Here is a 55355-nt window from a genome sequence, read left to right on the forward strand (position 1 = left end):
CGCCGCCAGGCCGGCATCGCGCGCCGCGACGACATCTTCCAGCTGCTTGCCGAAGCGCTGCTCCCGGCTCTGCCGGAAATACACGGCGTTCTCTTCGTCCTGCATGGCGTGGAGATCGACGAGCGCCGCAGTGGTGACGTAGGGATGGATGGTCAATTGCGACCAGCGCTCGATGAAGCGCGCCATCGCCTTGCCGCCTTCGCCGCCAAACAGCGTCGGCAGATCCGGATAGGCTTCCTCCAGATAGAGCGCGATGGCGAAGGAATCGATGACGACCTTTTCGCCGTCGCGGATCACCGGAACGGTTCTCGAAGCGCCGCCCTCGATGGTGGGCACCTCGAGAAAACGCGTCGGCGCGGTCGAGATATCGAGCCCCTTGTGGGCCAGCGCCATCGTCGCCTTCCAGCAATGTGGACTGAACGGACGGCTCTCGTCACGCCCGACGAGCTCATAAAGCAGAATGGTCATTGGCGCGGGTCTCTTTGCGGTCTAGGTATCGCTCGCGACACCCCGAAACGGGGCGGCTGGAGAAAAGATGAAACAGCATTTCATGATGTTTGCGGCGTATAATCAATGGGCCAATGGCCGCATCTATGATGCCGCCGCGGACCTCGATGAAGAGGAGTTCAATCGCGACGTCGGCGCCTTCTTCGGCTCGCTGATGGGCACCCTCAACCATCTGCTCGCTGCCGATCGCATCTGGATGAAGCGCTTCACCGGCGAGGGCGACGCGCCGACGGCGCTGGATGCCATACTGCACCGGGCCTTGCCCAAGTTGAGGACGGCGCGCGAGGCGGAGGACCGGCGGATCATCGACTGGCTCTCTGGCCTGAGCGACAAGGCGCTGTCGGGCCGTTTCACCTATATGACCCTGTCGGACATGCGCACCGTCTCGCAGCGTCTTGCGCCCGCGCTGGCGCATGTCTTCAACCACCAGACCCATCATCGCGGCCAGGCGCATATGATCCTGACGGTCCTCGGCCGTCCTTCCGTGCCGCTCGATCTGGCGCATTTCCAGCGTACCGAAGAGGGCAGGGCTTTCGCCTGATCCGGGCGAGCTGCCTGCGCCGACTACCGCCGCATCTTCTGCAGAAGCATGGCCTTCACGTCAGGCCATTCGGAATCGATGATGCTGAACCGCACGGAATTGCGTTTCCTGCCGATACGAATTTCAGACAGCTTCGGTAGCCAGATCGCGGATTTCACTGTCCAATTGGCGTTGCGTCAAAGCCGCTTCCGCCATGACCCATTGTTTGAACAGCAGCACCTTGCGTGCGGCAAGGCACTTGTGGGGGGAGACGAAATACCAGCCGGCGGTATTCGGATGGTGGACGGCAAAGGGAGCGACCAGCCTTTCGGCGCGGATGTCGCTGGCCATATAGGCACGGTTGGCCACGGCAAAGCCCATTCCGGCATTGGCGGCCTCATAGGACATCATGCACGAGTCGAAGTAGATGCTTTTGGTCTCGCTGAGCACGAAACTGGCGCCGGCAAAGCCAAGCCAGGACTGCCAGTTCTGGGTGCAGGTGTCGGAATGCAGAAGCGTGAAGTGCCTGAGGTCGTCGGGCGTCACCTTTGACACCGGCTTGTTGCCAAGAATCTCATGGAACAGTTTGCGGCTGCACACCGGTGTCAGGTCTTCCCGAAACAGCAGATCGGATGGCAGCCCGTTGAAATGGCCGTCTCCATAGCGGATTTCGAGATCGAAATCGGAGGCCGTGAACTCATGCGTCGCGTAGGAGGTCGACACCCGCATCACGATATCGGGATGTCGCCGCTGGAACTCCGGCAGGCGCGGAAACAGCCAGCGCGCGGCGAAAGTCGGCAGCACGGATATTTTCAGCACATGTTCCTGCGATTGTCCGGTCGCTTCCATGCTGGCGGCGACGATCCGCTCCAACGCCTCGCGAACACGCGAGACATAGGTCTCGCCTTCCGGCGTCAACGACACCGCATTGCCACCGCGCTGGAAAATCTTGAAACGCAGCTGATCCTCCAGGCTCTTGACGCGCTGGCTGACCGCTGAGGCGGTGATGAACTGCTCCTCGCCGGCCCGCGTGAAATTCCCGTGGCGCGCAGCACTCTCCACGATTTTCAGCGAATTGAGGTTGACCTGACTGAGCAAACGCACGGGCTTCGACCTTAAGCTGGGCTTACACTAGCACCAGCATTCCTAATTTTACAGGGGGGGCTAATTTAATCGACTGTTAATCAAGTGTTTGCCCCCCACTTGGAGAAGTACAATGAACGCACATACCATACCCGAACTGCGCTATGCGATGAGCCGTGAGGCCATTATCGGCCACGAAACCGCCTGGAAAGTGTCGAGTTTCGGCGTTGCACAGTATCTGCATGGCTATGACCCGGCACTGCTCGCCGCAATCGAGGAGGCCGCTTTGAAGCTCAAGGACAGTCATGCCGTGCACAAGCACCTCGACCTGACCTTCATCACCGGCGCCGACCGTTTCATCCCCGAAATCAAGGAATTGCTGCACGACAAGCGGCGTCTGGAGCGGCTGTCCGACATGATGGGCACGAAGCTGGAGCCCTATCCGCTGTCGATCGTCGGCTCGACCGTCACCTTCATGAATCCCAGGGACGGCGCCGTCGAATGGCATTGCGACGGCGTCCCGGTCACCGAACTCATTCCTTTGTCGATCAGCAACCCGCTGGTCGGCGGCCATCTCGAAATCTATTGCGACGATTCCGAGACGGGCCGCGCCATCCTCGAATCCGGCCGCGAGATCCCGCGCAACCGCATCATGCGCATCGATCACAAGATGAATTACGCGACCCTCGGGCAATTCCTTGGCGTCCTGCATCGCACGGCGCCGATCCAGTATGGCGAGCGCGTCACCCTGGTGCTCAACCAGCGTTCGGTGGCCAAGCCCTATGTCGACGACAACCGCATGTTCTATCTTGCCGCCGACAATGATCACGACCGCGACTGGGTCAACGAATTGGCCGAAGACGTCTGGACCAACCAGCTGCCGGCCTATCGCCGGTTCGAGGCGGAGCATCCGACGCCCGCCCCGTCCGCCGAAGCACAGGTTTCGGGCGGAGCCAGGGAATCATGGTAGTCAACCATGATCCCGAAAAGTGGGAGCCGGTCTTCGGGCAAGATCATGGTCCAACACAGGGATAGAGCCCCAGGCCGATTGTTTCGGCACGGATCAGGTTCGATATCCGCGCTGGTCTTTGCCGCCGGCGCGGTGGCTTTGTGGTCGACCAATGCTTTGGTCGGCAGAACCCTGCTGGCAACACATCCGGTGTCGCAAGTGCAGTTCCTGCAATTTGCGGGAGCTGCACTGGTCTTCGCCTTGATCCGGCTCATGAACCGTGAGGAAGCGCGGCCGATGGCGCCGAGGGCGACCCTCGCTCCTCTCGCTGTCGGATTCATCGGTCTGGTCGGCACCATGGTGCTGCAATACGTCGCCTTCGCCTCGATGCCGGTAATCGAAGCCAATCTCGTGGCCTATACCTGGCCCTTGATGGTCGCCGCGGCAGTGATCGCCTTCGACAATCCCCGGCGTCCGGTCATGCTGGGGCTTGCCGCGGCCCTTGGCTTCGCCGGCGTTGCGCTGGTGATTTCGGGAGGGCGTGAGAGCAACTGGTTCCAGGGCAATCTCCTCGGCTATTTCGCCGCATTCGGGTCCGCGCTGTGCATGGCTTTCTATTCGGTGATGGTTGGACGGCTCGCCACTTCACCCGATCGGCTGCTGCTGCCTTCGTCGCTGGTCGGCGTCGCGTTGACGCTTCTATGGTCCGCTGGCGACGGCGTCGCCTGGCCCTCCGGCGTCGATCTCGCCCTGGGGCTCTATCTCGGCGCCGGCCCAATGGGACTGGGTTATTACTTCTGGTCGCGCGCCTTGAAGCTCGAAGGCAGCGGCAAGGTCGCGGTCGTCGCCTATCTCACGCCGATTGGCTCGACATTGCTGCTGACCCTGTCCGGTGAGCGGTTGACGACAACCGCAATTGCCGGCGCCGTCCTCGTCATCGGCAGTTGTATCGCGGTCGGCCTGGAGCGCTCGGAGGTGCAAGACTATGTTTGACGACAATGAACGTCTCGCCAGGCAGGAAGCGCATTGGCTGATCAAGGAATTTGGCGCCGAAGCACCGCTCTACGCGGCGATGAAGGCCGAAAAGGCGATTGAGCAGAAGGATTTCGGGCGCTGTGCCCGTTGGCGGCGTATTCTTGAGATATTGGCCGACGCTCGGACGACCAAGTCTGCTGCTTCCAAGTATTAGATTTTCTAATTTGCGCAGCGTCGATTTTCCATAAAAATAGTTGACGCCAAGTCTTGATTCGTTTTGGCACTTGGCGCCCGTTGGGGGACGCGGTTAAAGAGATACATCGACGAAAGTCTTCGCTGGGGTGGATGGCTTTCTCGCAAATAGGATGAAAGAATTGTCAAATATCGAGGATAAGACCGTTATAGAGCTAACGGCCGATATTGTCTCGGCCTATGTCGGCAACAATCCACTCCCAGCTTCCGGCCTGCCTGACCTGATTGCCAGCGTCAGCGCCTCGGTTCGAAAACTGGCTGGCGCGGTCGTCGTGGAAAGCCCGAGCCTGGTTCCGGCCGTAAACCCCAAAAAGTCGGTATTTCCCGACTACATCATCTGCCTGGAGGACGGAAAGAAGTTCAAGTCGCTCAAGCGACACCTCAGGACAGACTATGGTCTGAGCCCGGACGACTATCGGGCCAAATGGAGCCTGCCGCCGGACTATCCGATGGTCGCTCCGAATTACTCGGCGACCCGGTCGGCACTGGCAAAGTCGACGGGACTTGGCCGCAAACCGGCAGCAGCGCCGGCCGCCGTGGCAAAGGGTGCCAAGCGCAAGGCGGCTGGCTAAGCGCGAAGCGTCCCGGCCAACCGGCCTGGACGCGACAGCCAATGGAACCCGGAAAGCGGCTTTGCCCTTCCGGGTTCACCGTCTGATTTGCGGTTGATCGCGCAGAACCACGTTCAGCAACGAACTGTGCACCACGAGTTTCCCATTGTACTCGATGAATCCGAGGTCGCGGAACTTGTTCATGAAGTGCTGACTCCCGGTCGCGTTGTGCCGATCATTTCGGCAAGCGTCTCCTGGTTGACCTTGCCGAGAAAGGGTTCGGGCTTTTCCTCCTTGCCGAAATTTGCCAGCAGCAGAAGTGCCGTGCCAGGCGCTTTTCGCTGAAGCCGCGACATCGCCTTGCGAGAATATCTTCTGGTGGCCACCAATTCGCCTCGCGCTCCCGCCTGTGTTTCAGGCCTTGTGCGGCCAACTGGCCCGCAAGGTCTTGCGAAGAGTTGATGTCCGGTGCAAAAGCGCGGCCATGCTGATCATCAACGACCTTTCGCTCCGCATGGCCGGGCGCCTGCTTCTCGACCATGCCTCGCTGACCTTGCCGGCCGGCACCAAGGCCGGCCTTGTCGGCCGCAACGGCACCGGCAAGACGACGCTGTTCAAGGCCATCACCGGCGATTTTCCCTCCGAGACCGGTTCGATCAGCCTGCCGAAGAACACGCGCATCGGCCAGGTGGCGCAGGAAGCGCCGGGAACCGAGGAGCCGCTGATCGAGATCGTGCTCAAGGCCGACCTCGAACGCACGGCGCTGCTCGAAGAGGAAAAGACCGCGGCCGATCCGCACCGCATCGCCGATATTCACATGCGGCTGGCCGACATCGACGCGCATTCGGCCGAGTCCCGCGCGGCCACCATCCTCGCCGGCCTCGGCTTCGATGACGCAGCGCAGCGCCGGCCGGCCTCGTCCTTCTCCGGCGGCTGGCGCATGCGCGTGGCGTTGGCCGCCGTGCTGTTTTCAGAGCCTGATCTGCTGCTGCTCGACGAGCCGACCAACTATCTCGACCTCGAAGGCACGCTGTGGCTGGAAAATTACGTGTCGAAATACCCGCACACGGTTCTGCTGATTTCGCACGACCGCGACCTGCTCAACCGTGCCGTCAACTCGATCGTTCATCTCGACCAGAAGAAGCTGACCTTCTGGCGCGGCGGCTACGATCAGTTCGAGCGCCAATACACCGAGCAGAAGGAATTGCAGGAAAAGGGCCGCGTCAAACAGGAGGCCGCCCGCAAGCACATGGAATCCTTCGTCGAGCGGTTCCGCGCCAAGGCGTCCAAGGCCAGACAGGCGCAGTCACGCATCAAGGCCCTGGAAAAGATGAAGCCGATCGCGGCGATCGTGAACGATTCGGTGCGGCCGTTCTCTTTCCCCGAACCGGTGAAGACTGTGGCATCGCCGATCGTGGCGCTGAACAACGTCAATGTCGGCTACACCGAAGGCCAGCCGATCCTGAAGAAGATGACGTTGCGCATCGACGCCGACGACCGCATCGCGCTGCTTGGCGCCAACGGCAACGGCAAGTCGACCTTCGCCAAGCTGCTGTCGGGCCGCCTCAAGCAGGAGAGCGGGACCATGACGGTGGCGCCCGGGCTGAAGGTGGCGATCTTCGCCCAGCACCAGCTCGACGATCTGCGTCCGGACGAAAACGCCTATGAGCATGTCCGCCGGCTGATGCCCGAGGCGCCGGAATCCAAGGTGCGCGGCCGCGTCGCCCAGTTCGGTCTGACGACCGAGAAGATGAATACGCCCGCCAAGGACCTGTCCGGTGGCGAGAAGGCGCGCCTTTTGATGGGCCTGTCGGCCTTCGAGGGGCCGAACCTGTTCATTCTCGACGAACCGACCAACCATCTCGACATCGACAGCCGTGAATCGCTGATCCATGCGCTGAACGAATTTCCCGGGGCCGTCATCCTGATCTCGCACGACCGCCATTTGCTTGAGGCGACCGCGGATCGGCTGTGGCTGGTCAAGGATGGCGCGGTCAACGCCTATGATGGCGACCTGGAGGACTACAAGACGCTGGTCACCGGCGTGTCCGGCGACCGCCGCGGCAAGCGCGAGGCCGACAAGGCGTCAAAAGCCGACCGCCGCCGCGATGCGGCGGCGCGCCGTGCCGCCTTCGAACCGCTGGCCAAGGAAATCCGCGCCACAGAAGCGCTGATGGACCGCCTCCGCAAACGCATCGACGGCATCGAGGACGAACTGGCCAATCCGGCGATCTATGAAAAGGATCCCTCGACGGCGACGCGCCTGGCCAAGGAGCGCTCGCAACTCGCCCAGACGCTGGCCGGCCACGAAGAAAAATGGCTGACCATGTCGGCCGAGTATGAGGAAGGCACGGCGGAGTAGGGGGAGCGTTCTTTCGTTTGGGAGAGAAGGAAGGGCGCTATCTGGCCCTACACGCCACGTGCGAAACTCGCTAGACATGCGTCATGAACCAGCACGCCAAGCTCCGCATCGGCCATTCGGCCTGTCCGCATGATTGCCCGTCCACCTGCGCGCTCGAGGTCGAGTTGCTCGACGGCAACCGCATCGGCCGTGTCCATGGCGCCAAGGCCAACAGCTACACATCCGGCGTCGTCTGCGCCAAGGTCGCGCGCTATGCCGACCGCGTCCACCACCCCGACCGCTTGCTGAAGCCGCTGATCCGCGCCGGCGCCAAAGGCGACGGCGTCTGGCAGGAAGCGAGCTGGGAGGCGGCGCTCGACCTCGTCGCCGAAAAGTTCATCGCGGCCGAAGACAAATACGGCTCGGAGACGGTCTGGCCCTATTTCTATGCCGGCACGATGGGGCTGGTGCAGCGCGACGGCATCGACCGGCTGCGTCACGCCAAGAAATATTCGGGCTTCTTCGGGTCGATCTGCACCAATCTCGCCTGGACCGGCTGGATGATGGGGGCGGGCGCCCTGCGTGGGCCCGACCCGCGCGAAATGGCGAAATCCGACTGCGTGGTGATCTGGGGCACCAATGCCGTGGTCACGCAGGTCAATGTGATGACCCATGCCATCAAGGCGCGCAAGGAACGCGGCGCTAAGATCGTCGTCGTCGACGTCTATGAAAACGCGACGATGAAGCAGGCCGACATGGGCCTTGTGCTGAAGCCCGGCACCGACGGCGCGCTGGCCTGCGCGGTCATGCATGTGCTGTTCAGGGAAGGCCTGGCCGACCGCGCCTATCTCGAAAAATACACCGACGACCCGAAGGGGCTGGAGGCGCATCTTCGGACACGATCCCCTGAATGGGCGGCGGAGATCACGGGCCTGTCGGTCACCGAGATCGAGGCCTTTGCCCACCTCGTTGGCACGACCAAGAAAACCTATTTCCGTCTCGGCTACGGCTTCGCCCGCCAGCGCAATGGCGCCGTCAACATGCATGCCGCTTCCTGCATCGCCGCGGTCACGGGCAGCTGGCAGTATGAGGGCGGCGGCGCCTTCCATTCGAATTCCGGCATCTTCAAGCTTAACCAGGAGGTGCTGGAAGGCACCAGGATGCGCGATCCCTCGATCCGCCATCTCGACCATTCGCGCATCGGCCCGGTGCTGACCGGCGCCGGCGACGCGCTCTACGGCGGGCCGCCGGTGACGGCGATGCTGATCCAGAACACCAACCCGGTGAATGTCGCGCCGGAGCAGCGGCTGGTAAGGCAGGGCTTTCTGCGCGACGACCTGTTCACTTGCGTGCACGAGCAGTTCATGACCGACACCGCCAGGCTGGCCGATGTCGTGCTGCCGGCGACGATGTTTCTCGAACATGACGACGTCTACAAGGGCGGCGGCAACCAGCACATCACGCTCGGTCCCAAGCTGATCGAGCCGCCGGAAGGGCCGCGCACCAACCATTTCGTCATCGAGCAACTGGCCGCGCGCCTGGGGGTCGCAGACCGCCCGGGTTTCGGCCTGACCGAACAGCAGCATATCGACATCATTCTCGGCAAGCGTGGGCTGGGCAGTTTCGACAGCTTGAAAGAGCAGAAATGGGTCGATCTGCAGCCGGATTTCGAGGCCGCGCATTTTATCAACGGGTTTGGCCATGCGGATGGTAAATTCCGCTTCCGCGCCGACTGGACCGGCCAGGCGGCTCCCAACCGGCCGCCGAAGAGCATGGGCCTGTTCGGACCGGTGGAACGGCTGCCTGAGTTTCCCGACCATGTCGACCTGATCGAAGTGGCCGACGAAGCGCATCCATTCCGGCTGACGACCTCGCCGGCACGCAACTTCCTCAACTCGACCTTTGCCGAAACGCCGGTGTCGAAGGAAAAGGAAGGCAGGCCGGCACTCCTCCTGCATCCCGACGACGCGGCGGACCTTGGGCTTGCCGACGGAGACCGTGTCGAGGTCGGCAACCGGCGCGGCGAGCTGGTGCTGCATGCCAAATTCTTCGACGGCATCAAGCGCGGCGTGGTGATAGCCGAAGGCATCTGGCCGAACAGCGCGCATGAGCGCGGCGAGGGCATCAACGTGCTGACAGGCGCCGATGCACCCGCGCCCTATGGCGGTGCTGCCTTCCACGACAACAAGGTCTGGCTGCGCAAGGCGGATTGAGCCGGGCGGAACCAGGTCGTCCGCGAGCCCATCACACCGGCAAGATCTCGGCCGCCTTCGTCCTGTTCAGCCGGTGCCTTATGTCGTCGGCGATCGCCTGGGCCTCGATCCCGATCTCGCGCAGCAATCCGGTGACTGCATTGTGGAAACCGATGAGGTAGAGGCCGAGATCCGAAGCTTTGGGGGTCACTCCACTGCGGTCCGGCTGGATGCCGGGCTCGAGAAATCTGGCATAGCCCGGCCGGTAACCGGTGGCGAAGATGATCGCGTCGAATTCGCCGTGTTTGCCGTCGGCGAAACGGGCGCCGCGTTCCGAAATCTCGGCGATATCGGGCGCGACCTTGATCGCGCCTTCGCGGATCTTGCCGATGGTGCCCACATCGATCACCGGAATGCGCGATGCAATCGCAATCTGCTCCAGCAGTCCCTGTCCCGGCCGTTTGAGCCCGTATTTTTCCAGCCTGCCCAGCACCAGGTCGAGAATGACCGGGAAAAGAACATCGTTGAAGCGCTGCGGCCCCAGGCGCGCGGCCATGCCGACCATCTGGATGGGCACGCCGAACAGTTCGCGCGGCACGATATGAACGCCGCCGCGCACGGAAATCGTCGGCCGTGCGCCGTTTTCCGCCAGATCGAGCGCAATCTCCGCACCGGTGTTGCCCATGCCGATGACCAGCACCGACTGACCGGCGAAAGGCCTGGCATTGCGATAGTCCGCGCTGTGCAATGTCTTGCCCGTGAAGGTATCGATACCGGCAAATCCGGGCCGCAAGGGCTCGGCATTGTAACCTGACGCGATGACCACATGTTTGGCGCGCAACGGCCTGGATAGCGCGTCCACACGCCAGCCGCGACTGTCCCGGGTGACCGCCTTCACCGTTTCTCCAAAGCGGGGCTTGAGGTCGAAGCGTTGCGCGTAGGCATCGAGATAGTCGACGAAGAGCGCACGCGGCACATAACGCGGATAGTGTTTGGGGAAGGGCATGAAGGGCAGCGACGAATAGCGCTTGGTCGTATGCAGGTGGACGCGCTCGTAATGGCGCCGCCAGGCAGGCGCGGCCTGCTGCTCTTTTTCGATGATGATGAAGTCGACGCCCGCCTGCCGCAGGCATGCGGCGACTGCCAGGCCCGCCGGCCCGGCACCGATGATCGCTACTGTCGTGGTGTCGTCCAAGCGCGCCTCCCAGCTCAATTCGCGTCCTGAGAATGTCAAAAGCATGGCGGGACGGACTGGACCCTGCCTGCCGGCAAGGTTCAATCTGGCAACGGCACGGTCAGCCCGACCTTGACGCGGTCCATGGCCACGAAGGTGCGGAATTTCCGGACATTGTTGCTGCCGAAGAACAGCTTTCGCGTCAGCGCCTCATAGGCGCCCATGTCGGCTACGGTGATGACGAGGATGAAGTCGGCCTCGCCGGTGACGTAATAGCATTGCTGCACTTCGGGCGTTTGCGAGAATTGCCGCTTGGCCCCGTCGATAAGCTCGGTGCGCTCGCTTTCCAGCTCCACCTCGACGAAGATGGTGATGGGCTGGCCGACCGCCGCGGGTTCGATGATCGCGACATTGCTTGCAATGACGCCCGCCTGCTCCATGCGCTTGATGCGGCGCTGCACGGCCGGTGCCGACAGGTTCACCGCTTCGCCGATCAGCCGCTGCGGTGTCGTGTTGTCTCGCTGCAGGATGGCAAGGATGGCGAGATCGAAACTGTCGAGTGAGGGCGATGATGGAGGCAACGGGCGGCATCCTGGTGAAACAAACTTGCATTTCGCAGGCCTAATTACAGCGCTCTTTGCGCCTGTCCTGCAATATGTTGTCGCTAACTGCCAAGGAGGCGCCCAGTGTTCCTGCCCAATCGCAATGCCTTGCACGGTGAGCCGCTTGATGCGACCGATGCCGAAACCCTCGGGATCGCGGGCGCGGACACGGTCGAGCGCTTTCTCGCCCATCGTGACAATCACGCGATGACGCCGCTGCACGCGCTGCCGACGCTGGCGGGCGAACTTGGCCTCGCTGAGCTGCATGTCAAGGATGAGGGCTTTCGTCTCGGCCTGGGCAGCTTCAAGGCGCTGGGCGGCGCCTATGCTGTTTTCCGCCTGGTGCTGGAAGAGGCCGGCAAGCGCCTTGGCCGCCCCGTCGATATCGAGGATCTCGATCGTGCCGATGTTCGCTCGGTCGCCGCGAAGATGACATTTGCCTGCGCCACCGACGGCAATCACGGCCGCTCGGTCGCGCAAGGCGCCGAGCTTGCTGGCGCTAGGGCCGTGATCTTTGTCCATGCCGGCGTCAGCGACGGGCGCATTGCTGCCATAGCCCGCTACGGCGCCGAGATGGTTCGCGTCGATGGCAATTATGACGATTCGGTCAGGCAAGCGGCGCAGGTCGCGGCCGAGAAGGGCTGGAGGGTGGTGTCGGATACGTCGTGGCCCGGTTATGAGCGCATCCCCGGCCTGGTCATGCAGGGCTATACGGCGATCGTGCGCGAAGCGCTGCGCCAACTCAGCGAACCGCCAACCCATGTCTTCGTCCAGGCCGGCGTTGGCGGCATTGCCGCGGCGGTGGCCGGCCATCTCGCCATCGTGCTCGGCGACGCCAGGCCCACCTTCACCGTCGTCGAGCCGGCGCGCGCGGCCTGCGTTGTCGCGGCTGCCCGGGCAGGGCATGTGGTCAAGGTGGCGCACGACCAGCCAACGGTCATGGCCATGCTTGAATGCTATGAGGCCTCTCAGGTCGCCTGGCGCGTGCTGGCGCGCGTCGCCGATGCCTTCATGACCGTGGACGAAGACGACGCCGTCGCGGTGATGCGGCGGCTGGCCCGGCCTGCCGGCAGCGATCCGGTGATCGTCGCCGGCGAGAGCGGCGGCGTCGGTCTTGCCGGACTGGTCCGGGCGATGGCCGAAAACAGGGCCGATCTAGGCCTCGACGGCAAATCCCGCGTGCTGGTGGTCAACACCGAAGGCGCCACCGACCCGCATCGCTATGCCGAACTGGTCGGCTTGAGCCCGGCCGAGGTGCTGGCCGGCAAGCTCGCTGCCGAGGCAACAGCATGATTGCTGTCGATGCTCAGCGCCTGGTTGGCCGTATCCGCGAACTCGGCGCCGTTGGCCGCGACGGCGAGGGCAGGCTGACCCGGCTCGCGGCCTCCGACACCGACAGACAGGGCCGCGACCTCTTCCTCGGCTGGCTGCGGCAGGCCGGGCTCGATGTCGCTATCGACCGCATCGGCAACATTTTCGGCATCTGGCAAAGTGCCGGCAATGCGGGCGAAGCGCCGCTGCTCATCGGCTCGCACATCGATACAGTCATCGACGCCGGCATCTATGATGGCTGCTACGGCGTGCTTGCCGGGCTGGAGGTGATCGAGACGCTGAAGGCGTCGGGTTTCCCGCCGGCGCGCCCGCTCGCCGTCGCGGCCTTCACCAATGAGGAGGGCGTGCGCTTCTCCCCCGACATGATGGGCTCGCTGGTCCATGCCGGCGGCGTCGATGTCGAGGCGGCGCTCGCCGCTGTCGGCACCGACGGCAGCACGCTCGGGCAGGAACTCGCCCGTATCGGCTATGCGGGGGAACGCGAACCCGGCTTTCTCAAGCCGCACCTCTATGTCGAACTGCACATTGAACAGGGGCCGCTCCTGGAGCGCGAAGGCATTCCGATCGGCGCGGTGGAGACCCTGCAAGGCATCTCCTGGCAGCGCATCACCCTCGATGGCGTCGCCAACCATGCCGGCACCACGCCGATGTCGATGCGCTGCGACGCCGGATATGCCGCGGCACGCGTGGTCACCTTCCTGCATGACCTTGCAGCGGCCTCCAACGCGCCGACCGTTGCCACCGTCGGCACGATGCGATTCGAGCCGAATGCCATCAACGTCATCCCATCGCGCGCCGTCTTCACCGTCGACCTGCGCGATCCCGACGAGCAGCGCCTGCAAGCACAGGAGGCGTCGCTGGCCGCCTTTCTCGAACAGCTCGCCGCCGAGGGCATCACCGTGTCGGTCGAGCGGCTGGCCCGCTTCGAGCCGGTTGTCTTCGACGGGCAGGTCGTCGAATTGATCGAGGCTGCCGCCAGGAAGCGCGGGCTTGCCTCGCGGCGAATGACCTCGGGTGCCGGCCATGACGCGCAGATGATCGCGCGCATGGCGCCGGCGGCGATGATCTTCGTGCCGAGCGCCGGAGGCATCAGCCACAGCCCGCATGAATACACCGAGGATGCCGAGCTTGTTGCCGGTGCCAACATCCTGCTTGATGTCGTCGCTGAACTCGCCGCGCTCAAGGGCTGAACAAAATGGCTGAACTCGATCCGGAAACGCTGAAGCGAGAGATGATCAATTGGCGGCGCGACCTGCACGCGCACCCCGAATTCGGCTTCGAGGAGAAACGCACTGCGGCCTTCGTCGCGGCCAAGCTGCGGGAATTCGGCCTGGACGATGTCGCCGAGGGTGTCGGCGGCACCGGCGTCGTCGGCACTTTGAAGCGCGGCACCGGCAACCGTGCCATTGCGTTGCGCGCCGACATGGATGCGCTGCGCATATCGGAGCAATCGAGCGCGCCCTACCGCTCCGGCAATCCCGGCGTCATGCACGCCTGCGGCCATGACGGCCACACCGCCATGCTGCTTGGCGCGGCAAAGCTGCTGGCGGGTGAGGGTGGTTTCGACGGCACCGTGCGCTTCATCTTCCAGCCGGCCGAGGAGTGGGGCAGGGGCGCGCTGGCCATGCTCGACGACGGCCTGATGCAGCGCTTTCCCTTCGACGAGATCTTTGGCCTGCACAACATGCCTGGCCTTCCCGTCGGGCATTTCGAGACCCGTGCCGGCCCTGTCATGTCGGCAGAGGATAATTTCGAGATCGTGCTCAGGGGGTTCGGCGGCCACGCGGCGCGGCCGCATTCGGGCAACGAAACGCTGGTCGCCGCCTGTGCGCTGGTCACCAATCTGCAGACCATCGTTTCGCGCCGCCTGAGCCCGGCCGACATAGCGGTGGTTTCGGTGACCGAACTGATCACCGATGGCACCCGCAATGCGCTGCCTGGTCTTGCCCGCATCCTCGGCGATACGCGCAGTTTTCGCCCCGAGGTCAGCGCGGCGATCGAACGCCAGATGCGCACCATCGCCGAGGGCACCGCGGCCGCCTACAACATTGCCGCCGAGGTCAATTACACCAGAGAATTCGTGCCTTTGCACAATGATGCCGAACTGGTCGAGGCGGCCTTCGCCGCCGCCAAGAAAATCTTCGATCCCGGCAATGTCGCGGTTGCCCGCGAGCCGATGACTGCGTCGGAGGATTTTGCCCGATTCCTCGATCACGTGCCGGGCTGCTTCGTGTTCCTCGGCAATGGCGAGGCCTCGGCGCCGCTCCACAATTCCAGCTATGACTTCAATGATGACGGGCTGGTCTTCGGCGCCAGCTTCCATGCCGCCATCGCCAGGCAACGGCTCGGAATTTGACCGGCCGCGGACCCCCTTCGGCACGCCTTTGCCGGTGGAAAACGCCTGGAAAAGGCCGAAATCCGCGATCCCACATGACGCAGCGGCAAGACTCAGCTAGGCTGTGTGGTGCGGCGGACCTGATTTATCCGCTTGGCCGGCGCCTTCTCCTCCCAAGCGGCGCCGGCCTTCTTCCCGCGCCGACCGCCTGGTAAATTAAGCATTCATTAAATTTAGAATATTCGCACTTGCAGGGCGTTAGCGTCTTTCTGGCATGGAATACGCTGGTCCTTGGCTGTTGCGGGAAGGCCAATGCGCGGGCGGAACTGGATAAGGGCGTTGCGTCAGGATGAGGCGCGGCAGGTGCGTGCGCGCATCGCCGAACTCGAAAGAAACCTTACAATGGCATTCCCGGCCCGAGGCCGTCAGTTGCAACAGGACGCCGGGCACGAATTGCGCAATGCCAAGTTCCGCCTCGAGCGGCTCGAAGAATGCATCGCGGCAATGCAATGAGGTTTCGACGGGTCCTCAGTGCACCGGGATCATCTCAGTTGCCCAACACTCTCCGTGTTCATGACAGGATTGCTGGCATAGGAGCTTTGTTCGGCACCAGGAGCCTTGGTCGGTGGCAATTTGTTGTCGCAGGCCGAGACAGCCAAAGCGACCAGGACAAGGGCTAATCCTAGCTTCTTCATCGCTATCGCCTCCTTGCTTTCAACGACCCGCCATCGGTTTGGTTGCGAACTTGGCGCGATGGAACAAACCGTCATGTTTCCGGTTGACCCTCATCAGAGGAGACCGCGGCATGATCCGTTTGCTTCTGGCAGGTACTTTTGCCTTTCTCGCTTACCGCCTCGCGCGCAAGATGATCGATGACGTGCCCGGCGACATCGATCCCCTGTTGCTGCCCGCGCCGAGAAGTGACCGCGAAGCTCTGCGCCGCCAATCGGCGGCCATGGGTGTCGATCCCCGGCGGTAGAGCAATTCCAGGAAAAGTGTGAAGCGGTTTTCCCTGGAAAAGCGTAGCGCTTTCCCTTGAGAGTTGCGCCAAGACCAAGGGGCCGTCGCAAAGCTTCTATGTTGCGAACAAAGCGGAAACGATGCTTGATGGGCGATGAACCTCGCCGCTCATGATTCGACCTTTGTGGAATCGACTGCCCAGCCCGCCTATCTCGCGCGGCTGAACGATGCCCAGCGCCAGGCCGTCGAGCATGGTGACGGCAAGATCGCCGGGCCGTTGCTGGTCATTGCCGGCGCCGGCTCGGGCAAGACCAACACGCTGGCGCATCGCGTCGCTCATCTCATCGTCAGGGGTGCCGACCCGCGCCGTATCTTGCTGATGACCTTTTCGCGGCGCGCCGCATCCGAAATGGCGAAACGTGTCGAACGTATTGCCGGCGAGGTGCTCGGCCGCGACGCCGCGGTGATCACCGATGCGCTGACCTGGGCCGGCACTTTTCACGGCATCGGCGCCCGGCTGTTGCGCGACTATGCGCTGGAGATCGGCCTCGACCCGGCCTTCACCATCCATGATCGCGAGGATTCCGCCGACCTGATGAATCTGGTGCGCCACGAACTCGGCTTCTCGAAAACGGAAGCGCGCTTTCCGACCAAGGGCACCTGCCTTGCCATCTACTCGCGCGCCGTCAACGCGCAGGCTCCGCTCGGCGAAGTGCTGGGGTCGGCCTTCCCCTGGTGCGCCGGCTGGGCCGAGCAGTTGAAGCACCTGTTCGCCGGCTATGTCGAGGCCAAGCAGGCGCAGAACGTGCTCGACTATGACGATCTGCTGCTCTACTGGGCGCAGATGGCGGCCGAGCCGGACATAGCGGCGCATCTGGGCGGGCGTTTCGACCATGTTCTGGTCGACGAATACCAGGACACCAACCGCCTGCAGGCTTCGATCCTGATGGCACTGAAACCCGACGGCGCCGGGCTGACGGTGGTCGGCGACGATGCGCAGTCGATCTATTCGTTCCGCGCCGCCGAGGTACGCAACATCCTCGATTTTCCAACACAGTTCGGGCAGGCCGCCGATGTGGTGATGCTGGAGCGCAACTACCGCTCGACGGAAACCATTCTGGCCGCCGCCAATGCGGTGATAGGCGAGGCCTCGGAGCGCTTCACCAAGAACCTTTGGTCGGAGCGCAAATCCACCGACAAGCCAAGGCTGGTGAGCGTCCGCGACGAGGTCGAGCAGGCCAACTTCGTCTGCGATACCATCCTCGCCGAGCGCGAGGCCGGTACGGCGCTGAAATCGCAGGCGGTGCTGTTTCGCGCCTCGCACCACAGCGGGCCGCTGGAAATCGAGCTGACGCGGCGCAACATTCCCTTCGTCAAGTTCGGCGGCCTGAAATTCCTCGATTCCGCCCATGTCAAGGATGTGCTGGCGGTGCTGCGCTTTGCCGAAAACCCGCGTGACCGCGTCGCCGGCTTTCGCGTTCTGCAACTGATGCCGGGCATTGGCCCTTCGGCTGCCGCGCAGATCGTCGAGACGATGACGACAGCGCTGGATGAAGCGATGGGCTTGGCCGGATGGCGGCCGCCGCAGCGCGCGGCCGACGACTGGCCCGGTTTCGTCTCGCTCTATTCCGGCCTGCGGGCCGGCGCCAAATGGCCAGCCGATCTCGAACAGGTCAGGCTCTGGTACGAGCCACATCTGGAACGCATCCATGAGGATGCCATCACACGCCGCGCCGACCTGTTGCAGCTCGAGCAGATCGGCTCGGGCTACGCCTCGCGCGAGCGCTTCCTGACCGAACTCACGCTCGATCCGCCGGATGCGACCAGCGACCAGGCTGGACCGCCGCATCGCGACGAGGACTATCTGATCCTTTCGACCATCCATTCGGCCAAGGGCCAGGAGTGGAAGAACGTCTTCGTGCTCAACACTGTCGATGGCTGCATCCCGGCCGATCTCGGCGTCGGCACCAAGGAGGATATCGAGGAGGAGCGCCGGCTGCTCTATGTGGCGATGACGCGGGCCAAGGACAGCCTCAACCTCGTCATGCCGCAGCGCTTCTTTCCCCATGGCCAGGCCGCGCGCGGCGATCGCCATCTCTATGCCTCGCGCACGCGCTTTATCCCGGCCTCGATTCTCGCCGCGTTCCAGCAGATGTCGTGGCCGGGCGCACAGGCGGCACAGGGCAGGGCGCCCCGGCCGGACGTGCGCGTCGATATCGGCGCGCGCATGCGCGGCATGTGGAAATAGCTGAAACCATGGCGCAGCCGTCGATCAGGATCGCCATCGCCGGGGCGCTGGGCCGCATGGGGCGGCAGATGGCCGAGGCCGTTCTGGCCGATCCGCGGCTGGCGCTTGCCGCCCGCTTCCATCGCCCGGGCAGTGTCGGCGACCGGCTGGTGAGCCGCGACGAGGCGCTCGCCGCGGCCGATGTGGTGATCGATTTCACCACGCCGGCGGCCTCCGCCGATCTGGCGAGGGTTTGCGCAAACCGGGGCGGCCCCGCTTTGGTGATCGGCTCGACCGGTTTCGATGCCGCCGAACTGGCTGATATAGCCGATGCCGCGAAAGCGGTTCCCATCGTCCGCTCCGGCAGTTTTTCGCTCGGGCTCAACATGCTGGTCGGGTTGGTCGAGCGGGCGGCGGGAGCGCTCGCCCCCGAAGATTGGGACGCCGAGATCTTCGAGGCGCATCATCGCCACAAGATCGATGCGCCGTCGGGCACCGCGCTGATGCTGGGACAAGCCGTCGCCGGTGGACGCGGCGTCGAACTGGACGCGGTCGCAAGGCGCGTCCGCGATGGCGTCACCGGCGCGCGGCCGGCCGGAGAGATCGGTTTTGCGGTGGTTCGCGGCGGCAGCATCGTCGGCGAACACAGCGTCAGCTTCTGTGCCGAAGGCGAGCTTGTTACCGTGTCGCACGCTGCCGGGGACCGCATCATGTTCGCTCGTGGCGCCATCGCCGCGGCACTTTGGCTGCCGGGACGCAAGCCCGGCGAATACGATATGCATGACGTGCTGGGATTTAATCGCTGAACTTGGCACGGCGTGCATTTTCACGCCGCCGCTATTGTCCGCCGCGGCTTGCTGATCCGCAAGCCTTGCCGTCATTTTCGGCTTTACCCTGAAAGCTGGATGAAAGGTTGGTGCCATAACTCTTGTCCGGCGCCCCCATATTGTCGCGCAAAAGCGATGGGAGAGAGAGGGGCGCGGGAAACGAACAAAGGGAAGAGGCCATGTCGCTCGCGCGAATTCTGCTCGATTCAGCCGCCACAACCGCACTCGTCGCCACCATGGCCTTGTCAGCGCCGTCCGTACACGCCGCCGACAAAGTTTCCATCATGGTCGGCGGCTACGAGAAGCAGATTTACCTGCCAGCCAAACTGACCGAAGCACTCGGTTACTTCAAGGACGAGGGTCTCGACGTCGAGTTGCTGAATGAGCCGGCCGGGGTCGACGCCGAAAACGAGATGCTTGCCGGTGCCGTGCAAGGAGTTGTCGGCTTTTATGATCACTGCATCGATCTGCAGGCCAAGGGCAAATTCGTCGAATCCGTCGTCCAGTTCAGCCAGGCGCCGGGCGAGGTCGAGCTCGTTTCGACCAAGCATCCCGAGATCAAGTCGCCCGCCGACTTCAAGGGCATGAGCCTGGGCGTGACCGGTCTAGGCTCATCGACGAATTTTCTTACGGAATATCTTGCCGTCAAGAACGGTTTGAAGCTCGGCGAATTCACCTCGGTTCCGGTCGGCGCCGGCAACACCTTCATTGCCGCCATGCAGCAGGACAAGATCCAGGCGGGCATGACGACCGAGCCGACGATCACGCGGCTGCTGAAGACCGGCGAAGCGTCCATTCTCATCGACATGCGTACGATGGAAGGTACCAAGGCTGCTCTCGGCGGCACCTACCCGGCCGCCTCCCTCTATATGCAGACAGATTGGGTCGAAGCGCACAAGGACATCGTGCAGAAGCTGGCCAACGCTTTCGTCAAGACGCAGAAGTTCATCAGTTCGCATAGCGGCGCCGAGATCGCCGACAAGATGCCGAAGGACTATTATGTCGGCGACAAGGAAGGCTATGTGAAGGCCCTCGATGCCGGCAAGGCGATGTTCACCCCCGACGGGATCATGCCCGAGGGTGGACCTGAGACAGTGCTGACGGTTCTTTCAGCCTTCAAGAAGGAACTGCAGGGCAAGCAGATCGACCTTGCCAAGACCTACACCTCGGAATTCGTCAAGAACGCCAAGTAGCAGACAGTACCGGCGCGATGACCGACATCGCGCCGGTACCCTCAGTTTTTCACCTCCGGCGACCTTGGGGCCGACGGCGGGCGTCTGCTCTTATCCAGGAGTTCCACCATGGCTATTGAAAAAAATGCACCGGCGATCGAGCTGATCAACGTCAGTCGGCGTTTCCTTTCACCCACCGGCAAATCGCTGACGGCACTGCGCGACTTCACCATGACCGTACAGCGCGGCGAATTCGTCGCCGTTGTCGGCCCGACCGGCTGCGGAAAATCCACCACACTCAATCTTGTCACAGGGCTGGCAAGCCCAAGTGCCGGCGAGGTTCGTGTCATGGGCGCACCGGTCAGGGGCATAGACCCGCGCATCGGCTTTGTTTTCCAAAGCGATGCCCTGTTTCCGTGGCGAACCGTGATCGACAACGTGATGGCTGGTCCTCTCTTTCGCGGCAAGGCCAAGTCCGAAGCCACGGCCGCGGCGCGCGACTGGCTGGCGCGCGTCGGGCTGTCGCGTTTCGAGCAGCATTATCCGCACCAGCTTTCAGGCGGTATGCGCAAGCGTGTGGCGTTGGCGCAGACTTTCATAAACGGTCCGGAGATCCTGCTCATGGACGAGCCGTTTTCAGCGCTTGACGTGCAGACTCGGGTGCTGATGCATGAGGAACTGCTGCGCCTTTGGTCCGAAGCCAAGGCTTCCGTGGTCTTCGTAACCCATGACCTGGAAGAGGCGATTGCCTTGGCCGACAAGGTCTATGTCCTGACCGCCGGACCGGCCACCGTGAAGTCGGTCTACACGATCGACCTGCCGCGCCCGCGCGTCGTCGCCGACATCCGTTACGAACAAAGCTTCATCGATTACTCGCGCACCATCTGGGCCGACCTCAAGGAAGAGGTCGAGACCAGCTATGCACGCGCGGCAGCCTGAGGAGGAAAGCCATGACCGATGCCGCAATCGACATCAGAGCAGGCGCTTTCAAGCCTGGCACTTCCGACGCGGAAATCGAAGCGGCCGCGGCAAAAGCATCGCAGCGCCGCCGCCGCGCCGTCATATTCTGGCGGGTCGCCATCCTGGTCGCCTTTCTCGGCCTGTGGGAGATTGCCGCGCGCCTGGCGTGGATCGATCCGTTCTTCTACGCGATGCCGAGCGCGATCGCGCAGCGGCTCTATGAATGGACGACGGAAGGAACGTCCGAGGGGCCGCTGTGGTATCATCTCTATGTTACCATGGAGGAGTCGGTCATTGGCTTCGTGACCGGTTCGGTAGCTGGCATCATCATCGGTGTCGCGCTCGGTCGCAACCGGATGGCCGCAGACATTTTCTCCATCTACATCAAGGTGATCAATTCCATTCCCCGCGTGGTTCTGGCACCGATCTTCATCATGATCCTCGGCCTCGGCCTCGCTTCGAAAGTGGCGCTTGCCTTCGTCATGGTTTTCTTTGTTGTCTTCCACAATGCATTCCAGGGCGTGCGGGAGGCCGACAGGGCAATGATTGCCAATGCCCGTATCCTCGGGGCCTCCAACTGGCAGTTGACGCGCTCGGTGATCGTCCCTTCGGCGATGAGCTGGATCTTCGCCAGCCTGCATGTCAGCTTCGGCTTTGCCATCATCGGTGCGATCGTCGGCGAATTCGTCGGCTCGCGCTATGGCATCGGCCTGCTGATCAATATCGCCAAGGGATCCTTCGACGCCGCCGGCATGTATGCCGCTATCGTCATCGTCATGGTGGTGGCGCTCGGCGCCGAATATCTGATGACCATGGTCGAGGATCGCCTGGCGAAATGGCGCCCCCAGCCGCTGCATGAGACGCAGTGAGCCGCGACATGGGCTAGCTGCTTGCCAGCGGCAACCTCACGTCAACCACCAGACCGCCGGCCGCGCCATCCCGCAGGGTGACGCGGCCGCCGGCGTTTTCGACGACCTCCCGCACGATGGCGAGCCCCAGCCCGCTGCCTTCCTCGGTCGAGCCGGCGATGCGGTAGAAGCGCTCGAACACGTGATCCCGCTCTTCCACTGGAATGCCAGGCCCGTCGTCGGTGACCGTCAGCATGGCTTCGCCATCGACGGCCGCCAGCCTCACAGTGACGCTGCCACCTGAGGAGGAGTAGCGCAGCGCATTGTCGACGAGGTTGACGATCATTTCGCGCAGCATGGTGCCGTCGCCGATGACCGGTGCGGGGCCGGCCTCCTCGAGGCCGAGATCGACGTTGCGGCTGACGGCGATCGGCGCATGGGTTTCCAGAACCTGGCGAGCCGCTTCGGTCAGGTCGACACGGTCGGCGCGCGGCCGTCGGCTGCCCGGCTCGGCTCTCGACAAGGTCAGCAGTTGTTCGGCAAGCCGTGCCAGGCGGCCGGAGCTTGCCTGCAGGGCCACCAGCGCCTCGTGGCGGGCATCGGGGACGGTTTCTCGCAGCGCGTAGCTCGCCTGCGTCGACAGCAGCGCCAGCGGCGTGCGCAACTGGTGCGCGGCATTGGCGACGAAGCGGCGTTGCGACGCCATCTGAGCCCGCACGCGTGCCATATAGGCGTTGAGCGCTTCGATCAGCGGGCGGATTTCGCTCTGGGCGCCCGGCACTTCGACCGGGTCGAGGTCGCTGCGGTTCGGCGAACGCACCGCGTCGCGCAGCCTGATGAGCGGCGCCAGGCCCCGATGCAGGCCAAGGAGCACGAAGAGGCCGGCGATCGCCACCAGCGCCAACTGCTGGGCAAAGGCGCCAAACCAGAGTCGCCGCACCATCGCGTCATGTCCGGCAAGGGTGACGCCGACGGTAACCGATATCGGCGAATCCTCGCCGGCGCCGACCACACCCTGGCTGAAGGTAAGCAGCCGCAGCCGGTGGTCGCGATAGCTTGCCTCGGTGCTGGACGGCGTCAATGCCTCCGGCAGATTGGGATAGCCGGTCAGCAGCCGCCCTCTGGCAGTCTTGACATGGTAGTAGACGCTGTCGCGGTCGCCCGTATCGAACATCTCAATCGCTGCCGGCGGTATCGTGGCATCGAGGACGCCATCGGTCATGGCGACCTGCTCGGCGATGGTCCGCGCCGAGCCGAGCAGCATTCGGTCGGTGACCAGGTTAGCTGTGGCCAGCGCGCTGCCATGGCTGGTCCACAGATTGATGGTGGCGAGTCCGGCCAGTGGCAGCACCACCCATGCCAACAGCTGCAGGCGGAGGCTATTGATCTTCATGCCGCAGAAGATAGCCGAGGCCACGCAAGGTGGCGATCTGGACCCGCGACCCTTCGAGCTTCTTGCGCACGCGATGCACATAGATCTCGATGGCGCTGGGGTCGGCATCGGTCTCGAAATCATAGATCGCCGCCGAAAGTGCCGCCTTGCTCACCGTGCGCCCGGCTTTCACCATCAATTGCTCCAGCACCGCATGTTCGCGAGGTGTGAGCGCCAGCGGTTCACCGGCCAGCGAAAACAGCCTTGTGTTGGTGTCGAAGACGAGATCGCCGCAGGCAACGACAGGCGCGGTGCGGTCGTTGGCGCGGCGCAGCTGCGCCCGAATGCGGGCCTCGAGCTCCTCGATCTGGAACGGCTTGGCCAGATAGTCGTCGGCGCCTTCGTTGAGGCCCTTGACTCTGCCGTCGAGGCTGGCATTGGCGGTCAGCACGATCACCGGCACCCGGTTGCCGCGCGCCCGCAGCATGCGCAGCACCTCCAGGCCGCCCATACGCGGCAGCGCCAGGTCCAGGATGACGAGCGCATGGTCGCCCGCCGCCAGCGCGTGCTCGACATCCTCGCCCTCATGGACGATGTCGACCACATAATTCGCCTGGCGCAGGGTCTTGCCCAGCCAGTCGGCCAGTTCGCGGTTGTCCTCAACAAGCAGCAGTCGCATATCTATGACAGTCCGGATCCATTTGCCGCCGCCTTCCAGCGGATCGCCTCGGCCTGATGGGCCGCGGCACCCCTGATCTCTCTTGAATGAGCGACAGTATCGATCTCAACGCAAGACAAATGCGGGCTCGGCGAGGGTAGCAGCAGGCCTTTGCAGGTTTCGATCAGCCTATTCTCGCTTCAAATCGAACCGAACGGTTCGGTTCGGGTTGACAGATTGTGTCGCAAACAGTGAACAATCGCCTCCAAAAGCGCTCCGATCTTGTCGGAAGGGCTGAACTTAATAAACTGAAATGATTGCATAAATTGCGTTGAAATTGCTGCGCATGCAATATGCATTGTCTATAATATAAGGAAATTCTGCAAAGCCGACGCGACTGGTAATCCAAAAGGCATTCCCTACTTCGGGGTGGTCCGAGCGACGCGAAATTCCTCCCAAGGGCACGCCACCAGACGGACAGGACAGATAAATATTGGAGTAAAGAAAATGACCAAGATCGCTCTTACCGCCGCCGCCATCCTCGCCGCCACGGGCGCCGCTTTCGCTGGCAGCGACCATTATGGCTCCGGCAACTATGGTTCCAACAACGTCAACCAGCCGGTTGCCAGCCAGTCGTCCTCGAACATCGACACCACCTATACCGGTTCGATCGTGAAGTCTTTGAAGACACAGGGCGACGCCAATGCCAACGTGCCGGCTCAGTCGGGCCAGGGCATCTGGGGCCGTTAATTCCTCCAATCCCCGGAAGATTGACAAAGAGCGGTGGGCCTGGCCCGCCGCTCTTGTTTTGCGCAGCAGGGCAGGCATCGGTTTCAAGCAGCCGGGTCTTTGCAACCGGCGGAAAAGCTCCGCCTCCGGGAATAAAACCAGACGGCCTCGGGTCTTATTCCTGCGGAGCCGTCCTCCCAAGACGCCGCCCAACGGATGAGACAGGAGATTGAAATGAACAAGATCGCTATCGCCATACCGCCATCCTCCTTGCGACCGGCGGCGCCCTTGCCGGCAGTGACCATTATGGCTCCGACAATGCCAACCAGCCGGTTGCCTCGATCGCCGGGGTGGATCACGCCGCCACCGGCGCGGTAAAGGACACGGATATGGCCGGGCGCAAGGCAGCCGATACCAGGATGAAGACCACCACCGACTGGCCGGAACCCGGCCAGGGTATCTGGGGCAACTGAGGTCTCGGGCGCGGCGGGCTTGCCCGCCGCATGCCTGGCAGGACTGCTAGCTCAGATCCTTCGGGCGCAGGCAATGCGTCAGTCGTGCCGCCGAAAGGCCAGACCAGTCGCTGTCGAAGACAAGGCGCGCGATGGCTGCCGTGGGGAACTTTTCCTCGAGCCTCTTATGGGCTTTGGTCTCCGAGCCGGATCCGGCAAGCTGTTTCGCCAGATCCTCCAGGCCCGGATTGTGGCCAACCACCACCAGGCAGCGGCTTGATGGGTCGACTTTACGAATCTGGCTCAGAATATCCGCCGCCGAAGCCTCGTAGAGCGCTTCGGCAAACACGACCCGGGGATGTGCCGGCAGTTCCGCGGCGACCAGCCGCCATGTATCACGGGTGCGCAGAGCCGACGACACCAGCACAAGATCGGGCAGCCAGTCGCGCGCCGCAAGCTCCCGCCCCACCAATTTGGCCGCCTTCAATCCGCGTTCGGCCAGCGGCCGGTCGACATCGTCGAGAGCAGGGTCGTCCCAGCTCGATTTGGCATGGCGCAGGAGAAGAAGCTGTTTCATCAATTTGCGTCCGACCAGGGAATGTCGGCATGAAAGTCCTTGCCATATCCACCGCCGTGCCGCGTGCCGGCCTCGACATCGAAGGCCGCCGCCAACTGGCCATGGATGAATAGGCCGACACGCCGTTCACCGTTGTCCCACTTAGCGACGATGTCGGTTTCGGCGATCGGCCAGGCTCCGGATCGAATGTGTATTGTGCCGATGATTGGCCCGACGGTTCTGCCCTGCATTTCACAGAGGTAAAAATATGCTGTGGCGTTTTGCGGGTCTCCGGCCTCGTCATATTCGAAAACGTCGGCCAGGTCGCCTTTAATGCGGATCGCACTGTCGAAAACGTCCATTGGCCTCGGCTCAGGGCGTAATCCGCGCCAGATGTTCCAGATCGGCTTCCTCGCGCAGCGGATCGGGCGCCATCACCACCGAGGTGCCGTTGTCGGCATCATCGGCAAAGTGGGCGAGCACCGTGCGCCCGGCCTCCATGCGCGCCTTGCCTTCGGCGACCAGGCCCAGAGCCAGCGGGTAGAGCCGGTGCTCGGCCTTCAGCACCCGGGCAGCCAGCGTATCGGCATTGTCGCCGACCATCACCGGCACGGCCGCCTGGGCGATGATCGGCCCGTCGTCCATCTCCGACGTGACGAAATGCACGGTGCAGCCATGGATGCGCAGGCCGGCGGCCAGAGCGCGCGCATGGGTGTCGAGGCCCTTGAATGCCGGCAGCAGGGCAGGGTGGATGTTGATCATCCGGCCCTGCCATTTCTGGACGAAGCCGGAGGAGAGAATGCGCATGTAACCGGCCAGGGCCACGATGTCGGCATTGAAGGCGGTGAGTGCGGCGTCGATCGCCGCATCATGCGCCTGCTTGCTGCCATGGTTGGCGCGGGCAATGACCTGCGTGGCGATGCCGCGTGCCTTGGCGATACCGAGGCCTGTGGCGTCGGCCTTGTCTGAAATCACGCCGACGATCTCGGCCGGGAAGGCCGGGTCGCTGGCCGCGGCGATCAGCGCGGTCATGTTGGAGCCGCGCCCCGAGATCAGGACGACAGTGCGTTTTCTCTGCGTGCTCATAGGCCGATCGAGCCCCGATAGATGACGCCGGCATCGCGGCGCGGCACGATGCGGCCGATCGGCGTCACCGTCTCGCCGGCTTCCTGCAGCACGGCGGCGACCTGCGCCGCCTGGCCGGAGGCGACCGCCAGGATCATGCCGACGCCGCAATTGAAGGTGCGCATCATCTCTTCCGGCGCCACGCCGCCGGTCTTGGCCAGCCACGAGAACACCGCCGGCACGTCTATGGCTTCCAGGTCGAGTTCGGCCGAAAAATCCTTGGGCAGCACGCGCGGAATGTTTTCCGGGAAACCGCCGCCGGTGATGTGCGCCAGCGCCTTGATGCCATGCGTGTTGCGGATCGCCTTGAGGATGGACTTGACGTAGATGCGGGTCGGTTCGAGCAACGCCTCGGCAAGCGTCGCCTCGTCGTTGAACGGCGCCGGATCGCTCCATGCCAGGCCACTGGCGGCGACGATGCGGCGCACCAGCGAAAAACCGTTCGAATGCAAGCCCGAGGAAGCGAGGCCCAAAAGCACATCGCCTTCGACGATGTCGTCGGTGGGCAAAAGCTGGCCGCGTTCGGCCGCGCCCACGGCAAAGCCGGCGAGATCATAGTCCTTGCCGTGATACATGCCGGGCATTTCCGCCGTCTCGCCGCCGATCAGCGCGCAGCCGGCCTGCCGGCAGCCCTCGGCGATGCCGCCGACGATCGCCGCTCCCTGGTCGGGATCGAGCTTGCCGGTGGCGAAATAGTCGAGGAAGAACAGCGGTTCGGCGCCCTGCACGACGATGTCGTTGACGCACATGGCGACGAGGTCGATGCCGATCGTGTCGTGCTTGCCGGCATCGATGGCGATCTTGAGCTTGGTTCCTACACCATCATTGGCGGCGACCAGCACAGGATCGGTAAAGCCGGCCGCCTTGAGGTCGAACAACCCGCCGAAACCGCCGATCTCGCCATCCGCACCCGGCCGGCGCGTGGCACGCACCAGCGGCTTGATCTTCTCGACCATGAGATTGCCGGCATCGATATCGACGCCGGCCTCGGCATAGGTGAGCCCGTTCCTGCGCTTGCTCGTTTTGGCCTGGCCCGTTTTGGGCTGGCTTGTGTCGCGCTTGCTCATCGCAATTTTCCTGCTCGTTTGCGGGCTCTTCGCATGAACGGTTTCGGTCCGCAAGGATAACGGCGGAGCCGAGCGCCATTTGACCTGACAAAAGCGTGGATAGAATGGCATAGGATTGGCGCTCGCGCCTGGAACGAACTGTCCTTGTGGCGGCTCTCCATCTCCTTCATCTATCTCCAAACAGCGCATGGCGGGACAATGAGTTGACCATCCCCAATCTGATCACCATCCTGCGCCTTCTCCTGGTGCCTGCCGTGGTGCTGGCCATGCTGCAGGCCCGTTGGGACTGGGCCTTTGCCGGCCTCGTCATCGCCGGCGTCTCGGATGGCATCGACGGCTTCATCGCCCGCCGCTTCAACCAGCAGTCCGAACTCGGCGCCTATCTGGATCCGATGGCCGACAAGCTGCTTCTGGTTTCGGTGTTCGTCGTCATGGGCTTCATCGGGCAATTGCCGCTGTGGCTGGTCGTCACCATGGTGTCGCGCGATGCGCTGATCATCTGCGCGGTCCTGTTGTCCACCGTGATGGCGCACCCGGTCGAGATAAAGCCGTTCCTGGTGTCGAAAGCCAATACCGCCATCCAGATCGTGCTGGCGGCGGTCGTGCTGGGCGAGCTCGCCTTTGCCCTGCACCTCGACCCTCTGCGGCCAGCCCTCATATTGCTGTCCGGGGTCTTGACCGTGGCTTCGGCCGCAGCCTATCTCGTGGCTTGGCTGAGGCATATGAGCGGCTATGGCGAAGGCTCCAATCCGGACATCTGATAAAGAAGCGGCGGTGATCGAGGCCGCAGCCGCCGATCTTGTCGCGGCCTCCGCGTTCCGCCGGCAGATCGCCTTCTGGGTGGCCGGCATCGCCGGACTTGCGTTGTTCCTCTATGTATTCAGCGCCATCCTGCTGCCCTTCGTCGCCGGCATGGTGCTTGCCTACTTCCTCGATCCGGTCGCCGACCGGCTGCAGCGGCTTGGCCTGTCGCGTTTCATGGCGACGGTGGTCATCCTGATCACCTTCCTCATCGTGCTGGTGCTGGCCTTTGTTATCCTCATTCCGGTCTTGGCGACGCAGATGGCCGATTTCGCCGGCAAACTGCCGGAATACCTGACCCGGCTGCAGAGCCTGATCACCTCCTTCGATCCGAAATGGCTGGAGCAGAAATTCGGCGTCAACGCCAATGGCTTGCGTGATGGGCTGAATTCGCTGCTGACCTCGGGTTTCGGCCTGCTCACCACGGTCTTCACCTCGATCTGGAGTTCGGGCGTGGCGCTGGTCTCGGTGGTCAGCCTGTTCGTGGTGACGCCGGTGGTTGCCTTCTACATGCTGCTCGACTGGGACCGCATGGTGGCGGTCATCGACAGCTGGGTGCCGCGCGACAACGTAGCGACCGTGCGCGCCATTGCGCGCGACATCAACACCGCGACCGCCGGTTTCGTGCGCGGCCAGGGCACGCTCTGCCTGGTGCTCGGCGCCATGTACGCCACCGGTCTGACGCTGACCGGGCTGAACTTCGCCATCCTGATCGGCCTGTTCGCCGGGCTGATCTCGTTCATTCCCTATGTCGGCTCGCTGACCGGGCTGGTTCTGGCGGTCGGCGTCGCTTTTGTGCAGTTCTGGCCGGACTGGACAATGATCGTCGCCGTCGCCGTGGTCTTCTTCATCGGCCAGTTCATCGAAGGCAACATCCTGCAGCCCAGGCTGGTCGGCAAAAGCGTCGGCCTGCATCCGGTGTGGCTGATGTTCGCTCTGTTCGCCTTCGGTGCGCTGTTCGGTTTTGTCGGTCTGCTGATTGCCGTGCCGGCTTCCGCCGCCGTCGCCGTTCTGGTGCGCTTTGCCATCGCCCGCTATCTCGAATCGCCGCTTTACAAGGGCCACGCGACAGAGGCTGCGCCGCCGCTGCCGGCCGATCGTGGCGGCGGCCACCGCACCCAACCACGTCGCTCGAAGTGACCGCCCAGCGAACCGATCCGCCGCGCCAGCTGCCGCTCGATCTCGGCCACGGCACAGGCTATTCGCGCGACGAACTCGTCGTCTCCGGCACCAACAACCAGGCGGCGGCACTGGTCGACCGCTGGCCGGACTGGCCCTCGCCTGTGGTGGTGCTGGCAGGTCCCGCCGGCTCCGGCAAGTCGCATCTGGCCGCCATCTGGCGTGCGCGCGCCACCGCGGTCGCGGTCGACGCCCGGCTCATCGGCGATTGCATCGCCAGTCTCGGCGCCCGGCCGGCGCTGATCGACGATGTCGATGCCGGCGCGGTCGACGAACAAGGCCTGTTCCATCTGATCAATGCGGTGCGCGGCGCCGGCTCGACGCTGCTGTTGACCGCACGGCGTTTTCCCTCGGCCTGGGGCGTGTCGCTGCCAGATCTGGCCTCGCGGCTGAAAGCGGCGGCGACGGTCGAGATCCATGAGCCCGACGACCTGCTGCTGGCCGGCGTCATCACCAAGCTGTTCGCCGACCGCCAGGTCGAGGTCGAACCGCATGTCGTGCAATATCTGGTGCGGCGCATCGAGCGCTCGCTGGCGACAGCCATGCGTGTGGTGGAGCGGCTGGACCGCACCGCGCTCGAGCGCAAGATGCCGATCACGCGGGCGCTCGCCGCCGAAACGGTCAGCGCGATGGATGAGGGGCAGGGCGCGTTCGAGATTTAGTAATCCTAGGGCGACCGGCAACAGGGCATGTCCCATTTTGGGAAAGAACAGCTGGCATCCATCTTGCTGCACCAGCTTGCCGGCTGACCCCGGTCCTGATTGCGTTCCAAATCAGGTTGTAGGCTCGCCGGGATTGAGTTTGGGGTTCTCGCCCGGCGAGCTTGCCTTCAACTGCTCTCGGACCCGATCTATCCACGACCGACATAGAATGCGCGCTCCGGGCTTGAAGTCGGGCGGAGTGGGGGCGCTCATTCAGCAGGGCTGGACCGGCGCGCGTATCGTCGCATGAAGGCCGGAGCGCGTATCGCCCGATCAAGGGCACGACAAAGGCGGCGGCCGCGGTTCAGGCTCTGGTGGGGCAAGGGCGCCTGAATCGCACCAGCTATGAAGAGGATGGTCGGAGTGGAGAGATTCGAACTCCCGACCCTCTGGTCCCAAACCAGATGCGCTACCAGCCTGCGCTACACTCCGAACGGTCTGTTGCCTATTCATTTCGGTGTTGGATGGCAAGAGCAAAAACCTTGCCGCCATGCGCATTGCGCAGTAATGACGGACGAAGGGGCGGCGATGCTGCCTTGCACAACCATGAGGTGGCCATGTCCGCGCGCATTTTCAGCCCAGCTAAAACCGCGATGCAATCCGGCAAGGCCAAGACCGGCCACTGGGTGCTGGAATTCGACCCCGAGATGCGCAAGAAGATCGACCCCTTGATGGGCTATACGACGTCGGGAGACATGAGAAGCCAGATCAGGCTGACCTTCGACACGCGCGAAGAGGCCGTGGCCTACGCCGAAAAGGAAGGGCTTGCCTTCCGTGTCGAGGAGCCGAAAGAGACCAAGCGCCGCCAGATTTCCTATGCGGAGAATTTCCGCTATGACCGCAGGACGCCCTGGACGCATTGAACGGCGTCAGCGCCAGATATCCAGCCGGCCCCTTTGGCCGGCCAGCGGTCCCGTAGCTCAGCTGGATAGAGCACCGGCCTTCTAAGCCGATGGTCACAGGTTCGAATCCTGTCGGGATCGCCAATAAATCAATGATTTTACGAGGTTATTTCCTTCTTGTTGAAGGCGTGTCGGTTCGCTTTCTGCCGCGCCGGCACGGTGCAGGCTCGCTGTAAGAAATGACCAGCGGGAACCTGACGCTTGCCCGCGCGTTGCATCGCATGCTCAAGAAGATCGCCTTCGCCGCCGTGCTGTTCCAGGTTGCCGTTTTCTCGGCTCTGATAACGCAGACGGTTCTTTTCGCATCGACGGCGACCCAAGCCGCAGACGTACGGCGCAGCGAACCCATTGCCGTCACCGACAGGGAATGCGCTGCCGCGAGGTGGCCGAACATTCCGGGTCGGTGTCTGGAGCGGGTTGAGGCGCGCAACTCTATTACGACGCTGGTGCTGACGGCGGGCCAATAGAGCAGAGCTGCGTGGGCGACCCGGAATTATTTCGTGATCCGCCGAAGTTGGAACCTTAGCCTACATCAGGCGTTCGGGGCCTTGTATTCGCGGAGCCTCATAAAAGGCAATGTGCGGGCCGGCGAACGGGCGGGACAAAACAAGCGCGGGTTGGGGGAGGAGAAAACGAGGCCATGTCGAAACGTGAAATTGGAACGTCCCCCGCCCTGGGGCGGCGTATCGCTCAACTCAGAGCCAGAATGCAGGATGCCGAAATTTCCGATCATGAGATGAAGACCTTCCACAAGGTCGCGGCCATCATGGGGGCGGGCGACGGGTCCCTACAACTGGATGCCGACGACCTGATCGCGGCATCCTTCGTTGTCGAAGCAAGTGGACCGGCGCCGAACCATCGACGTTCTGAATTCCCCGCATCGCGCGAAATTTAGTCGGCGGGCTTGCGTTCACCGCCGGGGCACGGCGGTCCATTTGGGCGAGCATGCTCCGGCTCCCTGATCTCGAATTGAAGGGAAAGTCTTATCAATTTGTTTGCGTTGGCGCGTCATAGTAGCGACGGCTAACGGAGTGGAATGGGATGAAGTTCGACCTGTCGTCGACCAGTTGGGGCAGGGTGATCGCTGCCACCGCCGCCGGCACGGTATTCTTCATTGCCGTGGCGTTTTTCGTCGATTCCTTCAATTTCCCCTATCTCTCGCCCGAGGCTGTCTGGCGCGCGCAAATGACGGATCTCATGCTGCCCCTGGTGCTGGGCGGGTCGTTTCTGTTTTTTCTCATGTGGAAGATTCGCCAGCTGGCGATAGCTCAGCGCGACCTCAGCGTCATCGCCGCCACCGACAGTCTGACGGCCGTGCTGAATCGCGGCGCCTTCTCGATGCTGGTCGAGGCCTATCTGGAGGAGACCCGCAAGCAGGAACAGACCCGTTCCGGCGCGCTGCTGATCATCGATGCCGACCACTTCAAGTCTATCAACGACCGCCTCGGCCATGACTGTGGCGACCAGGCGCTCAAGCTCATCGCGCAGGCGATCAAGGGACAGCTGCGCGGCAGCGATATCGTCGGCCGCATCGGCGGCGAGGAGTTTGGCGTGTTTCTTCCCGGTGTCGACCCCTCGCAATCCTGGCTGGTTGCCGAAGGCATCCGCCGGCGAATTCGCGAAATGGACTTTTCGCCTGGCGGCCGCGCCTGTCCGCTTTCCGTCAGTATCGGCGGCACCAGCTTCATCGGGCCGACGACTTACGAGGCGATATTCTCCGCCGCAGACAGACGGCTCTATGCCGCCAAGTCGAATGGCCGCGATCAGGTCAGTTTCGACCCGGCGGAAGCCGCCCTGGTGTCTCAGTCCGGCGCCGCCACGGTGCATTGACCGCAGCCTTGCTGCGCGTGAAGGCTGAGGTCGCCGCTTCCTTGACGCCGTCTTGCCGGTGTGCTTCCTCCGGCTAAGGTGATGTATTGGGCGTCGCCAGAGACATTTCTGCTTTCTTGATCTCCTCGGTCTTCCGGGCCACCGGCGCAGTCACGACCTGTTTCGGTGCCGGGCGAACGAGTGGCGGGATGGCCCGGGCCAGGCAAGCGCGGCGATCATGATCCATTTGTTCAACGGCTTTCAGAACCCGTTTGGCGGCAGCGAACGCGAAACCCTGGACCTGTATCGGCTGTTGAGTGCCGACCAGCAGGTGTGTCTTTGGGCAACCTCTTCGCGCGTGTCCGACGAACTGATGCGGCAATTTCCGATTCGCCGCGTGTCGCTGACAAAGCGCGAGGTGCCGGACGGCGGCACCTATGTCTTCCTCGGCGCGCATTGGCGCAACAAAATCTGGCCTTACCTGATCCGGCGGCCACGCCGGCTGATCTATGTCTTCAACACCTTTCACCCGAAGATCATCGGGCTGACGACCGGCATGCCGCGCCTGCTGGGCTGGCCCGGCGCCGAATTGGTGCTGATCTCGGAATTCCAGAAGCGCATGCTGCAGGTCGAAGGCGTCGTGCATCCGTCGCCGATCGATATCGGGCGTTTTTCACCACGACCGGCAAGGCCGGACGGCCCGTTCACGGTGGGGCGGCTGAGCCGCGACACGGCGGACAAGCATCATGCCGACGATGTGGCGCTCTACGAGGCCTTGCTGGCCGATGGCGTTGCGGTACGGATCCAGGGCGGCATGCCGCTGAAGGACAGGCTCGCGCCGCATCCGCAACTCGAACTCCTGCCGCAGGGCCAGTTTGCCGCCGAGCAGTTTTTGCCGACGCTCGACGTCTTCTACTATCGCACCGGCTCGCATGTGGAGACATTCGGCCGCGTGGTGTTCGAGGCGATGGCCTGCGGTTTGCCCGTGGTCTGCCATGCGCATGGCGGCTATGCCGACTATATCAGCCATGGCGAAAACGGTTTTCTGTTCGAGTCGACGCAACAGGCGGCGCGCATCCTGGCCGAGCTCAAGGCCGATCCAGCGCTGCGGGCTGACATGGGCCACAAAGCGCGGCAGACCGTCGAGCGACTGTTTTCGCCGCAGGCATTGCAACAGCGGCTGGATTTCTATCGGCGTTAGCGGTACCGCCCCGTTTGTCGTCAATCTCGACATCGCTAAAGTTGACATGCAAAAGAACCACCAGGCGGACGCATCGGCGCCACCAGATCGAGCAGGGCTTCTTACCAATGACGTTGATGGGCGCGGCGGCACTGCTGATCCTGGTCCTGACCTATGCCGGCGTCGCCATCGGCCGCATCCCCGGTTTGCGTCTTGACCGGGCAGGCATCGCGCTGCTTGGCGGCGCCGCGATGATCGCCGTTGGCGCGATCAGCATGGAGGACGCCTACCGCGCCATCAATTTCGACACGATCACGCTTCTGCTCGGCATGATGATCGTGGTGGCGCATCTGAAGGTCTCTGGCGCCTTTCGCGGCCTGGGCGCCATCGCCATCGAACACGCGCACGCGCCCTTCATGCTCCTGGTGATGGTGACGCTGCTGACCGGCGTGCTGTCGGCCTTCCTGGTCAACGACGCCATCTGCCTGGTCATGGCGCCGATCGTCGTCCACGTCACCCGCGTCATCAATCGCAACCCGATCCCGTACCTGATCGCCACCGCCACCGCCTCGAACTGCGGCAGCGTCGCCACCATCACCGGCAATCCTCAGAACATGGTCATCGGCGCGCTGTCGGGCATTTCCTATCCCGCTTTTTCGGCGGCACTCGCGCCGGTCGCCCTGTTCGGTCTCGTCGCGGTCATCGTCATCGTGCGCATCGTCTATCGCGCCGAATTCACCCGCACCGCTGAATTGACGCCGCATGTCTCGCGCGGCCGGATGCATCGCGGGCAGGTGCTGAAAGCCGTGATCGTCTGCATCGGGCTGGCCATCGCCTTCTTCGCCGGCGTCCCCGTTGCCAAGGCGGCGTTGATCGGCGGAGCCATTCTCCTGCTCACCCGCGCCATCAAGCCGGACCGCATCTACCGTGAGATCGATGGCCCGCTGCTGTTCATGTTCGCCGGTTTGTTCGTGGTGGTCGCCGGCGCCGAAAGGACGTTGCTGACGCCGGATCTCATCGCCTCGGCCAAGAATCTCGGCCTCGACGATGTCTGGCGCCTGTCCAGCTTCACCGCGGTGCTCTCCAACATCATGAGCAATGTTCCGGCGGTGCTGGCGCTGCGGCCGTTCATACCTGGGCTGGAAAACCCCGAACGGGCCTGGCTGGTGGTGGCGATGAGTTCAACGCTCGCCGGCAATTTCACGCTGCTCGGCTCGGTCGCCAACCTGATCGTCGCCGAGCAGTCCAAGGCTGCCGGCACGCCCTTGTCGTTCGGTGCCTTCTTCAAGGTCGGCCTGCCGCTGACGCTGATCACTCTCGTCGCCGGCACGGCATGGCTGGCCTTCGGGTTCTAACCGGAGTGGTAAAAGCGGTGACGGATACGAATCAAGTCGAAAGTGGCGATCTGATCCGACGTGCGGTGGCTGCTTTCAATTCCGGCAATCACGGCCAGGCAATGCAGCTGTGCGAGTTAGGCCTGAAGCAACGCCCGAACGATCCGGCTCTTTGCCATCTTCTGGCGGCGATCCTGTTCGCCAGGGCGAATTTGTCGGGAGCTCGCACGCGCATCGAGACGAGCCTGGCCGCTCATGCGGATAATGTGCCCGCTTTGATTCTGGCATGCAGGATTGCTCGGGCCGACGGCCGGTTCGAGGCAGCGTTGCAACAGCTGGATCGCGCGGCAAAGCTGTCATCACAGGCGGAAATACTGATCGAGCGGGCACGTACCCTTGATCAGGCAGGCAATGCTTTGGCCGCGGGCGAATGGTGGACACTCGTCTTGCAACGGGATCCGAAATCCGAGGAGGCTGCGGCGCGCCTCGGGCGCCTTGCCTGGCAACGCGGCGCGTCTGTTGAGGCAGAGGACTTGCTCGAACGCGCCGTCGCTGGCGGCGGGCATCCTTCTGCCTGGTTTGATCTCGGGTTGGTGCGTCAGGACATGCGCAAGTTCGGCGCCGCTGCCCAGGCCTATCGACGCGTGCTGGAGATGAGCCCCGATACCCCGGAGGCTGCCGTCAATCTGGGCGTCGTCTTGCAGGAAACTGGTGATCTGGATGGGGCGATGCTGGCGTATTCAACGGCCTATCGTCTGCGCCCATCCACGTTCGGCGTCATCGCCATGGCGCTTACATCGGCGCCGAGTGGTCGGCTGTGGCTCGATGAGGAAGCACTGCGTCGCTTACTCGCCAGTGGAGCGCCCCCGCCGGGCGCGGAACCGCTTGCGGTAGACACCCGGCGTTGACAGGACATTACCGACGGTGCGCGCATAAGACGCCTGCCGTTCTTCGTCGAACACCTCGTATTCCAGCTGCGGCGTCGCCCGCGGAACCGCAAAGCACTGTGCGACCGGGGTTCCTTTCCCGAGCACGCCGGAGAACCCAGGTTCCGTCCAGACCGCCGGGAAATTGATGCCGCCATCGCTGAACCGGTCGGAATCCACCAGCCCAGTCACCAGCCTGAAAGGAAGATCCTCGCGATTGACCGGATGCGTCGCGAACAGCGACCAGCCTTCCTCGACCTCGATGGTCCAGAAGCTGTTGAATTTGAGGGCGGCTTGGCCGGGCGTAGCAAACGGGCTGCCGGCGAGCTGCCCCGGTGTGTGGAAGCTCAATGGCGCTCTGGGGTGGTTCTGCGTGACCGGTTCTGGAATTTGCCAGTCCCACGAAAAGGTGCCCTTGTCGACGACGACGTCGCACGGCAGCAGGACCATGAAGCCATAGGTCATCGCATCGACAACGGGTGGGCATTGCTTGAGCGTGCGAATGTCGCGGCCGTGGATCGCCGAATAGGCGGTGGCGGGCATGGCGCGCAGCCATTCCGGCAGAGCGCCGCGCGCCGGGATCGGGCGCGGCAAATGCTCGATCAACATTGGATCACATCGAAAGATGATACGCATCACCGCCTCCCTGGCATTGCGATACCATGCTTGCCGGCTGCGTTCCAAGCCACGGCTGGTTCAGTCCTTGTTCCGCGATCTGACCCGGACAAGCGTCGCCGCTGCTCGTCCTGCCGCCTCGATGTAATCGGGATTGCGGTGGACCAGCATGATCGAAAAGGAGCCATCGATCAAAAGCACGATCTCGCGCGCCGCCGCCTGTGGTTCCTCGACGCCGTGGTCCGACAACGCGCCGGCCAGCCATGCCTCGAAACTCGACTTGTGGCGTGATCCGACCTTGATCGCCGGATGGCCGGGCATCGAAGCGAGTTCCGCGGCCGTGCGCAGGAAACCGCATCCCTTCCATTTCGGGTGGCGCGCAGCCCGCGCCAGATTGCTGAAGATCGCCTCGGCCTTGCGGTCCGCGCCCCCTTCGGCGGCATCGAACCAGCCGGCCATTTGCCGCAGATTGGGCTGGTCCCGCCCGTCGAGATAGGCGGCGATCAGGTCGTCCTTGCTCTTGAAGTGGTAGTAAAGCGTCCGCTTGGTGAGGCCGGCCTTTTCCGCGACGGCGTCGACGCTGACGCGGCCGATTCCCTCGGCATAGAACAGCTTCGTCGCGGCATCGACGATGCGTTTGCGGGTCGGGCTGGCGGCTTCAGGCATGAGCCATGTATACCGACTAGTGAATATACACGCAATCGAAAGAGTGATCCCTTTCCGTGGTATCTGGAAAGGAAGAACAATGGCCGATCTTGTCCTGAACGAGACCCGCGACGGGGTAAGCGTCCTCACCCTCAACCGCCCGGAAAAGCTCAATGCGCTGAACTACGCCCTGATCGATCGCCTGCTCGCGATCCTCGACACGATAGAGACCGACAATGCGGTCCGCGCCGTCATCCTGACCGGTGCCGGCGAACGCGCCTTCTCCGCCGGCGGCGATATCGGCGAATTCTCATTGAGTGTCGCCGCAGGCACGGATGTGGCGCTGCGCGACTTCGTCCTGCGCGGCCAGCGACTGACGGCAAGGCTTGAAGCCTTCCGCAAACCCATCATCGCCGCCGTCAACGGGATTGCCTTCGGCGGAGGCTGCGAGATCACCGAGGCCGTGCCGCTGGCCATCGCCAGCGACCGCGCCCTGTTCGCCAAGCCTGAGATCAATCTCGCAATGCCCCCGACCTTCGGCGGCACGCAGCGCCTTCCGCGGCTTGCCGGGCGCAAGCGCGCGCTTGAACTGCTTTTGACGGGCGCAACCTTTTCGGCTGAACGAGCGGCCGAACTCGGCCTCGTCAACAAGATTGTGCCGCATGCCGAGCTGATGCCGGCAGCACACGATCTTGCCCGCCGCATCGTCACGCATTCGCCGGCAGCGCTCGCCGGCATTCTCACTGCGGTGGCGCGCGGCATCAACCTCAGCATCGCCGAAGGGCTGTTGGTCGAGGCCGAGCAGTTCGCCCGCATGGCGCCGACCGCCGATCTCAGGGAAGGCCTTGCCGCCTGGATCGAGCGGCGCAAGCCCAGCTACGACGGCACCTGGACGCACATCACAAGGCCGGACGAAGCAAGGCGCGCCTCGCTGCGGCTCGACCATTCGTAGGCGGTGGCAAGTGGCGCTCGCCCGAGGCGCTTCTGCTGCCGATCGGCGAAGTGCTGGCGCGGTTCGTCCGCAGCGAGGATTTCTCACATGTGAAAGCCTGCGAGGCCTGCACGCTGGCGGCTGTGCACCGCCAGCCCGCGAAGGCCTCACGGCGCCACGTTCATATAGCCCCTCATGTTGGGGTGGAAGCGGCAGAAATAGTCGATCGCTCCAGCCGCCTTCAGTGTCAGGCTCGCCGATTTCTTCGGCGGGATCATCACCTCCCAGCCGCCCTTGACGGTGGCCGTGTGGGCAACCATATCCTTGTTCACCCACTCGACCGTGTCGCCGACCTTCGCCTCGACGGTTGCCGGGGAGAAGACGAGCTTGTCGATGGTGACCTCTATGGTTGCGGCCGCCGCCGGCGCCGTCATAAGCGCCAGAGCGGCCAGCCATGGCAGATGGATCAAGACGCCCGCCTTCATTTCAGCATGCCGGCGACATGTTCGGCGTGCTGCTCATGCCCCTGGAAGATCTTGAGGCCGGTCTCGAGCAGGCTCTTCAACTCGGCATTGCTGGCCGAAGGGATGAGCAGCGTTTCGAGCGCGCCGTTGACCTGCTTGTGATAGGCGACTTCATTCTCGATATAGGCCTTGTCGAAAGCCGCGCCCTTCAGCTTGGCGAGCTTGGCGCGTTCTTCTTCCGCCGCCTTGGTCAGCGCCTGGCTGGTGGCGTTGTCCTCGGGCTTCACCTTGAGCTTCTTGACCAGGTCGAGCGCCTGCTTGTTCACCGCCTCATGGTCGCGCTCCATGTCCTTGGCGAACGCGACGACCTCCTTGCTCTTCGATGTCTTGATCGCCTGCTTGGCCGCCTCGATGTCGAGGACGCCGGCCGTGTAGGCGATATGGGCGATCTGCGGGTCGGTCGGCTTGTCGGCGGCCTGCGCGAACGGAGCAGCGCTGACGAAAAGCACGGCGGCAAGGGCGGCGGTATATCGGGTGAACATGGCATCCTCCTTCGCCCGGCCGCGAGGAAGCGCCGGGCTTACATTTCCAGTTGACGCCGATTGGATGCGCGGCCGGGAGAAACGTTCCCGCAAAATCGCGACGGGATCATTCGAAGCCCAGCCGTCCCATAACGGCCTTGGTCAAACGCTCGCAGCGGCGGCCGGCGAAGGGGAAGGCGTCGAGCAGGGCCGGGCCGATCTCGTCGTCCAGCGCCTTGCGCAACAGGCTACGCGCCCGGTGCAGCCTTGTCTTGACGGTCTCCGGCCGCACGCCCAGCAGATCGGCGGTTTCCTCCATGCTCAGGCCCTCGATGACACGGGCCACGAAGACCATGCGGTAGATGTCGGGCAGGCTGTCGGTCGCCCGCTCGACAAGTGCGAGAATCTGCCGCTGCGCCATCGTCCGCTCCGGGTCGTCGCTGGGGTTGAGGGGAAAGCGGATGATTTGCGCTTCCGGATTTTCGGGCATCGCCACGGTGCGGCGCCTCTTGCGCAGGCGGCCGAGTGCTTCGTTGATGACGATGCGCGACAGCCAGGTGGCAAGCGAAGAGTCGCCGCGAAATGTCGCCAGATTGGCGAAGGCGTGGACATAGGCCTCCTGGACGACGTCCTCGGCTTCGGCGTCGTTGCGCAGTATGCCGCGCGCGATGCGGTAGAGCCGCTGGTTGTATGTCTTGATGATGGTGCGGAAGGCGCCCGCGTCGCGCGCCAGGGCTCGCTTTACAAGCAGCATGTCGCCGGAAAGAGCCTCGGCCACCCCGGGCATTTTGACGGGTATTGCGAGCTTGCTCATCGCGACCGGATCTCCCCGAACAGACGCTTGACTGCACGTTCGATGCGCCCGCCGGAAAAAGGTTCCCGGATTTCGGCAACCTGGCTCCGCTATTCTAGACCAGTTCACCGTTTCACGGAAACGGCGAACTGCTCCAACTCTTTGTGTTGACGCAATTCGCAAGGGAAAGCGCTGCGCGCTTTTCCGAAAACCGCACACACTTTTCCTGGAGTTGCTCTAAGCCGCCGCCAGTCCTTTGTCTGCGGCCTGCACGCGCGCTGCCGCCGCCAGCAGGTCGGTCTGGGTGATCAGGCCGAGGATGCGCCGCTCACCGTCGACGATGACCACGGCGTGGCTGCGGCCGTCGGTCAGTACGGGAAGCAGGCTCATCGCCGGTGTCTCGGGCGAAGCGGTGCCGGCCTTCGACATCACGCTCTTCACCGCATCGGTCGTCTTCGTCAGCTCGCGCAGGCCGACAGCGCCAACCAGCCGGCCATCCGCGTCGACCACCGGCAAGGTGCGGATGTTGTGATCGAGCAGTTGCTGGCGCGCCTCCTCGGCGGTGGCCTGCTCGGGCACCGAAACCACGTCGCGGGACATGATGTCCTGGCAAAGCAGCGTCCGGTGTGAGCGCACCATGGCCTGCAGCTCGACTTGCCTCAGGAGCCGTTCGAGGTCGTTGCGGTCGATGTCGAAGGTTTCGTCGAGCGTGGTCAGCGCCGCGTCGATATCCTCGGGCCGGAAGCCGACGCGCTGCCGCGCCGGCGGATCGGCCGTCCCATGGCTGTTGGCTGGGGAGGCAGCGACATGCGGGTAGTTGCGCCGCGCCAGCCTGTGGAAAAGCAGTCCGAGCGTGACCAGGATGATCGAATTCAGGGCCACCGGCACGAACGGAAACAGGAAGCCGGCGCTGACTACGGCCGGCCCGCCGAGCACCGCCGTCAGAGCCGCCGCGCCACCGGGCGGATGCAGGCAGCGCGTGAACGACATAGCCGCGATGGCGAGCGCCACGGCGAGGCCCGAGGCCATGACCGGATCATGGATGAAATGCGCCACCGTCACACCCACCAGCGCCGATATGGAGTTGCCGCCGATGATCGACCAGGGCTGCGCCAAAGGGCTGGCGGGCACGGCGAAGAGAAGCACGGCGGAGGCGCCCATCGGTGCCACCAGCAGGGCCACATGCGGGCCGCCGCCCATTGCCAGCCCGCTGATCACGCCGGTCAGCGCGATGCCGATCGTGGCGCCGATACAGGCCAGCAGCCGCTCTCGCAGCGTCGCGCCGGCAAGGATGGGGACAAAAAGACGAAAGGCCATGACAGGGTTGGGACCAATGGGATTGGACGAGGGTACCAGTGCAGCACGCAATGCGACCGAACCCACGGATTTGAAAGTCAAACAAATCCCGAAAGCAGCGGCCCGAGAGAATAATATTGCGCGACGCGCAGCAATGGGATGCCGCGAGCGGCTCGCGCTTTGTCATCAGCGCCAAGGCCTCGCTGCCGTCTGCTGATTCTGTCCGGCAGTCAGCCCGTGCGCGCTGGTTAGGCCGTCGCTGCGGCCAGACCGCGCAAAATGTCGGCTTTCAGGTCGTCTACATCCTCGAGGCCGATCTGCAGGCGGATCAACGGGCCTTCATAGGGGCCCTTTGCAACGACGCGGTCGTCGAGCCAGACTGGCACCGCAAGGCTCTCATAGCCGCCCCAGGAATAGCCGAGGCCGAAGATCTGCAGCGCGTCGAGGAAAGCGTGCTGCTCCTTCTGGCCGCCGCCGGCGAGCACGATGGAAAAGATGCCGCTCGAACCGCAAAAGTCGCGCTTCCATAGAGCGTGGTCCGGGTGGCTGGGAAGGGCAGGGTGGAGCACGCGCGCCACGCCCTTCTGGCCTTCGAGCCACGACGCGATGGCAAGCGCGCTGCGCTGGTGATGCTCCAGGCGCACGCCCATGGTGCGCAAGCCGCGCAGCACCTGGTAGACATCGTCGGGACCCGCGCAGCAGCCGAGCGTGCAGAAGCTCTCATAGAGCTGTTTCCAGTGGCTTTCATTGGCCGAGACCGTGCCCAGCAGCACGTCGGAATGGCCGGCCGGGTACTTCGTCGCCGCGTGAATGGAGATGTCGACGCCGTGGTCGAGCGGCCGGAAATAAAGCGGCGTTGCCCAGGTGTTGTCCATCATCACGATAGCGCCAGCCGCGTGCGCCGCCTTGGCGATCGCCGGGATGTCCTGCACCTCGAACGTGTTGGAGGCTGGCGATTCCGTGAACACCACCTTGGTGTTGGGCTTGATCAGGGCGGCGATGCCAGCGCCGATACGAGGATCATAATACTCCACCTCGACGCCGAGCCGCTTCAGCATCGTGTCGGCGAAATTACGGGTCGGATGGTAGACGCTGTCGACGATCAGCAGGTGATCGCCGGCCGACACGAAGGCGAGCAGCGGAATAGTCACCGCCGCAAGGCCCGACGGCACCACGATCGTGCCGGCGGATCCCTCCAGCGCGTCGATGGCCTGGGCAAGGGCGTCCGTCGTCGGCGTGCCGCGCGTGCCGTAGGTGTATTTCTGGCTGCGGCCAGCCATTGTGGCGGCGTTGCGGAACAGCACTGTCGAGGCGTGCACGACAGGCGGATTGACGAAGCCGAAATAGTCGTGCGGGTTGTTGCCCGAATGGGCCAACCGCGTGTTGATGCCCATTTTGCCGGAACCCTGTTCGTTGCCGTCCTTAGCCATTCTTCGTCTTCGCCTGTTTGACAAGGCGCTAGCCATAGTGCGGCGGCATGGACCGCGCAACAGCCCACCATCCGCCAGGGATAGACTTCGAATATGCCAATTCTCCACCTGAACGGCATAGCTGCGGGGTCCTGAAACGGGCTCGGCAAGGTGTGCGGAAGTGATTGTCGGCGGAGCCGATCGTCCCTCGGTCAACCTATTGTAGACGGCTGCGAAACATATATAATAAGTCTCTAATATTAATCACCGGATTGCCTCGATCAGATGCTGCCGGATGGTTTTGGCAGGGTTCCTCCTGATCCCCCGGTCCGGGTATCGCGCTCACAGAGCGCCGCAAGGGGAGGAATGCCATGCCCAACGTCAAATGGACGATGAAGGCGCGCGAATTCGTCAACTGCAATTGCGCCTATGGCTGCCCATGCCAGTTCAACGCCATGCCCACACACGGCTTCTGTCAGGCGGTTGCCGGCATCGAAATCGAGAGCGGCCATCACGGAGCCACCAAACTCGATGGATTGCGGCTCGTCGGGATTTTCCGCTGGCCCGGCGCCATCCATCAGGGCGGCGGCGAAGCAGCGGTGGTTGTCGACGAGAGGGCGAGCGAGGCCCAGCGTGAAGCGCTGCTTCGCATACTGGGCGGGCAGGACACCGAACCAGGCGCGACAATATTCGAGTTCTTCTCGACCACGCTGGAGAAATTCCATGATCCGATCTTTGCCCCGATCGAGTTCGAGGTCGACGTCGACGCGCGAACCGGACGGCTGCATGTCGAGGGCGTAGCCGACGGTCATGGCGAGCCGATCAAGAATCCGGTCACCGGCGCCGAGCATCGGGCACGCATCGACCTGCCGCACGGCCTCGAATACGCAATGGCCGAGATCGGGCGCGGCTGGACCAAGGCGACAGGCCCGATCAAGTTCGGGGTGGCCGATACGCACAGTCATTTTGCCAATCTGCATCTCACGCAGAGCGGCGTCGTCCATTGAGCTGATCCAATGGGCGACAGGGCCTTGGAGGCGGTGCTGCGGCGCGACCGCACGGTCGTGATGGCCGCGCTCGTCGTGATTGCGGTGCTCGCCTGGGCCTATGTGCTGTGGCTTGCCATCGACATGGCCATGCCCGAATCCCCGATGCCGGCCGGAGCAAGCGGCGATATGGCCGCAATGGACATGTCGAATATGGACATGGCTGGAATGGATGTGGGCGCCGCCGTGGCGCCTGGCTTCCGAGCCTGGACACTCGCCGATTTCGCTTTCATTTTCACGATGTGGGCGGTGATGATGGTCGGCATGATGACGCCTTCGGTCGCGCCGCTGCTGCTGCTCTATGCTGGCATCGGCCGCAAGGCGCAGGCGGCTGGCCGCCCCATCGCTTCGACCGGATGGTTTTTTACCGGCTATCTCACCGTCTGGATCGTCTTCAGCATCGCCGCGACCGGCGCGCAATGGCTGCTCGGCCGGCTGGCCCTGCTCGACCCCTCGATGGCAACCGACAGCACGATCCTCGGTGGCCTCGTCCTGATCGCCGCCGGCCTCTATCAATGGACGCCGATCAAGAGCTCCTGCTTGCGCCAATGCCAGGGGCCGATCGGGTTCCTGATGAGCCATGGCGGGTTCCGTTCCGCGCCGCTCGGTGCGATTCGGCTAGGCGTCGATCACGGCCTCTATTGTCTGGGCTGCTGCTGGGCGCTGATGGCCTTGCTGTTCGTCGGCGGCGTCATGAACATCCTGTGGATCGCCGGTATCGCCATCCTCGTTCTCCTGGAAAAGACGGCCACGAGCGGGCCGTTGATCTCGCGCATTTCCGGCGCGCTGATGGTGGCGGCCGGCGTGTGGTTGATGTCCCGTGCGCTTTGACGGCGCAGGTCCGATGACAGTCTTCGGCCATGCCAATTCATCCGGTGTCCAGATCAGGGACGCCAAGCTGGCGCCAGTTATGGATTTCGCCGCTGGCCCGCATTTGCGTTGAATGCGCTTTGCCGACTTTATTCGCGCCGTGACTAAAATGCGGGCGCGTTTGTCTGCAATTCGGGCATTTCAGGCAATCGATTTTCAAAGACGTTCGGATTCGGTCATTTCCCTTGACCTCACAGGAATTATCGCCTTCGATGCTGTTCGTGAATGGGAGGCGGCGCGTCGGTTACGATGCGGGATTCCGGGAATGGGCTGGAATGGGAACTGCGTTCACACGGGAAAAAAGATCAGGTTTTGCCTGAAAACAGAAAAGGGTCTGTGGGTCATGAAACATATTGCTATCGGCATCCTTGGCGCCGCTACGCTCGGGTTTATGGCGTCGGCAGCGTCGGCGACGACGCTCGACACCGTCAAGGCGAAGGGCTTCATCCAATGCGGTGTCTCGACGGGTCTGGCCGGTTTCTCGGCGCCCGACGACAAGGGTGACTGGCAGGGCATCGACGCGGATTTCTGCCGCGCTGTCGCGGCCGCCGTCTTCGGTGACGGCACCAAGGTCAAGTTCACCCCGCTCAGCGCCAAGGAGCGCTTCACCGCGCTGCAGTCCGGCGAGGTCGACATCCTGTCGCGCAACACCACCTGGACCATCAATCGCGACACGGCGCTTGGCCTGAATTTTATCGGCACGACCTACTATGACGGCCAGGGCTTCATGATCAACGCCAAGAAGCTGCCGGGCGTCAATTCGGCGCTCCAGCTCTCGGGCGCGGCCGTGTGCGTGCAGAGCGGCACCACCACCGAGCTCAACCTCGCCGACTACTTCAAGGCGAACAAGATGGAGTACAATCCGGTCGTCTTCGAGAAGCTCGAAGAGGTCAACGCCGCCTATGACGCCGGCCGCTGCGATGTCTACACCACGGACCAGTCGGGCCTTTACGGCATCCGCCTGACGCTGGGCTCGCCGGCCGATCACGTCGTGCTACCCGAGATCATCTCCAAGGAGCCGCTCGGACCGGCGGTGCGCCAAGGCGACGACCAGTGGTACCACATCGTCAAGTGGACCTATTTCGCGCTGCTTGACGCGGAGGAACTCGGCATCACAAAGGCCAATGTCGATGAGATGAAGAACTCGGCCAGCCCGGAGATCAAGCGCGTTCTCGGCCAGGAAGCCGACACCAAGATCGGCACCGATCTCGGCGTCTCCAATGACTGGGTCGTCAATATCGTCAAGGCCGTCGGCAATTACGGTGAAATGTTCGATCGCAATGTCGGCTCGGGCAGCCCGCTCAAGATCGCGCGCGGCATCAATGCGCTGTGGACCAAGGGCGGCCTGCAATACGCTCCGCCGATCCGCTGACCGAAATGTGATCCGGAAGGCAGATATCTGCCTTCCGGTTTCTCTTTTCAGGGGACGGGCACATGGCATCGCAGGAAGTTCTTCGCGAGGAGTCCAGCAGGGCTTCCTTCATCAATGACCCGAAGATACGCAGTCTCTTCTTCCAGACGCTGGTCGTCATCGTCCTGTTCGGTTCCGTCTGGTGGATCGTGCAGAACGTCATCGACAATCTGCAGCGCCTGCACATCGCCTCCGGCTTCGGCTTCCTCAGGGGACGCGCCGGATTCGACATTTCGGATACGCCGATCGCCTATACGTCGGACTCGACCTATGGCCGCGCCATCGTCGTCGGCCTGATCAACACCATCATCGTCGCCGTGGCCGGCATCATCACCGCCACAATCATCGGCTTCGTCATCGGTATCGGCCGCCTGTCGCAGAACTGGCTGATCCAGAAGATCTGCACGGTCTATGTGGAGATATTCCGCAACATCCCGCCGCTGCTGGTCATCTTCTTCTGGTATTCCGGCGTGCTTGCTGTGCTGCCGGCGCCGCGTGACAGCTATCACCTGCCCTTCGGCTCCTTCCTCAACCAGCGTGGCTTCTACTTTCCCCGCCCGGTCTGGGGCGAGGGCTCCTGGCTGATCGTGGTCGCCTTGCTTGTCGGTATTGCCATGGCCTGGTTCGTCGCCCGCACGGCGCGTCAGCGGCAGATGGCGACAGGCCAGCAGTTTCCGGTGCTCTGGACGTCGGTGGCGCTGATCGTCGGCCTGCCATTGCTCGCCTATGTGCTGAGCGGCTTTCCGCTGAGCTTTGATCTTCCCAAACAATCGACCTTCAATCTGACCGGCGGCTTCCAGGTCAAGCCGGAGTTCCTGTCGCTTTATCTGGCGCTGTCCTGCTATACGGCGGCCTTCATCGCCGAAATCGTGCGCGCCGGCATCAGGGGCGTGAGCAAGGGCCAGACTGAGGCGGCGGCGGCACTTGGGCTGCGGTCCGGGTCGATCTTGCGGCTGGTTGTCGTGCCGCAGGCCATGCGTATCGTCATCCCGCCGCTGACCAGCCAGTATCTCAACCTGACCAAGAACTCCTCGCTGGCGATCGCCATCGGTTATCCGGACCTGACGGCGACCGCCGGCACGGTCCTGAACCAGACCGGACAGGCGGTCGAAGGTGTGCTGATCATGATGATCGCCTATCTTATACTTAGCCTGGTGACCTCAGCCGTCATGAACGTGGTCAACGCCAGAATGGCGCTGGTGGAAAGGTAGAGCCATGCAGGAACACGATATGTCCTGGGTGCGCACCGAAATGGCCTTGGCGCAGCCTGCGCCGACAAGTGTGCGCGGCCCAGTGGCCTGGGTGCGCAAGAACCTGGTCGGCACGGTCGGCGACACCATCCTGACCATCCTTGGCATCGCCATCGTTGCCTGGGTCCTGCCGCAGGTCATCAACTGGGCGTTCATCAATGCCGTGTGGACCGGGCCGGACCGCACGGTCTGTGCGACTGCCGCACAGGGCGGCATTCAGCCGGAGGGCTGGACGGGCGCCTGCTGGGCATTCGTCAACGCCAAGTTCGGCCAGTTCATGTTCGGTACCTATCCGATCGAGGAGCGCTGGCGGCCGATCCTGGTTGCCATCCTGTTCGTGGTTCTGCTGGTGCCGATGCTGATCCCGCGTGTGCCGCGCAAGGGACTGAATGCCATCCTGCTCTTCCTGGTGCTGCCGATCGTCTCGTTCTTCCTGCTGATTGGCGGCGTGTTCGGCCTGCCGCATGTCGAGACCTCGCGCTGGGGCGGCCTGCTGGTCACGCTCAGCCTGTCCTTCGTCGGCATTGCCGTGTCGTTGCCGCTGGGCACAGTGCTGGCGCTCGGCCGGCGTTCGAAAATGCCGATCATCAAGACGCTGTGCGTGATCTTCATCGAAACGGTGCGTGGCATCCCGCTGATCACCGTCCTGTTCTTCGTCAGTGTCATGCTGCCGCTGTTCCTGCCCGCGGGCGTCACTTTCGACAAGTTCCTGCGGGCACTGATCGGCGTGTCGCTGTTTGCCGCAGCCTATATGGCTGAAGTCGTGCGTGGCGGCCTGCAGGCGATCCCCAAAGGCCAATATGAAGGCGCCGATTCACTCGGGCTCGGCTATTGGCAGAAGATGGGGCTGATCGTACTGCCGCAGGCGCTGAAGCTGGTCATTCCCGGCATCGTCAACACCTTCATCGGCATGTTCAAGGACACCAGCCTGGTCCTCATCATCTCGATGTTCGACCTGCTTGGCGTCGTCAAGCAGAACTTCTCGGACGCCAACTGGGCGACGCCGCAAACGGCCAGGTCCGGCCTGGTGTTCGCCGCCTTCGTCTTCTGGCTGTTTTGCTTCGGCATGTCGCGCTATTCAATGTACACTGAACGCCGGCTCGACACCGGCCACAAACGCTAACAAAAGAATAAGGGGACCCTGTCATGGCCACCGAAAACGCCGTCAGCGCCGAAGAGATCAAGGTCAACGCCGCCAAGATGCACATCTCGACCACCGATGTCGCCATCGACATCATCGCCATGCACAAATGGTACGGCGAGTTCCATGTGCTGAAGGATATCAACCTCAAGGTGATGCGCGGCGAGCGCATAGTCATCTGCGGCCCGTCGGGTTCCGGCAAATCGACGATGATCCGCTGCATCAACCGGCTGGAAGAGCATCAGAAGGGCAAGATCATCGTCGACGGCAAGGAACTGACCAACGATCTGAAGAAGATCGACGAGGTGCGCCGCGAGGTCGGCATGGTGTTCCAGCACTTCAACCTGTTCCCCCACTTGACCATCCTGGAGAACTGCACGCTGGCGCCGATCTGGGTGCGCAAGACACCGAAGAAGCAGGCCGAGGAAATCGCCATGCACTTCCTCAAGCGGGTCAAGATCCCGGAACAGGCCAACAAATATCCCGGCCAGCTGTCCGGCGGCCAGCAGCAGCGCGTGGCCATCGCACGTTCGCTGTGCATGAACCCGCGCATCATGCTGTTCGATGAGCCGACCTCGGCGCTCGACCCGGAAATGATCAAGGAAGTGCTGGAGACGATGGTTGGTCTGGCCGAGGAAGGCATGACCATGCTGTGCGTCACCCACGAGATGGGCTTTGCGCGGAAAGTCGCCAACCGCGTGATCTTCATGGATCAGGGCCAGATCGTTGAGCAGAACACGCCGGCCGAGTTCTTCGACCACCCGCGCCACGAGCGCACGAAACTGTTCCTCAGTCAGATCCTGCACTGAGCGGTTCCACACCGAGCGCAAGAGCCCGGCCGCAATGCGGCCGGGCTCTTTGCTTGTGGATCCGCTGATGCGGTTGGCGGCGGGGCGTCATCGATGAGAAAAGTCCTGCGTTTCCTCTTCATGTTGCTGGCCGCGATCGTACTTGCGGCGACCCTCGGCACGCTGGTGCCGCGCCCGCTCTGGCCGGCGGCGTCGGCAGGCGAGGGCACGCGGCATATACTGGTGCTGAAGAACCCGATCCATACCGATATCGCCATTCCGGCGGACGCCGCCGTACGCAAGCGCTTCCACTTCCTGGCAGACGCCGGGCTGCCGTCCGATGCGCCGGAAGTGCGCTACATCGTCTTCGGCTGGGGCGGCCGCGCCTTCTATCTGGAAACACCGAGCTGGTCCGAGCTCAAGGCCGTTCCGGTGATGAAGGCGCTGACCCTCGACGCCTCGGTCATGCATGTGGATGTCGCTGGCGCTATCGTCGAACCGCATCCCGATGCTGCCGGCTTCGACATTGGTGATGATCAGTTCGCGGCGCTGCTCGATTTCATCGAAGCCAGTTTTCAGCAGGGGCCTGGCGGCCCGATCGTTATCGAGAATGCGGCCTACTCCAGCTTCGACCGCTTCTATGAGGCGAACGGCCATTTCAATGCGGTGGTCGGCTGCAACACCTGGACCGCCGCAGCGTTGCGTACCGCCGGCCTGCGCACCGGCTGGTGGAACCCGCTGCCGGTGTCGCTGGGATGGTCGATGCGGCTGTACAATTGAGACTCCGCAATGGTTCCAAGATCTGGCGCTGGCGCCAAAGCTATCCGGTTCTATTGCCTCGACACCTACCGCCTGACGACCTTCGGTTCCTCCCAACCATAAAGCCAGTCGAGGTCGGCAGCGAGCTTCTCCGCCGGCCGAGTCGCCAGCACGAGGTTGCGGGCCAGCGCCACCGGGCCTCGGGCGTGCCAGGCAAGCCGGTTGAGCGCGCCACGCTTAAGGACCTTCTCCACGCGCGGTCGCCGGAGATTTTCCCAGATGGTGAGGCTTTGGCGCGGATCGGCGCGAAAGTCGGCGACCAGCGTGGCAAGCGTCGCGGCATCCTCGATTGCCATTGCCGCGCCCTGCGCGGCGAACGGTGTCATCGCATGCGCGGCATCGCCGATCAGCGCAATGCCGGTTGGCATTGTCCAGGGCTGCTTCTGCTCCACGGTGTGCAGCGGCCAGGTCAACCATGGGTCGGCCATTTCCACCAGCTTGACGAGTCCTGGCGCGGTGCCGCGCATGGCGGCAGATAGGATGCCGGGATCGGCACGGCCGGACCAGCCCTCGGCGATGCGCTCGCCTTTGGTGAAGGCGACGAGATTGAAGGCGTCGCCCTTGCTGACGGGATAGGCGACCATATGGAAACCCGGATGCAGGAAAGTCGTGACGCAATCGGCCGCGCCGATCGAGGCAAAGGCTTGTCCGGCGCTGCTGTCGGCCGCAACGGTGGTGCGCCAGGCCAGCTCTCCCGAAAAACGGCTTCTTGGCGATGCCATCCTTTTTGCATCGACAAGCGCGCGCACCGACGACCAGACGCCATCGGCGCCGACCAGCAAGGAGCCCTGTTCCTCTGCCGTTTTGCCGCCGATCTCGACGGTCGCCGTGACACCATGGCCGCCAGTCACAATTTTTTCGACGCGCGCCCCGAGCGTGAGGTGGACATCAGGCATCTCTGCCACACACGCCATCAGCGCACTCTGCAGGTCGGCGCGATGGGCGACGAGATAGGGAGCGCCCCAGCGGCTTTCACCTGATTGTCCCAACGGCACACGCGCCAATTGGCGTAACGTTCTGGCATCCCTCAGCACCACGGCCTCTGGCCGCACCGTCGCCGGCAGCAGCCGGTCGAGCACGCTGAGGTCACGCAGGATGCGTGTGGCGTTGGGAGAAAGTTGGAGGCCGGCGCCTACGGCTTCCAGGCGCGGTGCTTGCTCGAACACCTGCACGCGATAGCCGCGTTTGGCAAAAGCAAGTGCCGCGGTCAGCCCGGCGATGCCCGCTCCGGCGATGACGACTTGCCGGGAGCGCTGGTCGTCCATCAGGTCCTTCGGGAAAGAATCAGGCGGCCTGGTCGATGTAAAGGCAGCCTGCCGGCAGCGTTTCCGTTGCCTTCAGCTTCGGCGAATAGCGGTAAAGCGTCGAGCAATAGGGGCAGACTTTTTCATTGTCGTCGCCCATGTCGAGAAACACATGCGGGTGGTCGAAAGGCGGATTGGCGCCCGTGCACATGAATTCCTTGACCCCGATGTCGATCGCCGGATGGCCGGCATCGTTCTGGAAATGGGGAATGGAACCGCCTGCCATCGTCGTCTCCTTAACGCAGTCTCGCATGCATCTGGATCATAACAGGTCTCTTTGCAAGATCGATGAAATGAAACTGTCGCAAAACCCTGTCAGAGGATAAGTTGAGCCGGTTAAGCGTGTGACCGCGGATGCCAAGCGATTCCGCGACTGATCACGCTTCACGAAGGCATGTTTGAGCGTTCATCGTCGTCTGGCGGCGCTCCAAGGGAACGGTTGTGGGCAGGGACAATGAACGAACTGAAGCCGGTGCAGAGCGAATTCGTCAATGTCGAGGTGGCCAATTCAGAGGGCGGCAACCCGGATCGCTTCGTCAACCGTGAGTTTTCCTGGCTGCAATTCAATCGCCGCGTTCTCGAGGAATCGCTGAACACCCACCATCCGCTGCTGGAACGCGTCCGCTTCCTGTCGATCTCCGCCGCCAATCTCGATGAATTCTTCATGGTGCGTGTCGCCGGCCTCGCCGGCCAGGTGCGCGAAGGCATTACGCTGAAAAGCCCTGACGGCCGCACCCCCGAACAGCAGCTCGAACAGCTGCTGCGCGAGGTCGAGCGGCTGCAGGAAGACCAGCAGAAGAGCCTTTCGGCGCTTACCGTGCTGCTCAACAAGGAAGGCATTGAGAGCATCACGCGCGATGCGCTGACCAAGGACGAGAAGGTCTGGCTGGAAGAGCATTTCCAGGACCAGGTGTTTCCGGTGCTTACCCCGCTGTCGATCGACCCGGCGCATCCGTTCCCGTTCATTCCCAATCTCGGCTTCTCGATGGCGCTGCAGCTACGCCACCGCAAGAATGGCGAGGAGATGAGCGCGCTCTTGCGTCTGCCGGTGGCGCTGAAGCGCTTCATCCGGCTTCCCGATCGCAAGCACCATGTCCGCTTCATCCCGCTTGAGGAGGCGGTCGGTCTCTATATCGGCAAGCTGTTTCCGGGTTATGAGGTCAAGGGTTCCGGCACATTCCGCATCATCCGCGACAGCGATATCGAGGTCGAGGAGGAATCGGAAGATCTGGTGCGCCTGTTCGAGACGGCGCTGAAGCGCCGCCGCCGCGGCTCGGTGATCCGCATCGAGTTCGACAGGCTGATGCCTGCGGAACTGCGCGATTTCGTGGCCGGTGAACTCGGCGTCTCGTCCAGCCGCATCAGCGTGCTGACCGGTCCGCTGGCGCTCAGCCAGATCTCCGAGATCGTCTCCGTCCCCCGCGACGACCTGAAGTTCACCCCCTACAATCCGCGCTTTCCTGAGCGTATCCGCGAGCATGGCGGCGACTGCTTTGCCGCTATCCGCGAGAAGGACATCATCGTCCACCACCCCTACGAATCCTTCGACGTCGTCGTGCAGTTCCTGCGCCAGGCGATGGCCGATCCGGAAGTGGTGGCGATCAAGCAGACGCTTTACCGAACCTCCAACGACAGCCCGATCGTGCGCGCGCTGGTCGACGCGGCCGAAGCCGGCAAGTCGGTGACCGCGTTGGTCGAGCTTAAGGCGCGTTTCGACGAGGAGGCCAACATCCGCTGGGCGCGCGACCTCGAGCGCGCCGGCGTGCAGGTCGTGTTCGGGTTCCTCGAGTTGAAGACCCACGCGAAAATGTCGCTGGTGGTGCGGCGCGAGGATGGCAAGCTGCGCAACTACGTGCATCTAGGCACCGGCAACTACCATCCGGTCACCGCGCGCATCTACACCGACCTGTCCTTCTTCACCACCGATCCGACGATCGCCCGCGACGTCTCCCAGCTGTTCAATTTCATCACCGGTTATGCCGAGCCGACCGCCGAAATGCGGCTGGCTATCTCGCCATTCACGCTGCGCAACCGCATCCTGCAGCACATTTCCGACGAAGTCGCGCATGCGCTGGAGGGAAAGCCGGCGCGCATCTGGATGAAGATGAACGCGCTGGTCGACCCGATCATCATCGACGCGCTCTATGATGCCAGCCGCGCCGGGGTCGAGATCGACCTCGTCGTGCGCGGCATATGCTGCCTGCGGCCGCAGGTGCCGGGCCTGTCGGAAAACATCAGGGTCAAGTCGATCGTCGGCCGCTTCCTCGAACACAGCCGTATCTATTGTTTTGGCAATGGCTATGGCCTGCCCTCGGACGAGGCGATCGTCTACATCTCCTCCGCCGACCTGATGCCGCGCAATCTCGACCGTCGCGTCGAGACCATGGTGCCGATCATCAATCCAACTGTGCATGAACAGGTTTTGGGCCAGATCATGCTGGGCAACATCATGGACAATCAGCAAAGTTTCGACGTATTGGCTGATGGAACCTCCCGGCGCGTGGTGCTGGAAGAGGGCGAGGAACCGTTCAACGCGCAGGAATATTTCATGACCAATCCGAGCCTGTCGGGACGGGGTGACGCGCTGAAGTCGCATGCGCCCAAGCGCATTGCGCAGTTCAAGCGCCGCAAGAAGAACGCTGCAGCGTCCACCTGATGCTGTCTGATTCCCAGGGCCGGCTGCAGGACCGCCGACCGCTATCCATCATCGACATCGGGTCGAATTCGATTCGCCTCGTCGTCTATGAAGGGCTGGCGCGCTCGCCGACCATGCTGTTCAACGAAAAGATGCTCGCCGGTCTTGGCCGCGGCATCGTTTCGACCGGAAAGCTCGACCCCGAGGCGGTGACCCGCTCGATGGAAGAGTTCCGCCGCTTTCGCGCGCTGTCCGATCAGGCTGGCGCCGAGCATATTTATGTCCTAGCCACCGCCGCGGCGCGCGAGGCGATCAACGGTCCGGATTTCATCCATCGCGCCGAAGAGGTCCTCAAGACCGAGATCCGCGTGATCAGCGGGCGCCAGGAGGCCTATTATTCGGCCCTCGGCGTCATCTCCGGTTTCCACCCGGCCAATGGCATCGCCGGCGATCTGGGCGGCGGCAGTCTCGAACTGGTCGACGTCAATGGCGAGGCGATCGGCGACGGCATCACGCTGCCGCTCGGTGGCCTGCGCCTGCAGGACATGGCGAAGAACTCGCTTGCCCAGGCACAGAAGATCGCGCGCGACGAACTGGCGCGCGCCAAGCTGTTGAAAGGCGGGCAGGGCCGGCCCTTCTACGCCGTCGGCGGCACCTGGCGAAACCTCGCCCGCCTGCACATGGAGATGACCAACTACCCGCTTGGCGTCATGCACCACTACGAGATGTCGGCCGACAGCGCGACGAATTTTCTCAAACAGGTGGCCAAAGCCGAGATCGAGAAGGTCAAGGGGATCGAGGGCGTCTCGAAGAACCGCC

The 55355-nt window shown here is 63.2% G+C and carries 57 protein-coding genes, 2 tRNA genes and 2 pseudogenes (2 of these 61 running past the window's edge); 40 read left to right on the top strand and 21 right to left on the bottom strand.

Features of this window, described 5'->3' with window-relative positions; all coding sequences use genetic code 11:
- A protein-coding gene (locus CK228_RS14625; protein ID WP_095770645.1) for a glutathione S-transferase family protein crosses the window boundary here: on the bottom strand, window positions 1-468 show its 5' portion. Its footprint begins 225 nt before the window's first position; only the first 468 of its 693 coding nucleotides appear in the window; the start codon lies at window positions 466-468; its stop codon lies beyond the left edge, outside the window.
- 67 nt (window positions 469-535) lie between these two features.
- Here CK228_RS14625 and CK228_RS14630 point away from each other — a divergent pair, with 67 nt between their 5' ends.
- The gene (locus CK228_RS14630) at window positions 536-1048 is read left to right on the top strand and encodes a DinB family protein (RefSeq protein ID WP_019857317.1); all 513 of its coding nucleotides are present in this window, start codon (window positions 536-538) and stop codon (window positions 1046-1048) included.
- Between the two features lie 123 nt (window positions 1049-1171).
- Here the strand turns inward: CK228_RS14630 and CK228_RS14640 are convergent, their stop codons facing one another.
- Complete coding sequence (locus CK228_RS14640) at window positions 1172-2131, bottom strand: LysR substrate-binding domain-containing protein (protein ID WP_095770643.1); 960 nt, start codon at window positions 2129-2131, stop codon at window positions 1172-1174.
- A 112-nt stretch (window positions 2132-2243) separates the two neighbouring features.
- Here CK228_RS14640 and CK228_RS35300 point away from each other — a divergent pair, with 112 nt between their 5' ends.
- The 4 genes from CK228_RS35300 to CK228_RS14665 all read left to right on the top strand — a co-directional run bounded on the left by CK228_RS35300 (window position 2244) and on the right by CK228_RS14665 (window position 4858).
- Window positions 2244-3080, top strand: coding sequence for a hypothetical protein (locus CK228_RS35300; RefSeq protein ID WP_179295916.1), 837 nt, complete (start codon window positions 2244-2246; stop codon window positions 3078-3080).
- 45 nt (window positions 3081-3125) lie between these two features.
- The gene (locus tag CK228_RS14655) at window positions 3126-4052 is read left to right on the top strand and encodes a DMT family transporter (RefSeq protein ID WP_095788448.1); all 927 of its coding nucleotides are present in this window, start codon (window positions 3126-3128) and stop codon (window positions 4050-4052) included.
- Entirely contained in the window at window positions 4045-4248 is a 204-nt protein-coding gene (locus tag CK228_RS14660) for a hypothetical protein (RefSeq protein ID WP_010915223.1), read from the top strand. The genes CK228_RS14655 and CK228_RS14660 overlap by 8 nt, the downstream gene beginning before the upstream one ends.
- A 151-nt stretch (window positions 4249-4399) precedes the next feature.
- Window positions 4400-4858 carry a MucR family transcriptional regulator gene (locus CK228_RS14665; protein ID WP_019857325.1) on the top strand — a complete coding sequence of 153 codons (459 nt, stop codon included), beginning with the start codon at window positions 4400-4402 and terminating at the stop codon, window positions 4856-4858.
- Between the two features lie 75 nt (window positions 4859-4933).
- Here the strand turns inward: CK228_RS14665 and CK228_RS14670 are convergent.
- A pseudogene (locus CK228_RS14670) lies at window positions 4934-5180 on the bottom strand (helix-turn-helix domain-containing protein); the annotation flags it as partial.
- A 141-nt stretch (window positions 5181-5321) separates the two neighbouring features.
- Here CK228_RS14670 and CK228_RS14675 point away from each other — a divergent pair.
- Both CK228_RS14675 and CK228_RS14680 read left to right on the top strand, forming a co-directional pair.
- The gene (locus tag CK228_RS14675; protein ID WP_095788304.1) at window positions 5322-7199 is read left to right on the top strand and encodes an ABC-F family ATP-binding cassette domain-containing protein; all 1878 of its coding nucleotides are present in this window, start codon (window positions 5322-5324) and stop codon (window positions 7197-7199) included.
- Window positions 7200-7282: 83 nt separating this feature from the next.
- Window positions 7283-9391, top strand: coding sequence for a molybdopterin oxidoreductase family protein (locus CK228_RS14680; protein WP_095788305.1), 2109 nt, complete (start codon window positions 7283-7285; stop codon window positions 9389-9391).
- Between the two features lie 31 nt (window positions 9392-9422).
- On the opposite strand, the gene CK228_RS14685 is transcribed toward CK228_RS14680, so the two are convergent.
- Both CK228_RS14685 and CK228_RS14690 read right to left on the bottom strand, forming a co-directional pair.
- A complete protein-coding gene (locus CK228_RS14685) occupies window positions 9423-10610 on the bottom strand; it encodes an NAD(P)/FAD-dependent oxidoreductase (RefSeq protein WP_179295917.1) in 1188 nt (395 codons plus the stop codon).
- Between the two features lie 35 nt (window positions 10611-10645).
- On the bottom strand, window positions 10646-11125 hold the full coding sequence (locus CK228_RS14690; protein WP_095788306.1) for an Lrp/AsnC family transcriptional regulator: 480 nt from the start codon (window positions 11123-11125) through the stop codon (window positions 10646-10648).
- A gap of 105 nt (window positions 11126-11230) precedes the next feature.
- Between CK228_RS14690 and CK228_RS14695 the strand changes: the two genes are divergently transcribed.
- The 10 genes from CK228_RS14695 (at window position 11231) to CK228_RS14740 (ending at window position 21828) form a co-directional block, all read left to right on the top strand.
- On the top strand, window positions 11231-12439 hold the full coding sequence (locus CK228_RS14695; protein WP_095788307.1) for a diaminopropionate ammonia-lyase: 1209 nt from the start codon (window positions 11231-11233) through the stop codon (window positions 12437-12439).
- Entirely contained in the window at window positions 12436-13668 is a 1233-nt protein-coding gene (locus CK228_RS14700; protein ID WP_095770638.1) for a Zn-dependent hydrolase, read from the top strand. Before CK228_RS14695 ends, CK228_RS14700 begins: the two co-directional genes overlap by 4 nt.
- Before the next feature lie 5 nt (window positions 13669-13673).
- A complete protein-coding gene (locus CK228_RS14705; RefSeq protein ID WP_095770637.1) occupies window positions 13674-14834 on the top strand; it encodes a M20 aminoacylase family protein in 1161 nt (386 codons plus the stop codon).
- A 318-nt stretch (window positions 14835-15152) separates the two neighbouring features.
- Window positions 15153-15326, top strand: a complete 174-nt coding sequence (locus CK228_RS14710) for a hypothetical protein (protein ID WP_245437719.1) — start codon at window positions 15153-15155, stop codon at window positions 15324-15326.
- A 292-nt stretch (window positions 15327-15618) separates the two neighbouring features.
- Entirely contained in the window at window positions 15619-15792 is a 174-nt protein-coding gene (locus CK228_RS35305; RefSeq protein ID WP_095788308.1) for a hypothetical protein, read from the top strand.
- Window positions 15793-15927: 135 nt separating this feature from the next.
- Window positions 15928-18021 (top strand): ATP-dependent helicase, encoded by a 2094-nt coding sequence (locus tag CK228_RS14720; protein ID WP_095788309.1) that lies wholly within the window; start codon window positions 15928-15930, stop codon window positions 18019-18021.
- Window positions 18022-18029: 8 nt separating this feature from the next.
- Window positions 18030-18806: a 4-hydroxy-tetrahydrodipicolinate reductase gene (gene dapB / locus CK228_RS14725; RefSeq protein ID WP_095788310.1), complete on the top strand. Its 777-nt coding sequence runs from the start codon at window positions 18030-18032 to the stop codon at window positions 18804-18806.
- Window positions 18807-19006: 200 nt separating this feature from the next.
- On the top strand, window positions 19007-20020 hold the full coding sequence (locus CK228_RS14730) for an ABC transporter substrate-binding protein (protein WP_095788311.1): 1014 nt from the start codon (window positions 19007-19009) through the stop codon (window positions 20018-20020).
- A 108-nt stretch (window positions 20021-20128) separates the two neighbouring features.
- Window positions 20129-20938 carry an ABC transporter ATP-binding protein gene (locus CK228_RS14735; protein ID WP_095788312.1) on the top strand — a complete coding sequence of 270 codons (810 nt, stop codon included), beginning with the start codon at window positions 20129-20131 and terminating at the stop codon, window positions 20936-20938.
- Window positions 20939-20949: 11 nt separating this feature from the next.
- Window positions 20950-21828 (top strand): ABC transporter permease, encoded by an 879-nt coding sequence (locus CK228_RS14740; protein ID WP_095788313.1) that lies wholly within the window; start codon window positions 20950-20952, stop codon window positions 21826-21828.
- 13 nt (window positions 21829-21841) lie between these two features.
- Here the strand turns inward: CK228_RS14740 and CK228_RS14745 are convergent, their stop codons facing one another.
- Together CK228_RS14745 and CK228_RS14750 are read right to left on the bottom strand one after the other, a co-directional pair.
- Window positions 21842-23200 (bottom strand): sensor histidine kinase, encoded by a 1359-nt coding sequence (locus CK228_RS14745; RefSeq protein ID WP_095788314.1) that lies wholly within the window; start codon window positions 23198-23200, stop codon window positions 21842-21844.
- Window positions 23187-23858 carry a response regulator gene (locus CK228_RS14750; protein ID WP_095770629.1) on the bottom strand — a complete coding sequence of 224 codons (672 nt, stop codon included), beginning with the start codon at window positions 23856-23858 and terminating at the stop codon, window positions 23187-23189. Before CK228_RS14750 ends, CK228_RS14745 begins: the two co-directional genes overlap by 14 nt.
- A gap of 486 nt (window positions 23859-24344) precedes the next feature.
- Between CK228_RS14750 and CK228_RS14755 the strand changes: the two genes are divergently transcribed.
- Together CK228_RS14755 and CK228_RS14760 are read left to right on the top strand one after the other, a co-directional pair.
- Complete coding sequence (locus CK228_RS14755; protein ID WP_095788315.1) at window positions 24345-24587, top strand: DUF680 domain-containing protein; 243 nt, start codon at window positions 24345-24347, stop codon at window positions 24585-24587.
- 213 nt (window positions 24588-24800) lie between these two features.
- Window positions 24801-25039, top strand: a pseudogene (locus CK228_RS14760) (DUF680 domain-containing protein).
- 46 nt (window positions 25040-25085) lie between these two features.
- Here CK228_RS14760 and CK228_RS14765 read toward each other — a convergent pair.
- Genes CK228_RS14765 through purM form a run of 4 tightly spaced genes read right to left on the bottom strand, consistent with a single transcriptional unit; the run spans window position 25086 to window position 27766 of the window.
- Window positions 25086-25595, bottom strand: coding sequence for a histidine phosphatase family protein (locus CK228_RS14765; protein ID WP_095788316.1), 510 nt, complete (start codon window positions 25593-25595; stop codon window positions 25086-25088).
- Window positions 25595-25936 carry a hypothetical protein gene (locus CK228_RS14770; protein WP_095770625.1) on the bottom strand — a complete coding sequence of 114 codons (342 nt, stop codon included), beginning with the start codon at window positions 25934-25936 and terminating at the stop codon, window positions 25595-25597. Before CK228_RS14770 ends, CK228_RS14765 begins: the two co-directional genes overlap by 1 nt.
- A 10-nt stretch (window positions 25937-25946) precedes the next feature.
- Window positions 25947-26660 (bottom strand): phosphoribosylglycinamide formyltransferase, encoded by a 714-nt coding sequence (gene purN / locus CK228_RS14775; RefSeq protein ID WP_095770624.1) that lies wholly within the window; start codon window positions 26658-26660, stop codon window positions 25947-25949.
- The gene (gene purM, locus CK228_RS14780) at window positions 26657-27766 is read right to left on the bottom strand and encodes a phosphoribosylformylglycinamidine cyclo-ligase (RefSeq protein ID WP_095770623.1); all 1110 of its coding nucleotides are present in this window, start codon (window positions 27764-27766) and stop codon (window positions 26657-26659) included. The genes purN and purM overlap by 4 nt, the downstream gene beginning before the upstream one ends.
- A gap of 203 nt (window positions 27767-27969) precedes the next feature.
- Between purM and CK228_RS14785 the strand changes: the two genes are divergently transcribed.
- Genes CK228_RS14785 through hdaA form a run of 3 tightly spaced genes read left to right on the top strand, consistent with a single transcriptional unit; the run spans window position 27970 to window position 30408 of the window.
- Entirely contained in the window at window positions 27970-28527 is a 558-nt protein-coding gene (locus tag CK228_RS14785; RefSeq protein ID WP_095770622.1) for a CDP-alcohol phosphatidyltransferase family protein, read from the top strand.
- Window positions 28499-29707, top strand: coding sequence for an AI-2E family transporter (locus CK228_RS14790; protein ID WP_095788317.1), 1209 nt, complete (start codon window positions 28499-28501; stop codon window positions 29705-29707). Before CK228_RS14785 ends, CK228_RS14790 begins: the two co-directional genes overlap by 29 nt.
- Window positions 29704-30408 (top strand): DnaA regulatory inactivator HdaA, encoded by a 705-nt coding sequence (gene hdaA / locus CK228_RS14795; protein WP_095788318.1) that lies wholly within the window; start codon window positions 29704-29706, stop codon window positions 30406-30408. The genes CK228_RS14790 and hdaA overlap by 4 nt, the downstream gene beginning before the upstream one ends.
- A gap of 394 nt (window positions 30409-30802) precedes the next feature.
- Here hdaA and CK228_RS14800 read toward each other — a convergent pair.
- Window positions 30803-30879 (bottom strand) — tRNA-Pro (locus CK228_RS14800).
- A 125-nt stretch (window positions 30880-31004) separates the two neighbouring features.
- Here CK228_RS14800 and CK228_RS14805 point away from each other — a divergent pair.
- The 8 genes from CK228_RS14805 to CK228_RS14840 all read left to right on the top strand — a co-directional run bounded on the left by CK228_RS14805 (window position 31005) and on the right by CK228_RS14840 (window position 36580).
- A complete protein-coding gene (locus CK228_RS14805; protein WP_015318428.1) occupies window positions 31005-31310 on the top strand; it encodes an ETC complex I subunit in 306 nt (101 codons plus the stop codon).
- Between the two features lie 46 nt (window positions 31311-31356).
- A tRNA-Arg gene (locus tag CK228_RS14810) sits at window positions 31357-31433 on the top strand.
- A 95-nt stretch (window positions 31434-31528) separates the two neighbouring features.
- Complete coding sequence (locus CK228_RS14815) at window positions 31529-31816, top strand: hypothetical protein (protein WP_095788319.1); 288 nt, start codon at window positions 31529-31531, stop codon at window positions 31814-31816.
- 173 nt (window positions 31817-31989) lie between these two features.
- On the top strand, window positions 31990-32244 hold the full coding sequence (locus CK228_RS14820) for a hypothetical protein (RefSeq protein WP_095770618.1): 255 nt from the start codon (window positions 31990-31992) through the stop codon (window positions 32242-32244).
- A gap of 146 nt (window positions 32245-32390) precedes the next feature.
- A complete protein-coding gene (locus tag CK228_RS14825; RefSeq protein WP_095788320.1) occupies window positions 32391-33179 on the top strand; it encodes a GGDEF domain-containing protein in 789 nt (262 codons plus the stop codon).
- Window positions 33180-33396: 217 nt separating this feature from the next.
- Window positions 33397-34359, top strand: coding sequence for a glycosyltransferase family 4 protein (locus tag CK228_RS14830; RefSeq protein ID WP_095788321.1), 963 nt, complete (start codon window positions 33397-33399; stop codon window positions 34357-34359).
- A gap of 107 nt (window positions 34360-34466) precedes the next feature.
- The gene (locus CK228_RS14835) at window positions 34467-35693 is read left to right on the top strand and encodes an anion transporter (protein ID WP_095770615.1); all 1227 of its coding nucleotides are present in this window, start codon (window positions 34467-34469) and stop codon (window positions 35691-35693) included.
- Window positions 35694-35710: 17 nt separating this feature from the next.
- Complete coding sequence (locus CK228_RS14840; protein WP_095788450.1) at window positions 35711-36580, top strand: tetratricopeptide repeat protein; 870 nt, start codon at window positions 35711-35713, stop codon at window positions 36578-36580.
- On the opposite strand, the gene CK228_RS14845 is transcribed toward CK228_RS14840, so the two are convergent.
- Together CK228_RS14845 and CK228_RS14850 are read right to left on the bottom strand one after the other, a co-directional pair.
- Window positions 36518-37207: a hypothetical protein gene (locus CK228_RS14845; RefSeq protein WP_245318023.1), complete on the bottom strand. Its 690-nt coding sequence runs from the start codon at window positions 37205-37207 to the stop codon at window positions 36518-36520. The two genes, CK228_RS14840 and CK228_RS14845, sit on opposite strands and share 63 nt — an antisense overlap.
- Window positions 37208-37294: 87 nt before the next feature.
- The gene (locus CK228_RS14850; protein WP_095788322.1) at window positions 37295-37879 is read right to left on the bottom strand and encodes a TetR/AcrR family transcriptional regulator; all 585 of its coding nucleotides are present in this window, start codon (window positions 37877-37879) and stop codon (window positions 37295-37297) included.
- A gap of 79 nt (window positions 37880-37958) precedes the next feature.
- Between CK228_RS14850 and CK228_RS14855 the strand changes: the two genes are divergently transcribed.
- Window positions 37959-38810, top strand: a complete 852-nt coding sequence (locus CK228_RS14855; protein WP_095788323.1) for a crotonase/enoyl-CoA hydratase family protein — start codon at window positions 37959-37961, stop codon at window positions 38808-38810.
- A gap of 146 nt (window positions 38811-38956) precedes the next feature.
- On the opposite strand, the gene CK228_RS14865 is transcribed toward CK228_RS14855, so the two are convergent.
- The 5 genes from CK228_RS14865 to CK228_RS14885 all read right to left on the bottom strand — a co-directional run bounded on the left by CK228_RS14865 (window position 38957) and on the right by CK228_RS14885 (window position 43293).
- Window positions 38957-39274: a cupredoxin family copper-binding protein gene (locus CK228_RS14865; protein WP_095788324.1), complete on the bottom strand. Its 318-nt coding sequence runs from the start codon at window positions 39272-39274 to the stop codon at window positions 38957-38959.
- On the bottom strand, window positions 39271-39795 hold the full coding sequence (locus CK228_RS14870; RefSeq protein ID WP_095788325.1) for a DUF4142 domain-containing protein: 525 nt from the start codon (window positions 39793-39795) through the stop codon (window positions 39271-39273). The genes CK228_RS14865 and CK228_RS14870 overlap by 4 nt, the downstream gene beginning before the upstream one ends.
- 106 nt (window positions 39796-39901) lie before the next feature.
- Window positions 39902-40588 carry an RNA polymerase sigma factor gene (locus CK228_RS14875; RefSeq protein ID WP_179295918.1) on the bottom strand — a complete coding sequence of 229 codons (687 nt, stop codon included), beginning with the start codon at window positions 40586-40588 and terminating at the stop codon, window positions 39902-39904.
- Window positions 40589-40804: 216 nt separating this feature from the next.
- Entirely contained in the window at window positions 40805-41884 is a 1080-nt protein-coding gene (locus CK228_RS14880; protein ID WP_095788326.1) for an HPP family protein, read from the bottom strand.
- A gap of 227 nt (window positions 41885-42111) precedes the next feature.
- A complete protein-coding gene (locus CK228_RS14885; protein ID WP_095788327.1) occupies window positions 42112-43293 on the bottom strand; it encodes a cystathionine beta-lyase in 1182 nt (393 codons plus the stop codon).
- Between the two features lie 350 nt (window positions 43294-43643).
- On the opposite strand from CK228_RS14885, the gene CK228_RS14890 reads away from it, so the two are divergent.
- The 7 genes from CK228_RS14890 (at window position 43644) to CK228_RS14920 (ending at window position 50558) form a co-directional block, all read left to right on the top strand.
- Window positions 43644-44279, top strand: coding sequence for a DUF1326 domain-containing protein (locus CK228_RS14890; protein WP_095788328.1), 636 nt, complete (start codon window positions 43644-43646; stop codon window positions 44277-44279).
- A 9-nt stretch (window positions 44280-44288) separates the two neighbouring features.
- Window positions 44289-45149, top strand: a complete 861-nt coding sequence (locus CK228_RS14895; RefSeq protein WP_095770606.1) for a DUF2182 domain-containing protein — start codon at window positions 44289-44291, stop codon at window positions 45147-45149.
- A 382-nt stretch (window positions 45150-45531) separates the two neighbouring features.
- On the top strand, window positions 45532-46560 hold the full coding sequence (locus tag CK228_RS14900) for an amino acid ABC transporter substrate-binding protein (RefSeq protein WP_095770605.1): 1029 nt from the start codon (window positions 45532-45534) through the stop codon (window positions 46558-46560).
- A gap of 62 nt (window positions 46561-46622) precedes the next feature.
- Window positions 46623-47810, top strand: a complete 1188-nt coding sequence (locus tag CK228_RS14905) for an amino acid ABC transporter permease (RefSeq protein WP_095788329.1) — start codon at window positions 46623-46625, stop codon at window positions 47808-47810.
- A gap of 4 nt (window positions 47811-47814) precedes the next feature.
- Window positions 47815-48972, top strand: a complete 1158-nt coding sequence (locus tag CK228_RS14910; RefSeq protein WP_095770603.1) for an amino acid ABC transporter permease — start codon at window positions 47815-47817, stop codon at window positions 48970-48972.
- Between the two features lie 23 nt (window positions 48973-48995).
- Window positions 48996-49799: an amino acid ABC transporter ATP-binding protein gene (locus CK228_RS14915; protein ID WP_010915400.1), complete on the top strand. Its 804-nt coding sequence runs from the start codon at window positions 48996-48998 to the stop codon at window positions 49797-49799.
- 93 nt (window positions 49800-49892) lie between these two features.
- Window positions 49893-50558: a TIGR02117 family protein gene (locus tag CK228_RS14920; protein WP_095788330.1), complete on the top strand. Its 666-nt coding sequence runs from the start codon at window positions 49893-49895 to the stop codon at window positions 50556-50558.
- Window positions 50559-50623: 65 nt separating this feature from the next.
- Here the strand turns inward: CK228_RS14920 and CK228_RS14925 are convergent, their stop codons facing one another.
- Window positions 50624-51862, bottom strand: coding sequence for an FAD-dependent monooxygenase (locus tag CK228_RS14925; RefSeq protein WP_095788331.1), 1239 nt, complete (start codon window positions 51860-51862; stop codon window positions 50624-50626).
- Window positions 51863-51881: 19 nt separating this feature from the next.
- Entirely contained in the window at window positions 51882-52127 is a 246-nt protein-coding gene (locus tag CK228_RS14930; protein ID WP_015318409.1) for a zinc-finger domain-containing protein, read from the bottom strand.
- Window positions 52128-52355: 228 nt separating this feature from the next.
- On the opposite strand from CK228_RS14930, the gene CK228_RS14935 reads away from it, so the two are divergent.
- Together CK228_RS14935 and ppx are read left to right on the top strand one after the other, a co-directional pair.
- Complete coding sequence (locus CK228_RS14935; protein WP_095788332.1) at window positions 52356-54557, top strand: RNA degradosome polyphosphate kinase; 2202 nt, start codon at window positions 52356-52358, stop codon at window positions 54555-54557.
- Window positions 54557-55355, top strand: partial view of an exopolyphosphatase gene (ppx, locus tag CK228_RS14940; protein ID WP_095788333.1) — the 5' portion only. It continues 737 nt past the right edge of the window; 799 of the gene's 1536 nt are visible here — the first part of the coding sequence; its start codon is at window positions 54557-54559; the stop codon falls past the right edge of the window. Before CK228_RS14935 ends, ppx begins: the two co-directional genes overlap by 1 nt.

The sequence above is a fragment of the Mesorhizobium sp. WSM4312 genome (assembly GCF_002294875.1).
GTDB lineage: Bacteria > Pseudomonadota > Alphaproteobacteria > Rhizobiales > Rhizobiaceae > Mesorhizobium.

Bases quoted from the DNA above. Each gene is read 5' to 3' on its own strand.
- CK228_RS14735 (WP_095788312.1), top strand. From the start codon at position 20,129: ATGGCTATTGAAAAAAATGCACCGGCGATCGAGCTGATCAACGTCAGT.
- CK228_RS14885 (WP_095788327.1), bottom strand. From the start codon at position 43,293: ATGGCTAAGGACGGCAACGAACAGGGTTCCGGCAAAATGGGCATCAAC.
- CK228_RS14740 (WP_095788313.1), top strand. From the start codon at position 20,950: ATGACCGATGCCGCAATCGACATCAGAGCAGGCGCTTTCAAGCCTGGC.
- CK228_RS14915 (WP_010915400.1), top strand. From the start codon at position 48,996: ATGGCCACCGAAAACGCCGTCAGCGCCGAAGAGATCAAGGTCAACGCC.
- CK228_RS14930 (WP_015318409.1), bottom strand. From the start codon at position 52,127: ATGGCAGGCGGTTCCATTCCCCATTTCCAGAACGATGCCGGCCATCCG.
- CK228_RS14935 (WP_095788332.1), top strand. From the start codon at position 52,356: ATGAACGAACTGAAGCCGGTGCAGAGCGAATTCGTCAATGTCGAGGTG.
- CK228_RS14920 (WP_095788330.1), top strand. From the start codon at position 49,893: ATGAGAAAAGTCCTGCGTTTCCTCTTCATGTTGCTGGCCGCGATCGTA.
- CK228_RS14765 (WP_095788316.1), bottom strand. From the start codon at position 25,595: ATGAAACAGCTTCTTCTCCTGCGCCATGCCAAATCGAGCTGGGACGAC.
- CK228_RS14790 (WP_095788317.1), top strand. From the start codon at position 28,499: ATGGCGAAGGCTCCAATCCGGACATCTGATAAAGAAGCGGCGGTGATC.
- dapB (WP_095788310.1), top strand. From the start codon at position 18,030: ATGGCGCAGCCGTCGATCAGGATCGCCATCGCCGGGGCGCTGGGCCGC.
- CK228_RS14675 (WP_095788304.1), top strand. From the start codon at position 5,322: ATGCTGATCATCAACGACCTTTCGCTCCGCATGGCCGGGCGCCTGCTT.
- CK228_RS14685 (WP_179295917.1), bottom strand. From the start codon at position 10,610: ATGCTTTTGACATTCTCAGGACGCGAATTGAGCTGGGAGGCGCGCTTG.
- purN (WP_095770624.1), bottom strand. From the start codon at position 26,660: ATGAGCACGCAGAGAAAACGCACTGTCGTCCTGATCTCGGGGCGCGGC.
- CK228_RS14900 (WP_095770605.1), top strand. From the start codon at position 45,532: ATGAAACATATTGCTATCGGCATCCTTGGCGCCGCTACGCTCGGGTTT.
- CK228_RS14730 (WP_095788311.1), top strand. From the start codon at position 19,007: ATGTCGCTCGCGCGAATTCTGCTCGATTCAGCCGCCACAACCGCACTC.
- CK228_RS14665 (WP_019857325.1), top strand. From the start codon at position 4,400: ATGAAAGAATTGTCAAATATCGAGGATAAGACCGTTATAGAGCTAACG.
- CK228_RS14910 (WP_095770603.1), top strand. From the start codon at position 47,815: ATGCAGGAACACGATATGTCCTGGGTGCGCACCGAAATGGCCTTGGCG.
- CK228_RS14895 (WP_095770606.1), top strand. From the start codon at position 44,289: ATGGGCGACAGGGCCTTGGAGGCGGTGCTGCGGCGCGACCGCACGGTC.
- CK228_RS14865 (WP_095788324.1), bottom strand. From the start codon at position 39,274: ATGAAGGCGGGCGTCTTGATCCATCTGCCATGGCTGGCCGCTCTGGCG.
- CK228_RS14700 (WP_095770638.1), top strand. From the start codon at position 12,436: ATGATTGCTGTCGATGCTCAGCGCCTGGTTGGCCGTATCCGCGAACTC.
- CK228_RS14745 (WP_095788314.1), bottom strand. From the start codon at position 23,200: ATGAAGATCAATAGCCTCCGCCTGCAGCTGTTGGCATGGGTGGTGCTG.
- CK228_RS14655 (WP_095788448.1), top strand. From the start codon at position 3,126: ATGGTCCAACACAGGGATAGAGCCCCAGGCCGATTGTTTCGGCACGGA.
- purM (WP_095770623.1), bottom strand. From the start codon at position 27,766: ATGAGCAAGCGCGACACAAGCCAGCCCAAAACGGGCCAGGCCAAAACG.
- CK228_RS14925 (WP_095788331.1), bottom strand. From the start codon at position 51,862: ATGGACGACCAGCGCTCCCGGCAAGTCGTCATCGCCGGAGCGGGCATC.
- CK228_RS35300 (WP_179295916.1), top strand. From the start codon at position 2,244: ATGAACGCACATACCATACCCGAACTGCGCTATGCGATGAGCCGTGAG.
- CK228_RS14750 (WP_095770629.1), bottom strand. From the start codon at position 23,858: ATGCGACTGCTGCTTGTTGAGGACAACCGCGAACTGGCCGACTGGCTG.
- CK228_RS14815 (WP_095788319.1), top strand. From the start codon at position 31,529: ATGACCAGCGGGAACCTGACGCTTGCCCGCGCGTTGCATCGCATGCTC.
- CK228_RS14855 (WP_095788323.1), top strand. From the start codon at position 37,959: ATGGCCGATCTTGTCCTGAACGAGACCCGCGACGGGGTAAGCGTCCTC.
- CK228_RS14705 (WP_095770637.1), top strand. From the start codon at position 13,674: ATGGCTGAACTCGATCCGGAAACGCTGAAGCGAGAGATGATCAATTGG.
- CK228_RS14875 (WP_179295918.1), bottom strand. From the start codon at position 40,588: ATGAGCAAGCTCGCAATACCCGTCAAAATGCCCGGGGTGGCCGAGGCT.
- CK228_RS14720 (WP_095788309.1), top strand. From the start codon at position 15,928: ATGAACCTCGCCGCTCATGATTCGACCTTTGTGGAATCGACTGCCCAG.
- CK228_RS14870 (WP_095788325.1), bottom strand. From the start codon at position 39,795: ATGTTCACCCGATATACCGCCGCCCTTGCCGCCGTGCTTTTCGTCAGC.
- CK228_RS14890 (WP_095788328.1), top strand. From the start codon at position 43,644: ATGCCCAACGTCAAATGGACGATGAAGGCGCGCGAATTCGTCAACTGC.
- CK228_RS14630 (WP_019857317.1), top strand. From the start codon at position 536: ATGAAACAGCATTTCATGATGTTTGCGGCGTATAATCAATGGGCCAAT.
- CK228_RS14830 (WP_095788321.1), top strand. From the start codon at position 33,397: ATGATCCATTTGTTCAACGGCTTTCAGAACCCGTTTGGCGGCAGCGAA.
- CK228_RS14680 (WP_095788305.1), top strand. From the start codon at position 7,283: ATGAACCAGCACGCCAAGCTCCGCATCGGCCATTCGGCCTGTCCGCAT.
- CK228_RS14825 (WP_095788320.1), top strand. From the start codon at position 32,391: ATGAAGTTCGACCTGTCGTCGACCAGTTGGGGCAGGGTGATCGCTGCC.
- CK228_RS14845 (WP_245318023.1), bottom strand. From the start codon at position 37,207: ATGTTGATCGAGCATTTGCCGCGCCCGATCCCGGCGCGCGGCGCTCTG.
- CK228_RS14820 (WP_095770618.1), top strand. From the start codon at position 31,990: ATGTCGAAACGTGAAATTGGAACGTCCCCCGCCCTGGGGCGGCGTATC.
- CK228_RS14755 (WP_095788315.1), top strand. From the start codon at position 24,345: ATGACCAAGATCGCTCTTACCGCCGCCGCCATCCTCGCCGCCACGGGC.
- CK228_RS14770 (WP_095770625.1), bottom strand. From the start codon at position 25,936: ATGGACGTTTTCGACAGTGCGATCCGCATTAAAGGCGACCTGGCCGAC.
- CK228_RS14880 (WP_095788326.1), bottom strand. From the start codon at position 41,884: ATGGCCTTTCGTCTTTTTGTCCCCATCCTTGCCGGCGCGACGCTGCGA.
- CK228_RS14905 (WP_095788329.1), top strand. From the start codon at position 46,623: ATGGCATCGCAGGAAGTTCTTCGCGAGGAGTCCAGCAGGGCTTCCTTC.
- CK228_RS14805 (WP_015318428.1), top strand. From the start codon at position 31,005: ATGTCCGCGCGCATTTTCAGCCCAGCTAAAACCGCGATGCAATCCGGC.
- CK228_RS14850 (WP_095788322.1), bottom strand. From the start codon at position 37,879: ATGCCTGAAGCCGCCAGCCCGACCCGCAAACGCATCGTCGATGCCGCG.
- CK228_RS14660 (WP_010915223.1), top strand. From the start codon at position 4,045: ATGTTTGACGACAATGAACGTCTCGCCAGGCAGGAAGCGCATTGGCTG.
- CK228_RS35305 (WP_095788308.1), top strand. From the start codon at position 15,619: ATGATCCGTTTGCTTCTGGCAGGTACTTTTGCCTTTCTCGCTTACCGC.
- CK228_RS14835 (WP_095770615.1), top strand. From the start codon at position 34,467: ATGACGTTGATGGGCGCGGCGGCACTGCTGATCCTGGTCCTGACCTAT.